At 72.2% G+C, this 55455-nt stretch carries 52 protein-coding genes (1 of these 52 only partly in view); 32 read left to right on the forward strand and 20 right to left on the reverse strand.

Going from position 1 to position 55455, the window contains the following annotated elements:
- Positions 1–89: 89 nt before the first annotated feature.
- Positions 90–1289, reverse strand: coding sequence for a S8 family serine peptidase (locus ACWDYJ_RS04905; protein ID WP_451564042.1), 1200 nt, complete (start codon positions 1287–1289; stop codon positions 90–92).
- 187 nt (positions 1290–1476) lie between these two features.
- Positions 1477–2697, reverse strand: a complete 1221-nt coding sequence (locus ACWDYJ_RS04910) for an amidohydrolase family protein (protein ID WP_451564043.1) — start codon at positions 2695–2697, stop codon at positions 1477–1479.
- Between the two features lie 132 nt (positions 2698–2829).
- Here ACWDYJ_RS04910 and ACWDYJ_RS04915 point away from each other — a divergent pair, with 132 nt between their 5' ends.
- The 3 genes from ACWDYJ_RS04915 to ACWDYJ_RS04925 all read left to right on the forward strand — a co-directional run bounded on the left by ACWDYJ_RS04915 (position 2830) and on the right by ACWDYJ_RS04925 (position 7213).
- A complete protein-coding gene (locus ACWDYJ_RS04915) occupies positions 2830–5928 on the forward strand; it encodes a BTAD domain-containing putative transcriptional regulator (RefSeq protein WP_451564044.1) in 3099 nt (1032 codons plus the stop codon).
- Between the two features lie 181 nt (positions 5929–6109).
- The gene (locus ACWDYJ_RS04920; protein WP_451564045.1) at positions 6110–6298 is read left to right on the forward strand and encodes a hypothetical protein; all 189 of its coding nucleotides are present in this window, start codon (positions 6110–6112) and stop codon (positions 6296–6298) included.
- A 174-nt stretch (positions 6299–6472) separates the two neighbouring features.
- Positions 6473–7213, forward strand: coding sequence for a class I SAM-dependent DNA methyltransferase (locus ACWDYJ_RS04925; RefSeq protein WP_451564046.1), 741 nt, complete (start codon positions 6473–6475; stop codon positions 7211–7213).
- Here ACWDYJ_RS04925 and ACWDYJ_RS04930 read toward each other — a convergent pair whose 3' ends face one another.
- On the reverse strand, positions 7214–9148 hold the full coding sequence (locus ACWDYJ_RS04930; protein WP_451564047.1) for an exo-alpha-sialidase: 1935 nt from the start codon (positions 9146–9148) through the stop codon (positions 7214–7216).
- A 45-nt stretch (positions 9149–9193) separates the two neighbouring features.
- Complete coding sequence (locus ACWDYJ_RS04935) at positions 9194–10906, reverse strand: FadD3 family acyl-CoA ligase (protein WP_451564048.1); 1713 nt, start codon at positions 10904–10906, stop codon at positions 9194–9196.
- Positions 10907–11021: 115 nt separating this feature from the next.
- On the opposite strand from ACWDYJ_RS04935, the gene ACWDYJ_RS04940 reads away from it, so the two are divergent.
- The 3 genes from ACWDYJ_RS04940 to ACWDYJ_RS04950 are packed head-to-tail and all read left to right on the forward strand — an operon-like array spanning position 11022 to position 13404.
- Complete coding sequence (locus ACWDYJ_RS04940; RefSeq protein ID WP_451564049.1) at positions 11022–12173, forward strand: lipid-transfer protein; 1152 nt, start codon at positions 11022–11024, stop codon at positions 12171–12173.
- An 11-nt stretch (positions 12174–12184) separates the two neighbouring features.
- A complete protein-coding gene (locus ACWDYJ_RS04945; protein ID WP_451564050.1) occupies positions 12185–12631 on the forward strand; it encodes a Zn-ribbon domain-containing OB-fold protein in 447 nt (148 codons plus the stop codon).
- Complete coding sequence (locus ACWDYJ_RS04950; RefSeq protein ID WP_451564051.1) at positions 12628–13404, forward strand: enoyl-CoA hydratase/isomerase family protein; 777 nt, start codon at positions 12628–12630, stop codon at positions 13402–13404. Before ACWDYJ_RS04945 ends, ACWDYJ_RS04950 begins: the two co-directional genes overlap by 4 nt.
- Here ACWDYJ_RS04950 and ACWDYJ_RS04955 read toward each other — a convergent pair whose 3' ends face one another.
- Complete coding sequence (locus tag ACWDYJ_RS04955) at positions 13405–14034, reverse strand: hypothetical protein (RefSeq protein ID WP_451564052.1); 630 nt, start codon at positions 14032–14034, stop codon at positions 13405–13407. It lies immediately after the preceding gene.
- A 255-nt stretch (positions 14035–14289) separates the two neighbouring features.
- Between ACWDYJ_RS04955 and ACWDYJ_RS04960 the strand changes: the two genes are divergently transcribed.
- Entirely contained in the window at positions 14290–14820 is a 531-nt protein-coding gene (locus tag ACWDYJ_RS04960) for a hypothetical protein (protein WP_451564053.1), read from the forward strand.
- 79 nt (positions 14821–14899) lie between these two features.
- Here ACWDYJ_RS04960 and ACWDYJ_RS04965 read toward each other — a convergent pair whose 3' ends face one another.
- Complete coding sequence (locus ACWDYJ_RS04965; protein ID WP_451564054.1) at positions 14900–15397, reverse strand: peptidylprolyl isomerase; 498 nt, start codon at positions 15395–15397, stop codon at positions 14900–14902.
- Between the two features lie 293 nt (positions 15398–15690).
- Between ACWDYJ_RS04965 and ACWDYJ_RS04970 the strand changes: the two genes are divergently transcribed.
- Positions 15691–16905 carry an RNA-guided endonuclease InsQ/TnpB family protein gene (locus ACWDYJ_RS04970; RefSeq protein WP_451564204.1) on the forward strand — a complete coding sequence of 405 codons (1215 nt, stop codon included), beginning with the start codon at positions 15691–15693 and terminating at the stop codon, positions 16903–16905.
- A gap of 96 nt (positions 16906–17001) precedes the next feature.
- Positions 17002–17244: a hypothetical protein gene (locus ACWDYJ_RS04975; protein ID WP_451564055.1), complete on the forward strand. Its 243-nt coding sequence runs from the start codon at positions 17002–17004 to the stop codon at positions 17242–17244.
- Between the two features lie 162 nt (positions 17245–17406).
- Here the strand turns inward: ACWDYJ_RS04975 and ACWDYJ_RS04980 are convergent, their stop codons facing one another.
- Positions 17407–19857, reverse strand: a complete 2451-nt coding sequence (locus tag ACWDYJ_RS04980) for an outer membrane protein assembly factor BamB family protein (protein WP_451564056.1) — start codon at positions 19855–19857, stop codon at positions 17407–17409.
- Between the two features lie 150 nt (positions 19858–20007).
- Positions 20008–20835 carry a VOC family protein gene (locus ACWDYJ_RS04985; RefSeq protein WP_451564057.1) on the reverse strand — a complete coding sequence of 276 codons (828 nt, stop codon included), beginning with the start codon at positions 20833–20835 and terminating at the stop codon, positions 20008–20010.
- A gap of 307 nt (positions 20836–21142) precedes the next feature.
- On the opposite strand from ACWDYJ_RS04985, the gene ACWDYJ_RS04990 reads away from it, so the two are divergent.
- On the forward strand, positions 21143–21790 hold the full coding sequence (locus ACWDYJ_RS04990; RefSeq protein WP_451564058.1) for a TetR family transcriptional regulator: 648 nt from the start codon (positions 21143–21145) through the stop codon (positions 21788–21790).
- A 118-nt stretch (positions 21791–21908) separates the two neighbouring features.
- Here the strand turns inward: ACWDYJ_RS04990 and ACWDYJ_RS04995 are convergent, their stop codons facing one another.
- Complete coding sequence (locus ACWDYJ_RS04995) at positions 21909–22385, reverse strand: nitroreductase family deazaflavin-dependent oxidoreductase (RefSeq protein WP_451564059.1); 477 nt, start codon at positions 22383–22385, stop codon at positions 21909–21911.
- Entirely contained in the window at positions 22385–23596 is a 1212-nt protein-coding gene (locus ACWDYJ_RS05000; protein ID WP_451564060.1) for an acyl-CoA dehydrogenase family protein, read from the reverse strand. Before ACWDYJ_RS05000 ends, ACWDYJ_RS04995 begins: the two co-directional genes overlap by 1 nt.
- A 114-nt stretch (positions 23597–23710) precedes the next feature.
- On the opposite strand from ACWDYJ_RS05000, the gene ACWDYJ_RS05005 reads away from it, so the two are divergent.
- Positions 23711–24895, forward strand: a complete 1185-nt coding sequence (locus tag ACWDYJ_RS05005; protein ID WP_451564061.1) for a thiolase C-terminal domain-containing protein — start codon at positions 23711–23713, stop codon at positions 24893–24895.
- 1653 nt (positions 24896–26548) lie between these two features.
- Positions 26549–27025, forward strand: a complete 477-nt coding sequence (locus tag ACWDYJ_RS05010) for a macro domain-containing protein (RefSeq protein WP_451564062.1) — start codon at positions 26549–26551, stop codon at positions 27023–27025.
- A 293-nt stretch (positions 27026–27318) separates the two neighbouring features.
- Here ACWDYJ_RS05010 and ACWDYJ_RS05015 read toward each other — a convergent pair whose 3' ends face one another.
- The 3 genes from ACWDYJ_RS05015 to ACWDYJ_RS05025 all read right to left on the reverse strand — a co-directional run bounded on the left by ACWDYJ_RS05015 (position 27319) and on the right by ACWDYJ_RS05025 (position 30987).
- On the reverse strand, positions 27319–29418 hold the full coding sequence (locus ACWDYJ_RS05015) for a HEAT repeat domain-containing protein (RefSeq protein ID WP_451564063.1): 2100 nt from the start codon (positions 29416–29418) through the stop codon (positions 27319–27321).
- Between the two features lie 83 nt (positions 29419–29501).
- Positions 29502–29876, reverse strand: a complete 375-nt coding sequence (locus ACWDYJ_RS05020; protein WP_451564064.1) for a DUF6083 domain-containing protein — start codon at positions 29874–29876, stop codon at positions 29502–29504.
- 64 nt (positions 29877–29940) lie between these two features.
- A complete protein-coding gene (locus tag ACWDYJ_RS05025) occupies positions 29941–30987 on the reverse strand; it encodes a Scr1 family TA system antitoxin-like transcriptional regulator (RefSeq protein ID WP_451564065.1) in 1047 nt (348 codons plus the stop codon).
- Positions 30988–31092: 105 nt separating this feature from the next.
- On the opposite strand from ACWDYJ_RS05025, the gene ACWDYJ_RS05030 reads away from it, so the two are divergent.
- Complete coding sequence (locus ACWDYJ_RS05030) at positions 31093–31527, forward strand: ATP-binding protein (RefSeq protein WP_451564066.1); 435 nt, start codon at positions 31093–31095, stop codon at positions 31525–31527.
- Positions 31528–31574: 47 nt separating this feature from the next.
- Complete coding sequence (locus ACWDYJ_RS05035; protein ID WP_451564067.1) at positions 31575–31919, forward strand: hypothetical protein; 345 nt, start codon at positions 31575–31577, stop codon at positions 31917–31919.
- Positions 31920–32094: 175 nt separating this feature from the next.
- Here ACWDYJ_RS05035 and ACWDYJ_RS05040 read toward each other — a convergent pair whose 3' ends face one another.
- Complete coding sequence (locus tag ACWDYJ_RS05040; protein WP_451564068.1) at positions 32095–32547, reverse strand: nitroreductase family deazaflavin-dependent oxidoreductase; 453 nt, start codon at positions 32545–32547, stop codon at positions 32095–32097.
- Between the two features lie 108 nt (positions 32548–32655).
- On the opposite strand from ACWDYJ_RS05040, the gene ACWDYJ_RS05045 reads away from it, so the two are divergent.
- Positions 32656–33627 carry a LysR family transcriptional regulator gene (locus tag ACWDYJ_RS05045; protein WP_451564069.1) on the forward strand — a complete coding sequence of 324 codons (972 nt, stop codon included), beginning with the start codon at positions 32656–32658 and terminating at the stop codon, positions 33625–33627.
- Positions 33628–33720: 93 nt separating this feature from the next.
- Here ACWDYJ_RS05045 and ACWDYJ_RS05050 read toward each other — a convergent pair whose 3' ends face one another.
- On the reverse strand, positions 33721–33909 hold the full coding sequence (locus ACWDYJ_RS05050; RefSeq protein WP_451564070.1) for a hypothetical protein: 189 nt from the start codon (positions 33907–33909) through the stop codon (positions 33721–33723).
- A gap of 256 nt (positions 33910–34165) precedes the next feature.
- On the opposite strand from ACWDYJ_RS05050, the gene ACWDYJ_RS05055 reads away from it, so the two are divergent.
- Positions 34166–35518, forward strand: a complete 1353-nt coding sequence (locus tag ACWDYJ_RS05055) for a carbohydrate-binding protein (RefSeq protein WP_451564071.1) — start codon at positions 34166–34168, stop codon at positions 35516–35518.
- Between the two features lie 65 nt (positions 35519–35583).
- On the opposite strand, the gene ACWDYJ_RS05060 is transcribed toward ACWDYJ_RS05055, so the two are convergent.
- Genes ACWDYJ_RS05060 through ACWDYJ_RS05070 form a run of 3 tightly spaced genes read right to left on the reverse strand, consistent with a single transcriptional unit; the run spans position 35584 to position 39481 of the window.
- A complete protein-coding gene (locus ACWDYJ_RS05060; protein WP_451564072.1) occupies positions 35584–36591 on the reverse strand; it encodes a YdcF family protein in 1008 nt (335 codons plus the stop codon).
- A gap of 17 nt (positions 36592–36608) precedes the next feature.
- Positions 36609–38198: an N-acyl-D-amino-acid deacylase family protein gene (locus ACWDYJ_RS05065; protein WP_451564073.1), complete on the reverse strand. Its 1590-nt coding sequence runs from the start codon at positions 38196–38198 to the stop codon at positions 36609–36611.
- A 2-nt stretch (positions 38199–38200) separates the two neighbouring features.
- Positions 38201–39481 (reverse strand): amino acid deaminase, encoded by a 1281-nt coding sequence (locus ACWDYJ_RS05070; RefSeq protein WP_451564074.1) that lies wholly within the window; start codon positions 39479–39481, stop codon positions 38201–38203.
- A 255-nt stretch (positions 39482–39736) separates the two neighbouring features.
- On the opposite strand from ACWDYJ_RS05070, the gene ACWDYJ_RS05075 reads away from it, so the two are divergent.
- Together ACWDYJ_RS05075 and ACWDYJ_RS05080 are read left to right on the forward strand one after the other, a co-directional pair.
- Positions 39737–40495: an IclR family transcriptional regulator gene (locus ACWDYJ_RS05075; RefSeq protein WP_451564075.1), complete on the forward strand. Its 759-nt coding sequence runs from the start codon at positions 39737–39739 to the stop codon at positions 40493–40495.
- A 16-nt stretch (positions 40496–40511) separates the two neighbouring features.
- Positions 40512–40922 (forward strand): RidA family protein, encoded by a 411-nt coding sequence (locus ACWDYJ_RS05080; RefSeq protein WP_451564076.1) that lies wholly within the window; start codon positions 40512–40514, stop codon positions 40920–40922.
- A gap of 60 nt (positions 40923–40982) precedes the next feature.
- Here the strand turns inward: ACWDYJ_RS05080 and ACWDYJ_RS05085 are convergent, their stop codons facing one another.
- Positions 40983–42320 carry a M14 family metallopeptidase gene (locus tag ACWDYJ_RS05085; protein ID WP_451564077.1) on the reverse strand — a complete coding sequence of 446 codons (1338 nt, stop codon included), beginning with the start codon at positions 42318–42320 and terminating at the stop codon, positions 40983–40985.
- A gap of 123 nt (positions 42321–42443) precedes the next feature.
- The gene (locus tag ACWDYJ_RS05090; RefSeq protein ID WP_451564078.1) at positions 42444–44138 is read right to left on the reverse strand and encodes a chitinase; all 1695 of its coding nucleotides are present in this window, start codon (positions 44136–44138) and stop codon (positions 42444–42446) included.
- A 395-nt stretch (positions 44139–44533) separates the two neighbouring features.
- Between ACWDYJ_RS05090 and ACWDYJ_RS05095 the strand changes: the two genes are divergently transcribed.
- From ACWDYJ_RS05095 to ACWDYJ_RS05160, 14 genes are all read left to right on the forward strand, one after another.
- On the forward strand, positions 44534–45478 hold the full coding sequence (locus tag ACWDYJ_RS05095; protein WP_451564079.1) for a hypothetical protein: 945 nt from the start codon (positions 44534–44536) through the stop codon (positions 45476–45478).
- A gap of 8 nt (positions 45479–45486) precedes the next feature.
- Positions 45487–46188, forward strand: coding sequence for a Flp pilus assembly protein CpaB (gene cpaB / locus ACWDYJ_RS05100; protein ID WP_451564080.1), 702 nt, complete (start codon positions 45487–45489; stop codon positions 46186–46188).
- A gap of 7 nt (positions 46189–46195) precedes the next feature.
- Complete coding sequence (locus ACWDYJ_RS05105; RefSeq protein WP_451564081.1) at positions 46196–47467, forward strand: AAA family ATPase; 1272 nt, start codon at positions 46196–46198, stop codon at positions 47465–47467.
- Positions 47468–47515: 48 nt separating this feature from the next.
- Complete coding sequence (locus ACWDYJ_RS05110; protein ID WP_451564082.1) at positions 47516–47848, forward strand: TadE/TadG family type IV pilus assembly protein; 333 nt, start codon at positions 47516–47518, stop codon at positions 47846–47848.
- A gap of 1 nt (position 47849) precedes the next feature.
- Positions 47850–48224, forward strand: a complete 375-nt coding sequence (locus ACWDYJ_RS05115) for a TadE/TadG family type IV pilus assembly protein (protein ID WP_451564083.1) — start codon at positions 47850–47852, stop codon at positions 48222–48224.
- A gap of 1 nt (position 48225) precedes the next feature.
- Positions 48226–49626, forward strand: coding sequence for a CpaF family protein (locus ACWDYJ_RS05120; RefSeq protein ID WP_451564084.1), 1401 nt, complete (start codon positions 48226–48228; stop codon positions 49624–49626).
- Entirely contained in the window at positions 49623–50561 is a 939-nt protein-coding gene (locus ACWDYJ_RS05125) for a type II secretion system F family protein (protein ID WP_451564085.1), read from the forward strand. Before ACWDYJ_RS05120 ends, ACWDYJ_RS05125 begins: the two co-directional genes overlap by 4 nt.
- A gap of 13 nt (positions 50562–50574) precedes the next feature.
- Entirely contained in the window at positions 50575–51477 is a 903-nt protein-coding gene (locus tag ACWDYJ_RS05130; protein WP_451564086.1) for a DUF5936 domain-containing protein, read from the forward strand.
- 3 nt (positions 51478–51480) lie between these two features.
- Positions 51481–52773 (forward strand): sensor histidine kinase, encoded by a 1293-nt coding sequence (locus ACWDYJ_RS05135; RefSeq protein ID WP_451564087.1) that lies wholly within the window; start codon positions 51481–51483, stop codon positions 52771–52773.
- Positions 52770–53456, forward strand: a complete 687-nt coding sequence (locus ACWDYJ_RS05140; protein ID WP_451564088.1) for a response regulator — start codon at positions 52770–52772, stop codon at positions 53454–53456. The genes ACWDYJ_RS05135 and ACWDYJ_RS05140 overlap by 4 nt, the downstream gene beginning before the upstream one ends.
- A gap of 110 nt (positions 53457–53566) precedes the next feature.
- Positions 53567–53779 carry a hypothetical protein gene (locus ACWDYJ_RS05145; RefSeq protein WP_451564089.1) on the forward strand — a complete coding sequence of 71 codons (213 nt, stop codon included), beginning with the start codon at positions 53567–53569 and terminating at the stop codon, positions 53777–53779.
- Positions 53776–54423, forward strand: a complete 648-nt coding sequence (locus ACWDYJ_RS05150) for a pilus assembly protein TadG-related protein (RefSeq protein ID WP_451564090.1) — start codon at positions 53776–53778, stop codon at positions 54421–54423. Before ACWDYJ_RS05145 ends, ACWDYJ_RS05150 begins: the two co-directional genes overlap by 4 nt.
- 17 nt (positions 54424–54440) lie before the next feature.
- Positions 54441–55046: a hypothetical protein gene (locus ACWDYJ_RS05155; protein WP_451564091.1), complete on the forward strand. Its 606-nt coding sequence runs from the start codon at positions 54441–54443 to the stop codon at positions 55044–55046.
- A 4-nt stretch (positions 55047–55050) separates the two neighbouring features.
- Positions 55051–55455, forward strand: the 5' portion of a protein-coding gene (locus ACWDYJ_RS05160) for an OmpA family protein (RefSeq protein ID WP_451564092.1). 228 nt of this gene lie beyond the right edge of the window; only the first 405 of its 633 coding nucleotides appear in the window; the start codon lies at positions 55051–55053; its stop codon lies beyond the right edge, outside the window.

Below are 55455 nucleotides of genomic sequence, written 5' to 3' on the forward strand. Positions count from 1 at the left end.
GGGGGGGTTGGGCGAGCTGGGCGTGCGGGTGGTGTGCGGGTGGGCTCCCCCGTCGGGGCCCACCCGGCCCGCCCCGGCCCCCGCCGGAACTACAGGCCGCCGGTGAAGAGCAGCTTGTTCGGGCTGGTGTTGCTGATGCTGTTCAGCAGGTCCTTGCTGGACTCGTCGTCGATGAACTCATTGATCTCGGCGGGGCCCGCGGTGGGGTGGGCGGCCTTGTAGAGCGCCGCGACGCCCGCGACGTGCGGGGAGGCCATGGACGTGCCGTCCAGGGCGATGGAGCCGCCGCCCAGCTTGGCCGAGACGATGGCCTGGCCGGGGGCGTAGACCGAGACGCACGGCCCGTAGTTGGAGAAGGAGGTCTCCTCGTCCCACCTGTTGGTCGCCCCGACGGTGAGCACGCGCAGCGCGGAGGCCGGGGAGATGTTGCACGCGTCGACCGAGGAGTTGCCGGCCGCGACGACCGGGAGGATGCCCGCGTCGGAGACGGCCGTCGCGGCGTTGTTCACGGCGTCGGACCTGTCCCCGCCCAGGGAGGCGTTCATGACGGCGGGCTGCTTGGCGCTCTTGGCCACCCAGTCCATGCCGGCGATGATCCCCGACCACGTCCCCTTGCCGTCACAGCCCAGCACGCGGACGCTGACCAGCTTCGCCTTGCGGGCTACGCCGTACGTCGCGCCGGCGACCGTGCCCGCGACGTGCGTGCCGTGGCCGTTGCAGTCGAGCCCCGCCTTGCCGTCGCCCATGGCGTCGAAGCCGAAGGTGGCACGCCCACCGAACTCGGCGTGCTTGTAGTCGATGCCGGTGTCGAGGATGTACGCGGTCACCCCGGCGCCGTTGCCCTGGGTGGTGAAGCCGTTGTCCAGCGGCAGCGCCTTTTGGTCGATCCGGTCCAGGCCCCACGTCGAGGACGGCCCCCGGAGCCCGGACCGCGAGGCCGGGGTCGGCAGGGCGGAGACCGTCGCGTCCTCCTCCACCACCTTCACCCCGAGGCTGACCCGGACGATGTCGAGCTGGAGCGGGGTGAGCGGAACCGCGAAGCCGTTCAGGGCGGACCGGTAGACGAACGAGGGCTTCAGCTTGAGCTTCGCGGCGAGCTCGGCCGCGTCCACGCCCTTGTCCAGCGTCACGATGTACCGGCCTGGTACCGCGTCCGTCGACTGGATCAGCGGCACGGGCGTCGGTACGGGCCCCTCCGGGGCCGGCTGCGCGGAGGCGGCCAGCGGGGCGGCGAGAGCGAGGGCGGCGGTGACGGCGGTCGCGAGAGCGAGCTTCGTGCGAATGTTCATGGCGGTGAGGGCACCATGCGGAAACGATCACCGTCCAGGACCCCGCCCGGCGGTTCGCCCGCTTCCGGAAGCACACCGGAATGCGCTGCTCCGATGGGGTGGGTTCCGGCCCGCCGGAGTTTGACGGCTGCCCCTCACACACCTGCGCGCCCCGCCACAGCCCCCTGCACCCCCACCCCCGGCTCCCCTACGCTCCCGCCCACAGCCCCTCGGGCGTCAGCCCCAGCAGCTCGATGGCGTTGCCGCGCACGATGCGCTCCACCACGTCCCCGGCCAGGTGCCCCATCTGGGACTCGCCCACCTCGCGCGACTTCGGCCAGGTGGAGTCCGAGTGCGGGTAGTCCGTCTCGTACAGGACGTTGCCCACCCCGATCGCGTCCAGGTTCTTCAGGCCGAACGCGTCGTCGAAGAAGCAGCCGTAGACGTGCTCGGCGAACAGTTCGGACGGCGGGCGCAGCACCTTGTCCGCGACCCCGCCCCAGCCGCGGTTCTCCTCCCAGACCACGTTCGCGCGCTCCAGGATGTACGGGATCCACCCGATCTGACCCTCGGCGTACATGATCTTCAGGTTCGGGAAGCGTTCGAACTTGCCGCTCATGAGCCAGTCGACCATCGAGAAGCAGCAGTTGGCGAAGGTGATGGTGGAGCCGACGGCCGGCGGGGCGTCGGCCGAGGTGGACGGCATGCGGGAGGACGAGCCGATGTGCATGGCGATGACCGTCCCGGTCTCGTCGCACGCCTCCAGGAAGGGGTCCCACGCGTCGGTGTGGACGGAGGGCAGCCCCAGGTGCGGGGGTATCTCGGAGAAGGCGACCGCGCGCACGCCCCGCGCCGCGTTGCGGCGTACCTCCGCGGCGGCCAGCCGGGCGTCCCACAGGGGGATGAGGGTCAGGGGGATCAGACGGCCGCGCGCGTCGGGGCCGCACCACTCCTCCACCATCCAGTCGTTGTACGCCCGTACGCCGAGCAGTCCGAGCTCGCGGTCCTGGGCCTCGGTGAAGGTCTGACCGCAAAAGCGCGGAAAGGTGGGGAAGCAGAGCGCCGACTGGACGTGGTTGACGTCCATGTCCGCGAGCCGGTCGGGAACCGAGAAGGAGCCCGGGCGCATCTGCTCGTAGGTGATGACTTCCAGCTTGATCTCGTCACGGTCGTACCCCACCGCGGTGTCGAGGCGGGTGAGCGGCCGGTGCAGATCCTCGTACACCCACCAGTCGCCGATCGGGCCGTCGTCGCCCTCGGCTCCCATGACGGGGGCGAACTTGCCGCCGAGGAAGGTCATTTCCTTCAGGGGGGCGCGGACGATCCGGGGGCCGATGTCGCGGTACTTGGACGGGAGGCGGTCCCGCCAGACGTGAGGGGGCTCCACCGTGTGGTCGTCCACCGAGATGATCTTCGGGAAAGTCTCCATGTTCGACACCGTAGCGCTGATCTGACGAACCGTCAGCTACTTCGGTACGGATGGCTCCGCTACGGGCTGACGTGTACGTGCAAGACAGGGCAGACTGACCCTTAAACCGACGGAAGGCAGGGGGGACGACAGATGGACGGCATACCGGCCATCCCGCACCAGCGGAACCACCCCGAGGCAGCCCCGAAGACCTCCACCGGACCGAAAACCCCCGCGCCCAAACCGACGACCGCCACCGCCGCCACGACCGCCACCGCCGCCGCGCCCAACCACGGAACGGCCATCTCGACCCCCACCCCCACCCCCACCGGCAACCGCTTCGCCGTCCTCGGCCCCATCCGCGCCTGGCGCGGCAGCGAGGCCCTGCCCTCCGGCAGCCCCCAGCAGCGCGCCCTGCTCGCCGTGCTCCTGCTCCGCGACGGCCGCACCGCCACCGCGCCCGAGCTCATCGACGCCATCTGGGGCGACGACCCCCCGCAGCAGGCCCTCGCCACCATCCGCACGTACGCCTCCCGGCTGCGCAAGGTGCTCGACCCCGGCCTGCTCGTCACCGACGCCGGCGGCTACGCGATCCGGCTGCGCCACCCCGAGGTGCTCGACCTCGGGGTGGCCCGCAGCCTCGCCGCCGACGCCGACCGGGCCCGCAGCGGCGGCGACCGCACCCTCGCCCGTACGCTCCTCGCCCGCGCGCTGGACCTGTGGGACGGCGAACCGCTCGCCGGCGTTCCCGGCCCGCACGCCGACACCGAGCGCACCCGGCTCTCCGAGTGGCGCCTCCAGCTGCTGGAGACCCGCCTCGACCTCGACCTCGAGGTCGGCCACCACGCCGAAGCCGTCTCCGAGCTCACCGCGCTCACCGCCGCCCACCCGCTGCGCGAGCGGCTGCGCGAACTGCTGATGCTCGCCCTCTACCGCAGTGGCCGCCAGGCCGAGGCCCTCGCCGTCTACGCCGACACCCGCCGCCTCCTCGCCGACGAGCTCGGCGTCGACCCGCGCCCCGAACTCGCCGCCCTCCAGCAGCGGATCCTGTGCGCGGACGCCGAACTCGCCCGCGCCGAGGACCCCGTACCGGCCGCCGCCCCCGCTCCGGTCAGGCCGGCGCAACTGCCCGCCACGGTCCCCGACTTCACCGGCCGCGCCTACTTCGTCAGCGAACTCGGCGCGGTCCTCGCCGGCGCGGGGGGCCAGGTCATGGCCGTCTCCGCGCTGGCCGGCATAGGCGGCGTCGGCAAAACCACCCTCGCCGTCCACGTCGCGCACGCCGCCCGTCCGCACTTCCCCGACGGGCAGCTCTACGTCGACCTCCAGGGCACCGAGCCCCGCCCCGCCGAGCCGGTGGCCGTCCTCGGCTCCTTCCTGCGCGCCCTCGGCACCCCCGACAGCGCGATCCCGGACTCCCCCGCCGAGCGGGCCGCGCTCTACCGCTCCATCCTCGACGGCCGCCGCGTCCTGGTCCTGCTCGACAACGCCCGCGACGCAGCCCAGGTCCGTCCCCTGCTGCCGGGCACCGCGGGCTGCGCCGCCCTCGTCACCAGCCGGGTCCGGATGTCGGGCCTCGCCGGGGCCCATCTCGTCGACCTCGACGTGATGAGCCCCGAGGAGGCCCTGCAGCTGTTCACACGGATCGTGGGGGCCGAGCGGGTCGGCGCCGAACGCCAGGCCGCCCTCGACGTCGTCGGCGCCTGCGGATTCCTGCCGCTCGCCATCCGCATCGCCGCCTCCCGGCTCGCCGCCCGCCGCACCTGGACCGTCTCCGTCCTCGCCGCGAAGCTCGCCGACGAACGCCGCCGCCTCGACGAACTCCAGGCCGGCGACCTCGCCGTCAAGGCCACCTTCGAGCTGGGCTACGGCCAGCTGGAGCCCGCCCAGCAGCGCGCCTTCCGCCTCCTCGGACTCGCCGACGGCCCCGACATCTCCCTCTCCGCGGCAGCCGCCGTCCTCGACCTGCCCGAGCACGACACCGAGGACCTCCTCGAAGCTCTGGTCGACTGCTCCCTCCTCGAATCCGCCGCCGCCGGCCGCTACCGCTTCCACGACCTCGTACGCCTCTACGCACGTGCGTGCGCCGAGCGCGACGAGCAGCCGCAGAGCAACCGCGACGCCGCCCTGGACCGGCTCCTGGACTTCTACCTGGCCACCGCCTCCGGCGTGTACGCGCTGGAACGCCCCGGCGACCGCCTCCCCGCCCACCTCTCCGCCACCCGCCACCCCGGACTCGTCTTCGCCGAGCCGCGCGCCGCGCTGGACTGGCTGTTCGTCGAGGCCGACCCGCTGCTGGCCTGCGTACGGCAGGCCGCCGGACGGACCACCACCGGGAGCACGGTCGAAGGTGGGGCCGACGTCCTGCGCCGGGCCGTCGACCTGCTGTGGGCCGCCAAGGACCTCTCCGAGTCCGGGGCCAACTCCAAGCAGTACGAGTCGGCCGCCCTGACCCTGTGCGAGGCCGCGCGTGCCGCGAAGGACCCCCGGGCGGAGGGCCGCGCCCGCACCACCCTCACCATGGTCCACCTCTTCGCGGGCCGCTTCGCCCAGGCCGACGACCAGGCCCGCCAGGCCATGGAGCTGGCCCACGAGGCCTGCGACCCGCTGCCGAGCTGCTGGGCGCCCAACGACCGCGGGATCATCGCCCTCTACCAGGGGCGCCACACCGACGGCGAGCGCTACCTGCTGGAAGCCATCGAGAACTTCCGGGCCGACGGCAACCGCATCGGCGAGGCCAGCGCCCTGTGCAACCTCTCCCGGATCCACGTCGAACTGGGCCGCCTCGGCAGCGCCATCGACCTCGCCCACCAGGGCATCGCCGTCTACGACCGGATGGGCCTGACCCTGCGCCTGGCCAACGGCCGCTACGCACTCGGCATCGCGCTCACCCAGGCGGGCCGCCTCGCCGAGGCCCTGACCCAGCTCGCCGAGGCACTGTCGCTGTTCCACGACAACCGCCAGCCCCTGTGGGAGGGCGTCACGCACTTCCGCCTCGCCGAAGCCCACCTGGCGGCCCGGCGGCCCACCCTGGCCGCCAAGCACGCCGAGCAGGCCATCGCGCTGCGCGGGATCGGCGGGGAGTGGCGCCGGGCCACGGTGCTGACCGTGCTGGGCAAGGCGCTGCTGCGGCTGGGGCAGAGCGACCGGGCGCGGGCGTGCTGGCTGGACGCGGAGACGGTGTTCGCCCAGCTCGGCTCCGCCGAACTCGCCGAGGTCCGGGCGCTGCTGGCGTCGGAGATCGCCGCCTGACCTGCGGCGTCGCGCGGCTCGGGTCCGATGAACGAGGCGTTCATCGTTCGTTTATCGCCCCGCGCCACGATAGGTGCATCGACCCGGCGCGTCGGGGGGCACCCGGGTCGACAGAGGACTACCCGTTCGGCGGTCCGCGGGGGAATCGCCGAACGGGCCCGACTTTCCATCAGGAGATCCGATGACGACGAACGAGAACGTTCTGCCGAACGACGGCGACATCAGACCGCTCGACAACCACGCCTCGGGCGTCGAGATCAAGCCTCTGGACCCGCCGACCGGGACTCCGGCCGAGCAGCCGCTGGGCCAGCAGGCCGCCGGCGAAGAGATCGTGACACTCGACAACCACGCGTCCAGCCCGCTTCCGTAGCGCGGCCGGGCCCGGCACGTCGTACGGGGGAACGTACGGGGGACGTGCGGGGAAGCACGGGGGCACGGGGGGCACGTACGGGGGAGCAACACGGGGGAACGGCGGCCGCGGTGGCCAGGAGGGGGACCACCGCGGCCGTCGCACACCCATGTCCGGGAGCCCTAGGCTTGGGTTGTGTTCACCTCACAGGGCCCGAGCCTGCGCGAACTGGCCGTCCAGGCGCTCTCCTCCGTCGAGCACGGCTACGACCTGCTCGCGCCCAAGTTCGACCTAACGCCCTTCCGCACCCCGGACCGGATGCTCGACGCCGTCGAGGAGACCCTCGCCCAGTACGAGGGCTCCTTCGGCTCCGGACTCGACGTCTGCTGCGGCACCGGCGCCGCCCTGCCGATGCTGCGACGGCTCTGCCGCGGCCGCGTCACCGGGATCGACCTCAGCGCGGGCATGCTGGCCGAGGCCGCGCGGACGCGCCCCGACGGAGTGGACCTCGTACGGGCCGACGCGCTGGCGCTGCGGACCGGCGAGGTGGCGGACGCGCTCGCGGACTCGTACGACCTGGCGGTGAGCTTCGGAGCCTTCGGCCACTTCCTCCCGGCCGAGCGGCCCGCCCTCTTCGCCGGCGTGCACCGCGCCCTGCGCCCCGGCGGCCTCTTCGCCTTCCCCATCGGCGCCCCGATCCCGGTGAGCTCCCCCGCGTGGTGGGCGGTGGCCGGCTTCGACGCGGTGATGCGGGTGCGCAACGCCGTGTGGCGGCCGCCCTTCGTCATGTACTACCGCACGTTCCCGCTGAGCGGGGTCCGCGCTGACCTGACGGCCGCCGGGTTCACCGTGGAGACGGCCCCGCTGGAACACTTCGGGCGGCGTACGGAGGGCAGCCCGCGCTGGCGGCTGGTGCTGGCCCGGCGGGCCGGCTGATCACTTGACGCTGTCGAAGGGGAGCCGGACCCGCTCCTGGTCGGTCACGTCGCTGCCGCTGCGCAGCCGCGCCCTGTCGTTGTCGGACAGCGCCCGCCCGTAGATCCGTACGTCGTCCAGCGCGCCCGCGTAGAAGGCCTTGTAGTCGGGCTGCGTGCCGAGGTGGATCGTGAAGGCTCCGGTGGGCTGGAAGTCGATCTGGTCGGGAGTGAGCTCGGTGACGGCGGGCCGGCCGCCGTCCACGGTCAGCTGGAGCCGGCTGCCCTGGCGCTGGAAGACCACGTGGTGCCAGGAGTCGTCGTCGACGGCGCTGCGCGACACCACGGAGACGGGGCCCCACCCGGCGTTGACGGTGCCTTCGAGGCGGCCCGTCGCCGGATCGGCCTCGACGCGGAACTGCCGGACGGCCGGACCCTGCCCGTAGCCCCACATCAGCGGCTGACGGGCGCCGCTCTCCCGGTCCTGGCCACGGGTCTTGTACTTGACCCAGGTGGCGACGGCGAAGTCCCCCTCGCCGATCCGCAGCGCGTCGGGGCAGTTGATCAGGCGGACGAAGTCGTCCTTGCCGTCGAAGCGCATCGTCTTGCCGCCGCCGGACCGGTTGCCGGACTTCGGAGCGCCGTGCACGACGGCCTGGTTGCGGTACGGGGTGGCGTCGGCGGTGCGGCGCGGGGTGAGGTCCTCGGTGGCGGCCGTCAGTTCGTGCGGGGTGAAGGCGGTGAACTTGATGTAACCGTGCGGGGTGCCGTTGGCGGTCTCGTAGAGCATCCCGATCCGGCCGCCCGGCAGCACCGACATGTCCGAGTACCCGGCCCGCTCGCGCAGCACCACCGCGCCACCGGCCGACCAGGTCCGGCCGTTGTCGCTCGAGCTGCGCACGGCCAGGGTCCAGCGGTCGGAGAACTCCGCGCCGGGGCGGCTCGGCGCGGACAGCAGCAGCGGGCCGCCGCCGGGCAGTTGCAGCAGCGAGCCGGAGGCGGGCGGAGCCGTGAGCCCGGTGACGGGGACGAAGCCGGGCTCCGGGAAGCCGGGCGCCGCCGGGTCGTCGATGACGGCGGCGACGCGGTGGTCGGCGGTGCCGCAGGTGACGGTGGAGCGGGCGTTGACGTAGATCCGGCCGTCGGGGAGCTGGGTCAGGGCGGGCTCATTGGGCGCGGGCGTGCCCTCGGGGGCGCCCCAGCGGGCGCCGGCCTTCCAGGTCAGGCCGCCGTCGTCGCTGTAGATGAGCTGGGCGCCGGACTCGTTGGTCTCGGTGCGGTAGTCGGCGGTGACGACCATCCGGCCCGGCCGGTCGGGGCGGGTCGGGGTCAGCTGGATGCCGTGGCCGGGGCCGACCGAGACCCAGGCCCAGTCCGCCCCCTTGAGGTGCGGCTGCGGGTTGGCCCGGGGGGTCCAGCTCGCGCCGTCGTCGGTGCTGTGGGCCAGGCGCAGCTCGCGGGGGCCGCGCACCCGGACGCCGTCGGCGCCCGGGGCCCAGGTGCTGTAGGCGTAGAGGAGGGAGATCCGGCCGGAGGCGGAGTCGACGACCGGTACGGGGTTCCCGTAGGCGCCGGTGTCGTGCGCGCCGCGGACGACCTCCATCGGGCTCCAGGTGCGGCCGTTGTCCGAGGACCGCTTCATGACGAGGTCGATGTCGCCGATGTCGTTGCAGCTCGCGGTGCGTGCCTCGGCGATGGCCAGCAGGTGGCCGTCCTTGGTGGTGGTGAGGGTGGGGATGCGGTAGCAGTCGTAGCCCTCGGTGAAGGCGCTGAAGGGCGCGGAGAGCGCGGCGGTCAGCCCGGCCGCCGGCTGCGCCGCCGCGTCGGCGTCGCCGTCGTCTCCGTCGCCGGTCCCCTTGGCGCTGCCGGACCCGCCGGGCAGCAGGACGACGGCCGCGAGGACCAGCGCCACGATGGCGGCGACCCCGACCCCGACCCGGGCCCGCACCCGGGACACCCGACGAATTCGAACAACTGCTTGCTGCAAGCTCACATGTGCAGGCTAACCCGGCTGATCGCAGTCACCTGCGCACGCCGGAGTGTCGGTGCGGCGCGCTCTGAGTTCCGTCTTCAGGACCTTGCCGCTCGCGTTGCGCGGGAGGCTCGGAACGAACTCCACCACCCGGGGGACCTTGTAGTTGGCCATCTCCCGGCGGGACCAGGCGATCAGGTCGTCGGCGGTGAGGGTGGAGCCGGGGCGCCGGACCGCGTACGCCTTGCCGACCTCGCCGAGCCGGGGGTCGGGGACGCCGACCACGGCGACGTCCGCGATGTCCGGGTGGAGGCCGAGGAGTTGCTCGATCTCGGCGGGGTAGGCGTTGAAGCCGCCGACGATGAACATGTCCTTGATCCGGTCGGTGATGCGGAGGTTGCCGTCCGCGTCGAGCACTCCGACGTCGCCGGTGCGCAGCCAGCCCTCCGGGGTGATCGTCCGGGCGGTTTCGGCCGGGTCCTCGAAGTAGCCGCACATGACGTGGTGGCCGCGGACCCAGACCTCGCCGGCGGTGCCGACCGGCTCCGGGCGGCCCTCCGGTCCGGTGATCCGCACCTCCGTGCCGGGGATGGCCCGTCCCGACGTGGCCGAGACGACCTCCGGCGGGTCGCCGCGGCGGCACATCGTGACGATGCCGCCGGCCTCGGAGAGCCCGTAGGCGGTCAGCACGGTGGCGATGCGCAGCTCGGTGCGCAGCCGCTCGACGAGCCGGAGCGGCACCACGGCCGCGCCGGTGACGACCAGGCGCAGGGCGGACAGGTCGTGGTGGGCGCGCTGCGGGTGGTCGAGGAGGGACTGGTGGAGGGTGGGCGGCCCCGGGAGTACGGAGATCCGCTCGGCCGCGATGTTGGCGAGGACGGTGTCCACGTTGAAGACGGGCTGCGGCACCATCGTGGCCCCGCGCATCAGGCAGGCGATGATCCCGGCCTTGTAGCCGAAGGTGTGGAAGAACGGGTTCACGATGAGGTAGCGGTCGCCCTCGCGCAGTCCGGCGAGCTCGCTCCACACGTCGTAGCAGCGCAGGGACTGGGCGTGGGTGATGACGGCGCCCTTGGGGCTGCCGGTGGTGCCGGAGGTGAAGATGATGTCGGACGGCGCGTCGGGCCGGACGGCGTCGGCGCGGGCGCGTACGGCGCCGGCCGGTACGGAGTCCCCGCCCGCCAGGAAGTCCTTCCAGGTGCGGAAGGCCTCGGGGGCGTCCTCGGCGAGGACCACGACCTGCTCCAGGTGCGGCAGTCCCGGCAGCGGCCGCCCGGCGCCGGGGCCGTCGGCGTGCCCGGCAGCGGCGCGGCGCAGGGAGGCGACGTAGGAGGTGCCGAGGAAGGTGCCGGTGATGAAGAGCAGCCTGGCCCGGCTGCGCTGGAGGACGTACGCCGCCTCCGCGCCCTTGAAGCGGGTGTTGAGGGGGACGAGGACGGCGCCCGCCGAGACGGCTCCTAGGGCGGAGACGATCCACTCCAGGGTGTTGGGGGCCCAGACGGCGACCCGGTCGCCCGGCTCGACCCCGGCGGCGACGCACGCGGCGGCGGCGCGCTCGACGCGTTCGCCGAGCTGGGCGTAGCTGACCCGGACCCGCCCGTCGACGACGGCCTCGCGCCCGGCGTACCGGTCGGCGGCGTCCCGCACGAGCCCGCCGATGCTGCCCCACCGCAGGTCCCCACGGGGGTCGCCGGTGACCTGTCCGGCGCCCCGCCTGTCGTCGTCCTGGCCGCCCTCGTCCATCGCGCGCCCCTCCCTGCGATCCGGATACCGGTACCGGTAGCTGACTAACCGTCAGATTAGCTGTAGCCTTCGCGGCTGTCAGTACTGGCGACGCACGCACCCCCCGGAGGTGGCGATGGCGGCAACGCTCAAGGACGCTACGGCAATCGTCGGCATCGGCCAGACCCCCTTCGCCAAACAACTCCCCCAATCAGAGCGGGAATTGGCCTGCCGCGCCATCCTCGCCGCACTCGCCGACGCCGGCATCGCGCCCTCCGAGGTCGACGCCTTCGCCTCGTACACGATGGAGGAGACGGACGAGGTCGAGGTCGCCAAGGCCATCGGCGCGGGCGATGTCACCTTCTTCTCCAAGGTCGGCTACGGCGGCGGCGGCTCCTGCGCCACCGTCGGCCACCTCGCCGCCGCCGTCGCCACCGGCCAGGCCTCCGTCGGCGTCGCCTGGCGTTCCCGCAAGCGCGGCTCCGGCCCGCGCCCCTGGAAGAACACCACCGTGCAGCTGCCCACCCCCGGCCAGTGGACCCGCCCCTTCGGCCTGCTGCGCCCCGCCGACGAGATCGGCATGCTGGCGCGCCGCTACATGCACGAGTACGGGGCCACCCGCGACCACCTCTTCAACGTCGCCATGGCCTGCCGCAACCGGGCCAACGAGAACCCGGCCGCCATGATGTACGAGCGCCCGCTGACCCGCGAGATGTACATGACCTCCCGCGTGATCAGCGACCCGCTCTGCCTCTTCGACAACTGCCTGGAGACGGACGGGGCCCTGGCCTGCGTCATCGTCTCCGCCGAGCGCGCCCGCGACTGCCGCCAGAAGCCCGTGTACGTCCACTCCGTCGCGCAGGGCCTGCCCGCGCAGCACCACGGGATGGTCAACTACTGGAACGACGACCCGCTGTCCGGCCCCGCCTGGACCGCCGCCCGCCACCTGTGGAAGCAGGCCGACTTCGGGCCGCAGGACGTGGACGTCGCCCAGATCTACGACGCCTTCACCCCGCTCATCCCGCTCTCCCTGGAGGGCTACGGCTTCTGCGGGCGCGGCGAGGGCGCCGCCTTCACCGAGGGCGGCGCCCTGGAGCGGGGCGGCCGGCTGCCGATCAACACCGGCGGCGGAGGCCTCTCGGAGGCCTACGTGCACGGCTTCAACCTGATCAACGAGGGCGTCAAGCAGCTGCGCGGCACCTCCACCGCCCAGATCCCGGACGCCGCGACCTGCCTGGTGACGGCGGGCGAGGGCGTCCCGACGTCCGCGATCCTGCTTCGAGCGTGAGGAGCCGCCCCATGACCCCGGCCCAGGAACCACTCCTCCTCCCCGTCCCCGACGAGGACGGCGCCCCCTTCTGGGAGTACGCCGCCCAGGGCGAACTCCGCGTCCAGGCCTGCACCGCCTGCGACCGGCTGCGCTTCCCGCCCCGCCCCTGCTGCCCGCACTGCCAGTCGTTCTCCTGCGACTGGCGCCTGATGAGCGGCCGCGGTCGCATCTGGTCGTACGTCCGGCCCCACCCGCCGCTGCTGCCCGCGTACGCCGCGCAAGCCCCGTACAACGTGATCCTCGTCGAGCTGGCGGACGCCCCGCACATCCGGCTGGCCGGGAACCTCGTGACCTCAGCCGACGCCCCGCTGAACTCCGTGGACCCGGCCCGGCTGCGCATCGGCGCCCGGGTGCGGGTGACGTTCACCGAGACCGGCGGGATGACCGTGCCGCGCTGGCTGCTGGAGCGGTCATGACCCTGCGGGTGGAGAAGGACAAGGACACCGGGGTCGCGGTGGTCACCCTGGACCGGGAGCACCGCCACAACGCGATCGACCTGACCACGGCCGCCGCACTGGCGTCCGCCTGGCGGGAATTCCGCTACGACGAGCACGTCCGGGCGGTGGTGCTGACGGGCGCGGGCACGGCCGCCTTCTGCACCGGCATCGACCGGAGCACGGAAGTCCCCCAGCCCGCGTCCCCGTACTCGGTCGACGACCCGCTGGTCGCGATCGGCCCGAAGGCCAACGACCTGTGGAAGCCGGTGATCGCCGCCGTGAACGGCATGGCGTGCGGCGGCGCCTTCTACCTGCTGGGCGAGTCGGAGTTCATCGTCTCCTCCACCACCGCCACGTACTTCGACCCGCACACCACGTACGGGATGGTCAGCGCCTACGAGGCCGTGTACATGGCACAGCGGATGCCCTTCGGCGAGGTCGCCCGGATGTCCCTGATGGGCACGGCGGAACGGCTCTCCGCGCAGCGGGCCCACGAGACCGGCCTCGTCTCCGAACTGGCCGAACCCGGGGAACTGCTCGCGGCGGCCCTGCGCTCGGCGCACACGCTGGCCGGCTACCCGACGGACGCCGTACAGGGCACCGTACGGGCCCTGTGGTCCGCGAAGCGCGCCGCGCTCCAGCAGGCCCTGGACCAGGCCCCGGCGCTGATCGCGCTCGGCAACCTGCCACCGGAACGGCAGGCGGACCTCTTCGGCTCCCGGCGGGCGGGAACGCGGTTCCGGCTGCGCTGATCAGCTGCGGGGGCGGGTCTTGGTGGGCGCGGGCGTGGCCTTGGGCTTCGAGGTGGAGGTGGGGCCGGAGCCGGTCTGGGTGGGGCTCGGGCTGGAGGTCGAGGTCGCGGAGCCCACGACGGAGACCCTGCTGATCCGGCAGTTCTTCACGTCGCCGGCGCGCTGCGGGGCTTTCATGTCGATGACCAGGCTGCGGGTCGCGTTCGCCTCCAGGGTCACCTGCCCGGTGGCCGACTCGACGAGGCCGCCGTCGGCGCGCTCGCGGTACAGCACCACCTCGAAGGTCGCCTTCCGGGCGAGGCGGGAGGTGACGTCGATGGTGGTGGACGGCTTGGAGGCGCCGACACAGGAGGTCACGACGGCGGTGGCGGGGTCGCTGGTCGGCGTGGGCGAGGCGGTCGCCCCACCGTTGCCGCTGCTGCCGTTGTAGCTGTTCTTGCTCTTGCTGTTGCTCTTGCTGCTCTTCGAGCTGGAGCACCCGCCCCCACTGCTGCTCTTGCTCTTGCTCTTCCCACTGCCACCGCTGCTGCCCCCGCCGCTCCCGCCGCTCGACGAGAACCCGGTGAGCGCCATCACCACCGCCACGAGCACCACGGCAAGTCTGATGCGGCCTCCACGTCCAGTGCCCATGACCTTCCACCCTCCCCTGTGACAAACGGCGCGTCACGCTACCAGGCACGCCGCGTCCGCCCCTCGACGCGCTCCGCCCGGCGTGCGAGGACCCGAGGCCCGGCGTAGCGACCGCCCCTCCATGCACCCCTCGCACGCCACGGCCCCGGCGGGCCTCCCCGGCTTCGGACTGCTGCGCCGGACTCCGCCCGGCGTGCGAGGGCCGGGCTCCCGGCGTAGCGTCGGGATCATGATCCCGACGTCGGAGGGACAGGCATGATCCGCAACGTATTCGGCTCGCTGCTGGGCCTGATCGGGGCGGCAGCCGCCGTCTGGAGCCCCTTCCGTGCCTGGTACGAGGGCCGGCACGGCCGCGACTACCGCATCGAGGACCTCTTCACCGGCACCGGGATCACCGACCAGAAGGCCGCCCTGATGGGGTCGATCCTGCTGCCGTTCCTCGTCGCGGCCCTGCTCACCCTGGTCGCGATCGTGCTCCGTTCCCGCCTGCTGATGGCACTGGCGGGGGTCGTGGTCCTCGGCTTCGCCGTCCTCTGGATGATCCGCCAGGGCCAGGCCGCGGGAGGCCTCTCGGTCGGCGGCGACGGCCAGGGCATCGGTGACGGCGTGGCCAACGCCTTCGGCGCCGGCGCGCTCCTCCTCCTCGCCGCGGCAGTGATGCGCGGCCGCCCCACCCGCCGCCCCGGCCGCCACGCGGCCACCGAACCCCCGCCCGGCCCAGAACCGGCCCCACCCACCTACCCGAACGACTCCCGGCCGCCGCCCCCGCCCAAGAACCACACGTAACGGGCCAGCGTAGGCGGCGAAACGGCGGCGGCCCCGGCCCCCGGGAAGGGGGCGGGGCCGACCGGCACGGTGATGGGGGTCAGGCAGCGTCGACGACACCCGAGGCCGCGATCTCGATCTTGGCGCTGGTGGCGCCGGACCGGGAGCCCAGCTTCTCGATCTTCTGGACCAGGTCCGAGCCCTCGACGACCTCGCCGAACACGACGTGCTTGCCGTCGAGCCACGGGGTCGGGACGGTGGTGATGAAGAACTGCGAGCCGTTGGTGTTGCGGCCGGCGTTCGCCATCGACAGCAGGAACGGGCGGTCGTGCTGCAGCTGGAAGTTCTCGTCGGCGAACTTCTCGCCGTAGATGCTCTTGCCGCCGGTGCCGTTCTGGTTGGTGAAGTCACCACCCTGCAGCATGAATTCCGGGATGACGCGGTGGAACGGCGAACCCGCGTAGCCGTAGCCGTGCTCGCCGGTGGCGAGCTCGCGGAAGTTCTTCGCGGTCTTCGGGACGACGTCGTCGAAGAGGTTGAAGACGATGCGGCCGGCGGCCTCGCCGTTGATGTTGATGTCGAAGTAAACGTTGCTCATGGGGTCCATCCTGTCACTCCGCGCCAGATCCGCCCCGCAGCGGGGCCCTGAAGCGCCTCGGTCGCTCGATCGGGTGAGTTGATCGCATATGTCAGCGGCACGTGCCGACACAGTCTTGGATTCGGGCGTGGTCACCTGATTTCTCCCAGGAGGCCTCGGCCTTCAGGCCGGGAAGGAATGGGTCCTTGGGGCGGAGACACGGAGCGTCGGAGCTCGGTTCGTATCTGGTCTGACCTGCCCTTTGGGCTGTTGTCAGTGGTCGGGAATAGGTTGTTGGGGTGGCAACGACACCAATGGCGGGGGATGCCGGGTACGCCCGGTGGACGTTCCGTGTCCGTGTGTCGTCTACCGCTCTCGCCGCCCTGATGGCGGAGTGGGACCGGTGCCGCTGGGTGTGGAACGAGTGCTGCGCGAAGTCAAAACAGACCCATGTCTGGAACAAGGACCGGCCCGAAGGCGAGGACAAGCGCACGTGTGGTCCGGCGCAGCTCGACAAGATGTTGACCGAAGCCCGCACCGGGAACACTTGGCTTCGCGAAGGGTCCTCGGTTCCGCAGCAGCAGTTGATCCGGGATTTCGGGAAGTCCCGCGCCAAGGCGCAGAAGGACATCAAGGACCGGTTGCCGATGCGGCAGCGGGCCGGGATGCCGAAGTGGAAGAAGAAGCGGGAAGCGCTGCCGTCGCTCAACTACACGAAGCGCGGCTTTCGGTTGAAGGACGGCCGCCTGTACCTGGCGGGCGGTATCGCCCTGACGGTGGTGTGGTCGCGGGACCTCCCGGCCGACCCGTCCAGCGTGCGTGTCTATCAGGACAGTCTCGGGCACTGGTACTGCTCGTTCGTCATCCCCGCCGAGGTCGAGCCGCTTTCGGAAACCGGCGCGGTGATCGGCGTGGACTGGGGCGTGAGGGAGACTGCGACCACCACCAGCGACGCCCACGACCTCCCGCACCCCGAGCACAGCAAGAAGGCCGCTGCCGGCCTCGCGCGTTACCAGCGGATGATGGCCCGGCGCAAGCCACCGAAGGGCAAGGCAGGGTCGAACGGCTACCGGCACGCGAAACGGCAGACCGCGAAGCTGCACAAGAAGGTCGCCCGGCAACGCCAGGACACTGGCCGCAAGTGGGCCAAGTCCGTAGTCCGCGATCACGACGCCGTGGCGGTCGAGGACTTCCGCCCGAAGTTCCTCTCCAAGACGACCATGGCCCGCAAGGCCGCCGACGCGGCCATCAGCGCCACCAAGACGGCCCTGATCGAGATGGGCCGCAAGCACGGACGGACCGTGCACCTGGTACACCCCGCGCACACCACCATGGACTGTGCGCAGTGCGGAGCGAGAACCAAGCACGCACTACCTCTCTCAGAACGAACCTACGCCTGCATCGCGTGCGGAGCCGTATCCCCCAGGGATAAGAACTCCGCCCGCGTGATGCTGGTCCGGGCTGGTCTCAACCCGGCTAGTGCTGATCGCGTAAGACCAGACGGGGCGCTGCCCCATCTGGCAGCGTGAGCTAGAAATCCCCGATTAGCCCTGAATGGTGAGGAATCCCCTCCCTTCTGGGAGGGGAGGATTCAAGGAGATCCGCCCCCTGGAACGGAACGGCGGGTGGACAGCGTCCTTCGGATCGTGCCGGACAGCGGCGCCGGCGGCTTCCTGCTCGCCATCGAGGCGCAGGGCCGCCGGGATCCGGACAAGGCGGTCAGCTGGTCGTACTACCTGTCGTACCTGAAGGCGAAGTACGCGTGTCCGGCCCTCCTGCTCGTCGTCTGCCAGGACGAAGTCACCGCCGACTGGGCAGCCGGCCCGTTCCGGCTCGGCCCCGGGCTGGACGGCGTTGTCGCTCCATGACCGCTGACCCTCGCGCCCCCGTGGCCCCCGCCTGCGATTGAGGTGGGGGCTGCCCGGCGGCCAGGGCGAATCCCCGCCCCGGGCCACATCCGACGGACGGAGTCCGGCGCAGCGGCGCGAAGCCGGGGAGGCCGCTCGCGGCCGAGCCGTGCGAGCGGCGCGTCAGGAAGGGGTACGGGTGCCCGTGCCCTTGGCCGCGTCCAGGGCGTAGACGCAGCGGTCCTTGCTGCACGCGTAGACCACGCCCGCCTCCGCCACCGGGGCGCCGGTGATCTCGCCGCCCGTGGCCAGTTTCCAGCGGAGCTGGCCGCCTGCCGCGTCCAGGGTGTAGAGGCAGTGGTCGGCGGAGCCGAAGTGGACGCGGCCGTCCGCGACCGCCGGGGAGCCGGTGATCTCGCCGCCCGCCGCGAACCGCCACTTCGGGGTGCCGGTGACCGCGTCGAGCGTGTAGAGCGCGCTGCCCGCGCCGAGGTGGACGTTGCCGTTGGCCACCAGCACCGGGTCTCCCGAGGGCCGCGGTTCGGTGGCGATGCGCCAGCGGTCCTTGCCGGTGGCCGCGTCCAGGGCGTAGACGGTGCCGAGGTAGTCGGCCAGGTAGACGCCGCCGCCCGTGACGGCCGCGCCCGGTGCGAAGGCCGGGGGTGCCAGGAACACGGCCGGGGCCTCGAAGTGCCAGCGGACCCGGCCCGAGGCCCGGTCGACGGACAGGACCCGGGTGCCGGCCGACACGTAGACGTTGCCGTCCGGGGCCGGGGTGACGCGTACGGGAACGTTGCCGCAGGAAGCCGCGTCGCCGACCGGGTAGGACCAGGCTTCCTGGCCGGAGCGGGCGTCGAGCGCGCGCAGCCGGGCGTCCTGCCAGACGTAGACGGTGCCCTCGTGCAGGACGGGGGCCGCCTCCGGGGTCTCGAAGTCGCACTGGGCGCCGGTCAGTTCCCACAGCTTCTGGCCGGTGGCCGCTTCCCAGCCCTGTACGCCGCCCCCGCGCGTGGCGGTGACGACGGTGCCCCGGTCGGCGCGCACCGCGTACACCCAGGCGTCGGTGGACAGCCGCCACCGCTCGGAGCCGTCGGAGGCGTCGAGCGCGTAGAGGGAGGGCCCGTCGGAGGCGTGGATGCGGCCGTCGGAGACCGCCATGGACCAGGCGACGTCCCGCGTCTTGAACTGGCGGCGGCCGCTGCCGACGTCCAGGGCGTGCACCTCGAAGGAGGTGACGTAGAGCAGGTCGCCGGCGACGGTCGGGGTGCCCCAGACCTCGTTGGACATGCGGAAGCGCCATGGCCGCCAGCGACCGCTGTCGGGAGACGGGCCGGGGCCGGGGACGACGGCCGAGGGCGAGGGCGAGGGCGAGGATGCGGGCGGGACCAGGGCCGCGGCGGCGCCCGTCGGCGGCCGGACCCAGCCCGTCGCCGAATCGCAGGCCACGGACGCGGCCGGCGCCGAGGCCGTCGCGCGCGGGCCCGGCCCGATCGGCACCGGGGAGCCGCCGAGCCGGACGGGGGCGCCGGGCAGCGAGGGCACCGGGGGGCGGGCGGGGCGCGGCGGGGCCGCCTGGCCGGTCCGCGGGTCCGCCCAGGGGTCGGCGGCGCCACGCTGGTGGCGGTGCGTGGCCGCCGCGGACGGCGGCCCCGACCGGTGGCCGGGGCCCGGTACGGGGGCCGGGGCCGGCGCCCGTGCCGGAGCCGGAGCCGGAGCCGGGACCACGGGGGCGGCCGTACGGTGCCCCGCTCGCCGGGCCTCGATCATCGCGACGGCCCGCTCCGGCAGCCACGCCGAGGCGGTCCCGCTGTCGTCACCGCCGTCGAAGAGGTGGGGGGCGAGCTGCGCCTGGAGGTCGGCCGGGGTCGGGCGCCGGGTGGCGTCCATCTGCATGCAGGAGTCGATCAGCGGCCGCAGCTCGTCCGGGAGCCCCTCCAGGTTGGGACCCTCCCGCAGCAGCATGAACACCGTCTCGACCGGGTTCGCGCCGTGGTACGGCGGGTGCCCGGTCGCGGCGAAGACGAGGGTCGAGCCGAGGGAGAAGACGTCGCTGGCGCCCTTGACGCTGCGCGAGTCCTTCGCCTGCTCGGGCGACATGTAGGCGGGGGTGCCGACGGCGACGTTCGTCATGGTCAGGCGGGTGTTGGAGACGCCGCTCGCGATGCCGAAGTCGATGACGCGCGGGCCGTCCTCGACGACGAGCACGTTGGACGGCTTCAGGTCGCGGTGGACCAGGCCCGCGCCGTGGATGGACTGGAGCGCCTCGGCGATTCCGGCCGCGAGCCACCGTACGGCCTGGGCGGGCATGGGCCCGCACTCGTTGACGATCTCCTCCAGGGAGGGCGCCGGGACGTACGCGGTGGCCAGCCACGGCACGGCTGCGCGCGGGTCGGCGTCGACGACGGCCGCGGTGTAGAAGCCGGACACGGCGCGCGCCGCCTCCACCTCGCGGGTGAAGCGCACCCGGAAGAGCTGGTCCTCGGCGAGTTCCGTCCGCACCGTCTTGATCGCGACCCTGCGTCCGGACGCCGACCGCGCGAGATAGACCAGCCCCATGCCGCCGGCGCCGAGCCGGGCCAGCACCTCGAAGGGGCCGATCCGTCTCGGGTCGTGCTGCGTCAGCTGCTCCACCACTCGCCTCCACACCTCCCCGTACGGGCCCCTGCCGGACCCGCTTCCACCGATGCGCGGACCACCGGCACGGTGGTCGGTCGGCCCGTGCGGCGTTCCATTCCGTGCGGCGGCTCTCCGGGCGCCGCCCGGAGTCGCGCAAGCCCGATTCTGTCAGGCCCGCGACTGGTCCGGCCCCGGCTCAGGGTGGGCTTTCACACGTGGCTCCGAGAGCAGGCCGAAGACGGCACCCTGATTGTCGGCGACGACGGCGATCCGCCCGTACTGCGTGTCGAAGGGATCGGCGGTGACCCGGCCGCCGATCCGCCGCACCGTCGCGACGCTCTGGTCGCAGTCCGGGACGGCGAAGTAGACGAGGAAATGCGCGGGCATGATCTCCGGGAAGGCGGAGGTGATCAGGCTGCGCCCCAGGACGGCGGTGTCGCTGCCGGGCTTGCTGCCGGGCGGCGACCACAGGCGGTACTCGATGCCGGTGTCCCCTTCGTCCTGGTCCTGCGGTACGTAGCCGAAGACGTTGGCGTAGAACACGTCGACCGCGTCGCGGGCCCGCGTGTAGACCTCCGCCCAGCAGTACGTGTACGGCTCCTGCTGGGCGTCGAAGCCGTGGTGGGTGCCGGGCTGCCAGAGGCCGAAGACGGCCCCGCCGGGGTCGGCGGCCATCGCGGCCGTGCCGTAGGGGCCGACGGGCTGCGGGTCCATGACCATCTGGCCGCCGGCGGCGCGGATGCGGGCGGCGCAGGCGTAGGCGTCGGTGGTGTACAGGTACACGCCCCAAACGGTGGGCATGCGGCCGTCGGGCTTGGGGGCGAGAGCGGCGACGTTGCGGCCGCGGCTGTAGGCCTGGGTGTAGCTCCCGTACTCGGGGCCCGCGCTGTCCGCGAAGGTCCACCCGAAGAGCTCACCGTAGAAGCGCTTGCCCGCTTCGACGTCCGGGAGCGAGGCGTCGACCCAGCAGGGCGATCCTTCCGCGAATGCGGCCATGAACCGGGTCCTTCCCTTGTGCGGGGTTTTGCTCTGCTTCAGGCTGTTTTCACACCTCTCAGCCATAGTCCGCCCGATAACTTGTCCACAGCCTGTTGATAAGACTATTCGGGGGATACGCCACGATACGAGGGGACTCGTACCGGCCCGGTACCCCGGGCCGCCCCCGGCCGGAATCCGCCGCCGAGGCCGCCGGCGCACCCCTCCCGCACCCCTCCCGCGCCGCTCCCGCCCAGGTCGGTGGCCGCGTCACCCCATTTGCAGGCGGCCGAATAGCGCGCCCATCCCCCCTCGGTAAGCTGACGGCATGACAGGACAAGTACGCACCGTCGACGGGCGTGTCGCCGGCCGGCGCGGCCAGGCGACGCGGCAGAAGCTGCTCGACTGCCTCAGCGAGATGCTCAGCTCCTCGCCGTACCGCGACGTCAAGGTGATCGACGTCGCCCGCAAGGCCGGCACCTCCCCCGCGACCTTCTACCAGTACTTCCCGGACGTCGAGGGCGCCGTCCTGGAGATCGCCGAGGAAATGGCGATGGAGGGCGCGCAGTTGACAGCGCTCGTGGAAGGACGCAACTGGGTCGGCAAGGCCGGCTGGGCCGCCGCCGAGGAACTCGTCGAGGGATTCCTGGAGTTCTGGCGGCGCAACGACGCGATCCTGCGGGTCGTCGACCTCGGCGCGGCCGAGGGCGACAAGCGCTTCTACAAGATCCGCATGAAGATCCTGAACTCCGTCACCAACTCCCTTACGGAGTCGATGAAGGAACTCCAGGCCAAGGGCAAGGTCGACAAGGACCTCAGCCCGGCGGCCATGGCGGGCTCGCTGGTCGCGATGCTGGCCGCGGTCGCCTCGCACCAGAAGGGCTTCACGACCTGGGGCGTCAAGCAGGCCGAGCTCAAGCCGAACCTGGCGCTGCTCGTCCACCTGGGCATCACGGGGAAGAAGCCGACCAAGTAACGGCGGACCCTGGAGAGGGTCCGCCGTTCCTCACCCGCCCTCGCCCGCCCGCACGCGTTCCGCAGCCGCTCCGCGTCCGTTCCCGCACCCGCTCCGCATCCGTTCCGCACCCCTGCGATCAGCGTCGCTCCAGGCGGAACAACCTGATCTCGCGCTCGACGCGCGCCTGGTACGTCGCGTACGGCGGCCAGAACTTCAGTGCCGCCTGCCACGCCACCGCACGTTCCTCCCCCGCCAGCAGCCGGGCCCGTACAGCGATGTCCCGCCCCTGCCAACTCACGTCGGCGTCCGGGTGCTTGAGCAGGTTCCCCGTCCAGGCGGGATGCCCGGGACGGCCGAAGTTGGAGCCGATCAGCAGCCAGCTGCTGCCGCCGTCCTCCGGCATGCAGGCGAGCGGCGTGGTGCGCGGTTCGCCGCTCTTGGCGCCCCTGGCGGTGAGGATCACACCGGGCAGCATCCGGGCGCTGAGCAGCACTTTCCCGCGGGTCAGCCTGTGCACCGCCTTGTCCATCGCGGGGATGACGTGCGGTGCGATCTTCGCGAACAGCAGGGTCGAGGAGACCTTCTGCATGAGTTTGATGCCGGGTGGAGCCATCAGACGGCCGCCTTCTCGGGTGCCGTGCGGGGCATGGGGGCGGAGACGAACAGGCCCGCCTGTTGCGCGGCGTGCGCCCGCAGCCGGTGGACCGGGCCGAACAGCAGCTCGTCGGCCGCCGCCCGCTTGAAGTAGAGGTGCGCGTCGTGCTCCCAGGTGAAGCCGATGCCGCCGTGCAGCTGGATGGCCTCGCCCGCGGTCAGCCGTAGCGCCTCGAGGGCCTGGGCGAGGGCGAGGCCGCCCTGCTCCGGGTCCCAGACGGCGTAGTAGGCGGCGGAGCGGGCCGCCTGGACCTGTACGTAGAGGTCGGCCAGGCGGTGCTTGACCGCCTGGAAGGAGCCGATGGCGCGGCCGAACTGCTCCCGCTGCCGTACGTACTCCACGGTGCGGGCCAGCGCCTGGGCGGCCGCGCCGACCGCCTCGGCGGCGAGGGCGGTGGCGGCCGTACGTCCGGTCGCGGCGAGGGCGGGGAGTACGTCGGCCCCTTCCTCGCCGAGCAACTCGGCAGGAGTGTCGCGCAGTTGGACGCACCCCTGCGGCCGCGTCTCGTCGAGGGTCGTCTGCCGGGCCCGTACGAGGCCGGGCGCGTCCTCCCGTACGAGGAACAGCAGGGTCCGGCTGCGGGCGAACCCGCCGGTGTGCGCGGCGACGAGGAGCAGGCCCGCGCTGTGCCCGTCGAGCACCTGGGCGACCTCCCCGTACAGCCGCCAGCCACCGCCCGCCGCCGCGTCGGCGGCGCGGGCCTGCACCCCGCCTGCGCGGCCCCCGCCGGCCCATTCACCGGCGGCGTTGTCGCCGGTCAGCGCGAGGGCGGCGGCCAGGGCCGGGCCGGGAACGGCGAGCGCCGCGGTCACCTCGCCGGCCGCGAGCGCGGGCAGCAGGGCGGACCGCTGGGCGGCGGTACCGAGGGCGGCGATCAGGGGGGCGGCGAGCGTGGCGGTGGCCAGCAGCGGCGAGGGCAGCAGCACCCGTCCGGTCTCCTCGCAGGCCAGCGCCAGGTCGGCGGGGGCGCAGCCGACGCCGCCGTACTCCTCGGCGATGGCGAGGCCCGGCAGGCCGAGCCGGCGGGAGAGCTGCTCCCACAGCTCACGGTCGTGTCCGGCGGCGGTCCGGACGGCGGCCTTGACCTCGTCCGGGCCGCAGCGTTTGCCCAGGATCTCGCGCAGGGTGCGGCGTATCTCGTCCTGCTCCGCGGTGAAGGCGGCGTCCATCGTCGGGCTCCTCCCCGTATCTGACGGGCCGTCATGTTAGGGCGGGGAGGGTGAGATGCACAGGGGGCGGAGCGGGGTAGCGTCTGACGGTACGTCAGTTGTACCGTCCCCTTCATGCCTCGACCCCCCTCCCCTCCCCGCCGCAGGGTCGCCGTCGTCGGCGTCGCCCTCTCGGACTGCGGCCGGGTGGACGGCCCGACCCCCTACGCCCTGCACGCCCAGGCCGCCCGCCGGGCCCTCGCCGACTCCGGCCTGGACCGCTCAGTCATCGACGGCTTCGCCTCGGCCGGCCTCGGCATCCTCGCCCCGGCGGAGGTGGCCGAGTACCTGGGCCTGCGCCCCACCTGGGTCGACTCCACCTCCGTCGGCGGCTCCACCTGGGAAGTCATGGCGGCCCACGCCGCCGACGCCATCGCGGCCGGACACGCCAACGCCGTCCTGCTCGTCTACGGATCCACCGCCCGCGCCGACATCAAGGCCCGGCGCCGCACCTCGAACCTCTCCTTCGGGGCGCGCGGACCACTGCAGTTCGAGGTCCCGTACGGGCACACGCTGGTCTCCAAGTACGCGATGGCCGCGCGCCGCCACATGCACGAGTACGGGACGACCCTGGAGCAGCTCGCCTCGGTGGCCGTCCAGGCCCGCGCCAACGCGGCCAGCAACCCCGACGCGATGTTCCGGGACCCGCTGACCGTGGACGAAGTGCTGTCCGGCGAGATGATCGCCGACCCCTTCACCAAGCTGCACTGCTGCATCCGCTCCGACGGCGGCTGCGCGGTCCTCCTGGCGGCGGAGGACTACGTGCCGGACACCGCGAAGGCGCCGGTGTGGATCCTGGGCGCGGGGACCTCCGTATCCCACACCACCATGTCGGAATGGGAGGACTTCACGGTGTCCCCGGCGGCGGTCTCCGGCCGCCAGGCCTTCGAACGGGCCGGCCTCACCCCGGCCGACGTGGACCTCGCCGAGATCTACGACGCCTTCACGTACATGACCCTGGTGACCCTGGAGGACCTCGGCTTCTGCGCGAAGGGCGAGGGCGGCGCCTTCGTGGAGAAGGGCCGCCTGCTGCGGGAGGGGGAACTGCCGGTCAACACGGACGGCGGCGGCCTCTCCGCCTGCCACCCGGGGATGCGCGGCCTGTTCCTCCTGGTCGAGGCGGTCCGCCAACTCCGCGGCGAGGCGGGCCCGGACCGCCAGGTCACCAAACGCGGCGGCCGCCTCCCGGAGGTAGCCCTGGCCTCGGGCACGGGCGGCTGGTTCTGCTCATCGGGGACGGTGGTGCTGGGGCGGGGGTGAGGGGGTGGGCCCGGTTGGCGGGATGAGGGGGTAGGCCGGGGGTTCGGTGACCGGTGTCCAGTGATCCGGGATCAGAGAAGGTATGGGGGCTTCCCGTCAGTCTCATCGTCTCTCCGGTTCGGGCCGGCCCCTCAAGAGCGCTCCTTCGTCGCGTCGCTACGCGATGTCGCTGCGCTCCACTCTTGACCGACCGTCCCGCCCCGGACATACGAAGACTGTCGGGAAACCCCCAAAAGAACGGCACGGGGGGAGGAGCGGGCATGCGAGGTCATCAGGGATGCGGAACTGGAGCCCAGGAGGCCAGCATCCCCCTCGCGGCGGCCAGACGGCTCCCGGGAGCGTGGGCGCGCATCAGATCGCTACTCGCTCCACACGTCTCGGCGACTGCCGTCCGTCCGTGGCTGGTCACAAACCGCCCACGCCACCTGCGCACCTCGCGTCGAAGGCGACCGCCGCCCGTCTGTGGCCGGGCCACAGGCCGCCCAGCCACCTGCGTGCCTCGGGTTGCGGGCGGCTGCCGCCCGTCTGTGGCCGGCCACAAACCGCCCACGATGCCTGCGCACCTCGCGTGGAAGGCGACCGCCGCCTGTCTGTGGCCGGGCACAAGCCACCCCCGACGCCTGCGTGCCTTCCCATGCGGGCGAAGGTGTCGCCCATCTGTGTCTGAAGGTTCCAAACAGCGCCCATGCCGAGCTGTGAAGGGGTCAGAGCGACCTCCGCACCACAAACACAGGACCAAACACGCCCAAACGGGGGCAATCTGCCGGCCTTTTCGTCCGCCCACTCGCCCAGACCGCATTCCACGACGGCATACCCGCTGCCAGCCGTCTTTTGACCCCAGTCGACGGTCGGCCGCCGTCGATGAGGCGCGCCGGAGAGCTTGGGCGGGCTTATGCCCGGCCACGGACGGCAGTCGGACGCCGTCGGTGAGAAGCTCCGGGGAGGTGGGCGTCTTATGCCCAGCCACAGACGGCCGTTCGCCGCCGAGACGTGCGGAGCGCTGGGGAGCTTGGGCGGCTTTTGCCCGGCCACAGGCGGGGGTCGGTCGCCGAGGCGTGCGGAGCGCTGGGGAGCGTGTGCGGCTTTATGCCTGGCCACGGACGGCCGTCGGCCGCCGCCGATGAGGCGCGCGAGAGAGCATGGGCGGCTTGTGCCCGGCCACGGACGGGCGGCAGTCGCTGAGACGTGTGGAGCGAGTAGCGATCTGATGCGCGCCCACACTCCCGGGAACCGTCTGGCCGCCGTGAGATGGATGCCGGCCCTCTGGGCTCCAGTTGCGCATCCCTGATGACCTCGCATGCCCGTCCCTCCCCCCGTGCCGTTCTTTTGGGGGTTTCCCGACAGTCTTCGTTTGTCCGGGGCGGGACGGTCGGTCAAGGGTGGCCGAAGGCCATCGCGAAGCGACGCGACGACGAAGGAGGAGCGCCCTTGAGGGGCCGGCCCGAACCGGAGAGACGATGAGACTGACGGGAAGCCCCCATACCTTCCCTGATCCCGGAGAACGGTCCCCCGGCCACCGAACCCCCGCCCACCTCCCCGATCCCACCTCCCCGATCCCGCCAACCCGACCCACCCTCCGAAGCCCCCGACCCACCCCCCACCCACACCACCACCACCCCCGCCCCCTGTCCGGCCCCCGCCTACCGTTGCCGGATGAAGCCGCTCAGGATCATTGCCGGGGATGCGACGAGTCCGCAGGCCAAAGGGCCCAAGGTGGTTGCCCACGTCTGCAACGACCTCGGGGGATGGGGGAAGGGCTTAGTGCTCGCCGTCTCGCGGCGTTGGGGTGAGCCCGAGGCGGCGTACCGGGCCTGGCATCGGGGGCGCAGCGGGAACGACTTCGGGCTCGGGGCCGTGCAGGTGGTGCGAGTGCAGCCCGACGTGTGGGTGGCCAACATGATCGGTCAGCGCGGGATGCGTACCGGAAGCGGGGGTCCGCCGATCCGTTACGACGCCGTGGGGCGCTGCCTCGCCGCGCTGGCCGATCACGCCGTCGAGCTGGGTGCCACGGTCCACATGCCCCGCATCGGCTGCGGCCTCGCCGGCGGCACGTGGTCACGTATCGAGCCGCTCATCACTGACGCGCTGTGCGCGCGCGACGTGGAGGTGACCGTCTACGACCGGCCGTGAGGGGCTGCCCGGACAGGTCAGTGGATCTTGAACGTGCAGGCTGGGCGTGTCCGGTTTTCCGATGCGGCCACCACGTTGCACGGCAGGTTGCACCGGCGGCAAGCTCCTGAAGCCCGCGCAGGTCGCCGAGTTGCGCACCACCGTCGAGATCCCTGCTGCCGCCCGGCCGGTGGCCTGGGGACCGGTACGGGCCGGGTGTGGTCAGCACGCCGCTCGGCTGCGGCGGCCTGACGTGGGGCCACGGCGGTGAACCGTCAAGCGGGGTCCCGCCGATGTGCCGGCCCTCCTCGACGCTACGTTGTGCCCGAAGTGACGGTCGGCGCTCCCCTTCCCAGGATGCGGAGGCAGTTGCGCCGCAACTCCTCGTCCACGTCCACGTGATGGCGCGTGCGGCGCGACGGGTCGTCGTTGCCGTGGCGGCGGGGGCGGGCCAGTTCGGCCTCGGCCAAGGGGGCGGCGGCCGCTGCCGCTGACGGGCCGAGGCCGGCCAGGCAGGCGGCGGTCTCGGGGAGCCGGAAGGGGGTCCGCGTCCACTCCTCTACGAGCACCGCCGCGACCTCCTCCGCGTCCCCGGTCACGCGCCACAGCGCGACGGCCGCCTCCGCGCGGTGCTCGGCTTCGGCCATCCGTTCCCGCAGCAGCGGCGCCAGCGGCGACGCGGACCGCCCGATGCGCCCGGCCGCCCCGAACCCGTCCCGGCGATCGTTCGGCCGCTCCAGCCGCAACACCGCCTCGACCGCGTCGAGTACGAGTTCCCGCTCGGCCTCCCCGGCGACCGCCCACAGCGCCTCGGCCGTCTTCATGCGGCGGTACGGCGACGGATCCGACGTCGACGTCGCCGACGTCCGTACCACAGCGGCGTATCGACCCGCATCCGCGCCGTACCGGGCGATCGCCGCCAGCGCCGCGAGGCGGGTGGCGATGTCCTCGCTGCCCAGGAACGACGCCACCAGGGGCAGCGCCTCCGCCGGAACGGGCACGCCCAGGGCGTCGAGCAGCCGTGCCCTGCGCCGGTGCGCCTCGGGGTGCAGGTCGGCGAGCCGCTCCAGCAGCACCGGCCCCAGCGGCGCCGCGTGCGGCGCGACCGCTTCCAGGCACTTCTGCAGGTCGTACGGCAACGGCCCCGCCCGCAGCGCCCGCGCCAGTTCCGGCACGGCCCGGGGGTCGCCCCGCAGCGCCAGCGCCTCGACCGCGCGGCCGTAGCGGCACCACCACCAGTCCTTGTCGTCCAGCTCGTGGCGGAAGGCGGGCAGCGATTCCGCGATCACGTCGGCGGCGCCCCGCGCGAGCGGGTGCAGGTGGGCCAGCGCGCCGAGCGCCGCACGGGCCAGCCGCTCGTCCTCGTCGAGCACCTGGCGGGCCAGCAGTTCCACCGGCTCCTCGCTCGGCAGCCGCCATCCCGACAGCAGCAGGCCCGCCTGGTCCACGGCCGCCAGACGCTGTCCGGGCGACGGACTGCGGAGCTGGTCGACCAGCAGGGCCAGCCGCTCGTCCGTACGGTCGGCCAGGGCGGTGTGCAACGCCTGGAGCAGCTCGATCGCCTCGTCCGCGTCGACCGCCGTACGGTGTTCCGCCCGCAGATCACGCAGGTACGACACGAGGGTGTCCGTCCGCGGGCGGGCCGGCGCCGCTGCGGGCAACGCCGGCTCCTCGCGCGCCGCGCGCATCGCCTCCCGGGCCGACGCCACGGCGTCGGGCCCCGGCAGGCCGGGCGCGCACCGCGCCAGTCCCGTCAACGCCGTGAGGAGCAGTTCCGGGTGCGAGCGGGCGTCACGTACGACGTGCTCCAGGCAGGCCGCCGCCTCCTGGGCGGTCTCCCCGCCGTGCCGTACGCCCAGATCCCCGACGGCGCCCACCAGCGCGCGGGCCACTGCGGCGCTCGGCTCGTCCCGCAACCGCTGCCGCAGGCCGGACAGGACGCGTCCCGGATGCGCGTGCAGCCGTACGAGCGCACCCGGCACCACGGCGCGCAGCTCCGGATCCGGATCGTCGAGGAGCGCGAACAGCTCGGCAGACCGCCCACGCGTCATCGCGGACGCCGCCACGTAGTTGGCCACCCAGGCGGCGTGCTCGTCCTCGTCCTCGAAGTCGGTCCAGATCTCCTCCGGATCCGGCTCCTCCACGCCGGCGATGCTGCACAGCAGCTCCAGGACCGAACCGCGGTCGCGCACCGTCGGCCGGAGCAGAAGGGCGAAGAGGAAGGGGACGCAGGCGACCGTGCAGGCGTAGACGTCGCCCTGGTGGTGTACCGCGCCGTACATGCCGTCCAGCGCGACCTCCCGCTCGGCCGGATCGTCCGAGGCCAGGCCGCGCAGCAGCAGCGGCACGTCCGACGCGTCGCCGTACGCGTGCTCCATCGAGGCCCAGTCCACGTTCTCGATCCCCGTGAGCACTGTTCGGTCCTTCCCCCGTCGCCGTGGCGTCAGGCCGACACCGATCCCAGCATGCTGCACGCCACCGACAATCGAGGCCGTCGCTACGGCGTGGTCGCGGGGGCGGCGGCGGCCCGGACCGTGCACACGTCGAAGTGGGAGACGCGGCAGGTGTCCGAGGGGGTGGAAGCGCCGAGGTTGACGGCGGTGCCGTCGCCCGAGATGCGCCAGCGCTTACCCGCGGGGATCAGGTGACAGGGCGCATCGCCGGGCTGGATGAGGATCCACTTGCCCCGGACGGTCTTGTGCCAGTACGCGGCTTCGCCGCAGTAGCGGCAGGTGGCGGGGGTGCCCTCGCGCGCATCGGGCGACCGCTGCCGACCGATGGTGACGAGGGCGTCCGCCAGCACCTTGGCGAGGAGGAACGGCCCGTTGGTGCCGTTGCCGTTCCTGCCCTGCTCTTGGGCGTTTGTGGTCAACTGTTCCCCCCTTACCCGCCTGTTGGTAGCGGATGGGGGGCCGGTCAGGCCACTGATTCTGCGATCAATGACCCGAACGAGTGGTGATCTCCGTCAGAAACGCGGACCAGGCACCCGCCGGGACCGCGAACCGGGGGCTGGTGTCGCCGAGCTTCGAGTCGCGGACGTGGACGGTGTGGGGGCAGGTGGCCACCTCGACGCAGTTGGCGCCTTGGCCGTCGCTGTACGTCGACTTGTGCCAGTCGAGAGCGACCTCGATGCAGGCGCTGCCCTGACTATCGCTGTAACTGGACTTGAACCACGTGAGATCGCTACTCATGATTCCTCCGCGAGGTTTTTGATGAACTCCGCCGACTCCGCCGCGCTGAGGGCGTTCATCCGGATCATGCCATGGGGCCTGGGTGAGGGTGCTGACTTTGTCGGGGTGGGAATACATCGCGCTGGTTTCCTGGCCCTCGGCCCAAGCCCACAGCTGGTGTTCAGGGGTCTCCAGGAGGATGAGAGGGCCGACGAGAGCCACTCCGCATGCCCGCCCGGTCGGGAGGATCTGGATGAACACATTCCGTAGTTCGCTCAGCTTCAGGAGTAGGTCCAACTGGCGGCGCATGACCTCCTTGCCGCCGACCTCCGAGCGGAGGGCTGCCTCCGCGATGATGAAGCCGTAGACCGTTTTGATGCGGCGGGTCATGGTCTCCTGGCGTTCGAGGCGGGCCCGGATGCGTTCCTCGATCGTTTCGTCGTCCAGCGGAGGGCAGGCGTCACTCATCAGTGCCCGCATGTACTCCTCGCTCTGGAGCAGGCCTGGGATGAGGAGCGGCTCGTACCAGTTGATCGCGAAGGCCTCCGCCTCCGCCGCCATGTATTCCTCCGACCGTTTCGGGAACGGCTCCGGCTTCATGTACTCCGCGACCGCCGACAGCTTCCCGGCCGCCCCGAACATCTGGTCCGCGACCTGGAGTAGTCGTAGCGTGGGCCGCCTGCGGCCCAGTTCCATCGACTTCACCGTCTCCGCGTCGTAGTTGGCCTCCGCGCCCAGTTCCTCGCGGGTCTTGCCGGCCTCCGTGCGCCACAGCCTGACCTGGTTGCCGCCGTACCGCCATGCCTCGGTCATCGGCCCTTCCCTCCCCTGGCTCGTACGTACCGCGCGTGTACAACCGCCCCCCGTCTACGCGCGGTTACTCGCCCGCCCCTTACCCCGGCCGCGACCGTATGGACCATGGATCACCCCATCGAGTGGCGCTACCCCCGCGCGCCCATCAGCGTCCCCCGCGCCCGTGCCCGTCTCGCCGCCCAGGCCCGCGAGTGGAAGCTGCCCGACGACACCGCCGAGACGGCCGTCCTCCTCCTCAGCGAGCTCATGACCAACGCCTGCCGCCATGCCCGTGTGCCCGCCGGGCGGGAGGTGTGGGTGCGGTGCGGGCTCCGGGGGGAGCGGCTGCGGGTCGAAGTGCTTGATTCCGGGCGTGAGTTGCCCGTGCCGCGTGCCGCGCGGGTGCTCGACGAGTCCGGGCGGGGGCTGGGGATCGTGGCGGCGCTGGCCGGGAGCTGGGGGGCGTATCCGAGGGAGTGCGGGATCGGGAAGGTGGTGTGGTTCGAGCTCGCCACGCCGAGTGATTGCGGAGGATCGATTCGCCCTGCCGGGCCCTCCTAGGGTCGTTGCGAAGTTCCGCACGCCCCAGGAAGGGATCAACCCCCGTCATGAAGCTCCGCAACACCGCCGCCGCTGCCGTGGCCGCCTTTGCCCTGGCCCTGTCGATGTCCGGTTCGGCCGTGGCCGCCGAGGGGTATTTCCACTACAAGTACGTGGACGGCTACGGCCAGGAGCAGCACGTCACCCTGCACGACCCGCACAGCGGCAAGTGCGTCAACCTCTACGCCGTCGGCGACGACGACGTGGAGCCGGGCTACGGCCCGCACAACCAGACCGACTCCGCGGTGACCGTCTACAAGGAGACCGGCTGCGCCGGTGACGAATGGCGGCTGCGGCCCCACGGCAAGCCCGCGACCGACGCCCTGGAGGTGCGCTCGGTGCGCTTCGAGTAGAAGTCCCGCGCCGCGCCGTCACTCCGCCCCCGCCTGCATGGCGGGGGCAGGGGGCGGCGGCACGGAGCACAAGCTCGCGGGTGCGTGCACACGCAGAAGCAGGCGCAGTCGCGGGCGCGGATACGGGCGCGGACGGCGACCGGCTCTCCACGTTCGTGGAGCCCGGACCGTTGCGTCAGTGTTCGATGATCACCAGGGGGATCTCCCGGGGCCGGACCGCGGCCTGGTAGTCGTCGTACGGCGGCCACAGCGCCGTCATCGCCTCCCAGTACGTCTCACGCTCCGCCGCGTCCGCCGTGCGCGCCACAGCCTGGAAGACGGCGGGGCCCACCTGGAGGCGGACCTCCGGGTGCGCGGTGAGGTGCTCGTACCAGGCGGGGTGGTGCGGGGCTTCGGGGGCGGTGGCCAGGACGATGTGGCGGCCCTCGTCCTCCGCGTAGATCAGCGGCGTGCGCAGCGTGCGGCCGGTGGCGGGGTCGACGGTGGTGAGGAGCAGGGTGGGGACGCCGTGCCAGAGATGGCCGTCGGCGCCTCCGCTGGACACGTACGTGCGTACGTGGTCGAGCCGCGGGCCGGGGCCCGGGTCGGTGGGGTGGTCCCAGTCGACGGTGACGGTGACGGTGTGCATCTGCCTGACCTCCGTACGGCAACCCCCTGCGCGCTTAACGAGCGTCCATCGATTCTGGATGCGGCAGACCCGTAGCGCACGCCCACAGGTCTGGACCAAGCTCGGGGGATGGATCTGGAGCTGAGGCACCTCAAGATCGTCCGGGCCGTCGCCGACGCCGGGAGCCTGACCCGCGCCGCCACCGTGCTCGGGCTCGCGCAGCCCGCGCTGAGCACCCAGCTCAAGCGGATCGAGCGGGCGCTGGGCGGCTCGCTCTTCGTGCGCGGACGGGAAGGCGTACGGGCCACCGCGCTCGGGGAACTGGTGCTGGAGCGGGCCCGCGTGGTGCTGCCGGCGGTGTGCGAGCTGCAGGAGGAGGCGGTGCGCTTCGCCCGGCAGGACGGCGCTGTCGGCCATCGGCTCGGGGGGACGCACGGGCCGCTGCTGGGCGGGCTCGTGGACCGGATCGCCCGGCAGGAGCCCGGCGTGCCCGTGACCACGTACACGTCGTGGTCGGAGCGGGAGGTCGCCGGGGGCGTCGCGGCCGGGCGGCTGGACTTCGCGCTGGTCGGGGTGTGCGGGGAGAGCGCACCGCCCGAGCTCGGGCGGCTGGCGTGGAGGGAGGTGGCCCGGGACCCGGTGCACGTGATGCTGGCCGAGGACCATCCCCTCGCACAGCGGGAGCGGATCGAGCTGGCGGAGCTGGCCGCCGAGGCCTGGACCGACGTACCGGGCGACGGGTGCTTCGGGGACTGCTTCGCGGCGGCCTGCGTGCGGGCCGGGTTCACGCCCGCGTGCGTGTACGAGGCGGACACGGCTTCGTGCGTGCACCTCGTCCAGGTGGGGCGGGCCGTGGGGCTGTGCCGTGCGACCTTCCCGGCGACGCCGGGGATGGTGACCCGCCCGCTCGCCGGGAGCCCGCTGGTGTGGCGGCACCTGCTCGGCTGGCATCCGGCGGCGCGGGCCGCGGGCCACGCGGCGGCGGTGCTGGAGCATGCCCGGGCGGCGCACGCCGAGGCACTGGCCCGGTCGGCCGGCGCGGCTGCCCGGGCGGCCCCGGCCGGCGGTTCGGCCTCGTCCGCGCGGCCGGTGCGGACGTAGGCGTGGAACGGCCACGGCCCGGGGTGCGACCCCGGGCCGCGACCTTCAGCAGCTCGCCCTACGGCATGTCCTACGGCGTGTCTACGGCGTGTCCTACGGCAGGAATCGTTCGATGACCTGCGGGCCTTCCTTCTCGATCAGCAGGCGCGCCTTCTCGACCCGCTCCGGAGTCGGGTCGTGCCCGGTCGCCATCACCAGGTCCTCGGGGTCGTACGGCCGCTCGCCGCCCGAAAAGAGCTGAGCGGGGCGGCCGGGCTGCTGCTGGTCCGATTCACTGTCCATCGCGTACCTCCTCCAGTGCCCCCTCCGATGCCCCCTGAGCCTCCATCCTCCGGCGGCCGCCCCATGAACGCACGTCGGCCGACCGCAGGCCGCCCCAAGGTCGCGCGAAAGCCGCCCGAAAGCCGCCCGAAAGCCGCCCACGGGCCGGCGCCCGCCGCGCGGCCATAACGCCGGGGGAGGGGCCAACCGGCATCTCCCGCACGGCGGTTCGGATTCCTACGGTGGCGCTGACCCCCACCGAACCGAGGAGATCCCCATGCTCAAGCGACACGCCCGCGCGGCGTGTACCGCCCTGGCCGCCGCGGGGCTGCTGCTGTCCGGCACGAGCGGCGCCACGGCCGACTCCACCCACCCCGCACCGCCGCAGAAGTCCGCCGCAGCCACCCTGCGCACCGCCGATGCCCCGCCCGAGCTGCTCACCGCCATGCGGCGCGACCTCGGCCTGACCCCCGCGCAGGCCAGGGCCCGCCTGGCCCACGAGGCCGAGGCGGGGGCCACCGCCGCCCGGCTCCGGGCGCGGCTCGGCGCCGCCTTCGCCGGGGCCTGGCTGGACGGGGCCGACGCGGCGACCCTGACCGTGGCCACCACGCGGGCCGCCGACACCGCCGCGATACGGGCCGCCGGGGCCGAGGCGAAGCTGGTCGGCCGGTCGCTGGCCGACCTGGACACCGCGAAGGCCGCGCTGGACCGGGCGGCCACCGCCGAGACCCCGGTCCGCTACGTCGACCCGCGCGGCAACACCCTGGTCGTCGAGGAGGTCCGGCCCGGGGCCGCGGCCGGCCTGCTGGCGGCCACCGGGACCGATGCGGCGCTGGTCACGGTGGTGCGTACCGCCCAGGCCCCACGCCCGCTGTACGACCTGCGCGGCGGCGACGCGTATTACATGAACGGCAGCGGCCGCTGCTCCGTGGGCTTCCCGATCACGAAGGGCACGGTCAGCGGCTTCGCCACCGCCGGGCACTGCGGGCGCGCCGGGACCACCACCAGCGGCTTCAACCAGGTCGCCCAGGGCTCTTTCCAGGCCTCGGTCTTCCCGGGCAACGACATGGCCTGGGTGGCGGCGAACGCCCAGTGGACCGCGACCCCGTACGTCAAGGGCAGCGGCGGGGCGAACGTGCAGGTCACCGGCTCGGTGCTGCAACCCGTCGGGGCCTCGGTGTGCCGTTCCGGATCGACCACCGGCTGGCACTGCGGGACCATCCAGCAGCACAACACCAGCGTCACCTACCCCGAGGGCACCATCTCCGGCGTGACCCGTACGACGGTCTGCGCCGAGCCCGGCGACTCCGGCGGCTCCTACATCTCCGGCAGCCAGGCCCAGGGCGTCACCTCGGGCGGCTCGGGCAACTGCTCCAGCGGCGGGACCACCTTCTTCCAGCCGCTGAACCCGATCCTGTCCGGCTACGGCCTGACCCTCAAGGTCAGCGGCGGCGACCCCGGCCCCGGCCCCGGTGACCCGGAGCCGGGCGGCACCTGGAAGGCCGGCGCCGTCTACGCGGCCGGCGCCACCGTCACCTACGGCGGCGCGAGTTACCGCTGCGTCCAGGGCCACCAGGCCCAGACGGGCTGGGAGCCGCCGGTGGTCCCGGCCCTCTGGCAGCGGCTCTAGCCGGTGCGGTAGGTGCCGTGGCTGCCGAGGGGGGGAGCCACGGCACCTCCCCCGCGTGTCCGGACTCAGAGCCCGACCGTCGCCAGCATCCCGGCGGCGACCAGCAGACCGCAGATCCCCAGGTTCACGAGCCTGTGCTCCCAGAACACCGCGACGAACTCGCGGATCGTCGCGCTCGGCCAGAAGTACCGCGCCGTCGGGGAGCCCAGCACCTGCCCGTTGACCCCCGCCTTGCGGGCCATCGTCGCGGCCCGGAAGGCGTGGAAGTCGTTGGTGACCACCACGCAGCGGTAGCCCGGGTCGTCCGCGATCATGATCTCCCGGCTGAACAGCATGTTCTCCTCGGTCGTGCGGGAACGGTCCTCCAGCCGGACGTGCTCCGCCGGCACGCCCTGCGCGATCAGCCAGTCCGCCATCGCCCTGGCCTCGGAGACCTGCTCGTCCGAGCCCTTCCCGCCCGAGGTGAGCAACACCGGCGGGCGGCTGCCACGGGCCAGCTGGGCCTCGTAGATCGCCCGGCCCTTGCGCAGCCGCGAGGCCAGCAGCGGCGGCACCCGGTCCCCGCCGATCAGGCCGGCGCCCAGGACGACGACGTGGTCGACGTCGCCGCGCACCTTGATCCGGCCGTAGAGGAAGGCGTAGCCGAGGAAGCACAGGAAGATGAAGGAGACGTAGACGACGAGCGCGGTGAGCGTCGCCGTCATGCCGTTGAGGGTCCGCGAGCCGAACTGCCCGACGGTCAGCAGCAGCGCGATCATCCCGAAGATCCCGAGCCCCGCGAGCATCGACAGCAGGTTGGCCGGGCGGCGGCCCTCCTTGCGGACCATGGTCATGCCGTTGGCTATGAGGAAGACGCCGAGGGCCAGGATGCCGAGGGTGGGCAGGGCGAAGACGAGCAGGACGACGGGCATCGCCGCCCAGTCGGGCAGCTCTCCCACCTGGAGGAGCAGGGCGAAGGAGAGCGTGATGAAGGTCAGGCCGAGGAGCACGGCGTTGCTGAAGCGGCGGCGGTCTTTTCGGGCGTTGACGCAGAAGGCGAGGAAAAACAGGGCAGCGACGGCGAAGGCGACCATGGCGCCCATCGTAAATGTCACTGCCGAACGGGCGTACGGCGCACCGAGCGCCCGGCGAGGACGTCCGTGCGGCGGCCGTCGCGCATCACGAAGCGCCCGTCGATGAGCACGTGCGGGATGCCGGTGGGCGCCGCGCGCGGATGCTCGTACGTCGATCCGGCCGCGACCGTGTCCGGATCGAAGAGGACCAGGTCGGCGCGGTGGCCGACGCGGACCAGGCCCCGGTCGGGCAGGCGCAGGCGCGCCGCGGGGCGGCCGGAGAGGTGGGCCACGCACTCCTCCAGGGAGAGGACGCCGAGTTCGCGCACGTACCGGCCGAGGTAGTGCGGGAAGGTGCCGTACGCCCTGGGGTGCGGCTTCGCGCCGTGCAGGATGCCGTCGGAGCCGCCGGTGTGGACGGGGTGGCGCATGATTGCCCGGACGTTGTCCTCGTGGCCGACGTGCTGGAGGACGGTGGGCCCGAGGCGGTCCCCGACGAGGAGCCGCCGGGCGGTGTCCCAGCCGTCGAGACGGGTGCCGACGTACGCCCCGTACGCGGCATCGGTCGTACCGGAGACCTCGATCGTCGACCAGTCCACCGGCACTCCGTGGCAGCCGTCGGCGCCCTCCACCTCCAGCGCGTGGCGGATCCGCTCGGCGGTGGCGTCGTCGCGCAGGCGGGCGAGGACGGCTTCCGGGCCGCCCTCGTTCGCCCAACTGGGCAGCAGGGCGACGAGGGTCGTGCAGCCCGGCGTGTACGGATAGCTGTCCAGGGTCACGTCCGCGCCGGCGGCCAGTGCCCGGTCGAGGAGGGCCAGCAGTTCGCCGGCCCGGCCCTCGTTCTCGCCGAAGTTCATGGTGGCGTGCGCGAGGTGCAGGGCGCAGCCGGCCTCGCGGGTCAGGGCGAGCATTTCGGCGTAGGCGTAGAGGGCGCCGCGGCCGTAGGAGCGGTGGTGGGGGCAGTAGTAGCCGCCGTGGCGGGCCACCACCCGGCACAGCTCGGTGAGTTCGGCGCCGGAGGCGTACATGCCGGGGGTGTAGGTCAGCCCGGAGGACATCCCGACGGCGCCCTGGGCCAGGCCCTCCTCGACCAGTTGCCGCATCCGGTCGAGCTCGGCCGCGGTCGCCGGGCGGTCGTCCCAGCCCAGGGCGTACGCGCGGACGGTGCCCTGGGGGACGAGGTAGGCGGCGTTGACCGCGCAGCCCTGACCGTCGTGGGCCCGGTCCAAGCGGTCGAGGTACTCGCCGACCGTGCGCCAGTCGAAGTCGATGTCCGAGCTTCCGGGCGCGTCGCCGTTCCACCCGGCGATGGCCGTCCGTACCTCCCCGAGGGTCCGCTCGTCGGCGGGCGCGTACGACAGGCCGTCCTGGCCCAGGACTTCGAGGGTCACCCCCTGGGCGGCCTTCGCGCTGTGGTCCGGGTCGCGGAGCAGCGCGAGGTCGCTGTGGGCGTGCATGTCGATGAAGCCGGGGGCCAGGACGAGGCCGTGCGCGTCGACCGTCGTGCGGCCGCCCGCCGGGATGCGGCCGATCTCGGTGATCCGGCCCTCGTGGACGCCGACGTCGGCGGTGCGGGAGGCGCCGCCGGTGCCGTCCACGACACGGGCGCCCCGGACGACGAGGTCCACGACTAGAAGAAGGTGCGGACGTAGTCGGTGACGGTGCCGTCGGCCTGGACGACCGGGATCAGCGGCCACTTCTCGAAGATCGTGCAGGGATGGGACATGCCGAGCGCCACCCAGTCCCCGACCTGGACGTCGTCGGCGGAGTCGGTCTCCAGCCAGGCGTGCTGGTCGGACAGTTTGACCACGCGGACGCCGTCGGCGGGGCGCTCGGTCCCGTCGAGCGCGTCACGCACCAGCTCGGCCTCGGGCAGGCCCAGGTCGTAGGCGACGTCGCGCTTGCCGGCGTTGACGAAGGCCTGGGTGGGGGAGGGGCGGGAGACGACCTGCGTCCAGAGGCGGAAGGCGGGGCGCAGGCCGCCCTCCTGCGGGATGCGGTTGAAGGGCGTCAGGCCGGTGTACCAGCCGTGGTCGTGGGAGACGTACGCGCCGGAACGGAGCAGCTTGAGGGTGGGGCGGGACAGCTCCGGCAGCTCCGCGAAGACGTCGGCGACGGCGTCGAACCAGGCGGAGCCGCCCGCGCTGACGACGATCTCCTCCAGGTCGGGGGCGAAGCGCCCGGCCTTGTCGAACTCGACGGCGAGGGAGGTCATCCGGCGCAGGTACGCGTGCACGCTCTCCGGGTCGGCGCCGGGCACCTCGGCCTCGTACCCGGCGACGCCGACCAGGCGCAGGGTGCTCGTCGCGGCGACGGCGTCGGCCACGGCGCGGCAGTCCTCGTCGGTACGGGCCCCCGTACGGGCGCCCTCGCCCGCGCCGAGCTCGACGACGACGTCGACGGTGGCCGGCCGGCCCTTCAGGGCCCGGTCCATGAGCTGGACGCCGCGCACGGAGTCGACGTAGCAGACGAAGCGGAAGCCGGGATCGGCGGCGAGCTCGGCGGCGACCCAGCGCAGGGCGGCCGGGTCGACGAGCTCGTTGGCGAGGAAGATCCGCTGGATGCCGAAGGCGCGGTAGACGCGGGCCTGGTGGGGGACGGCGGCGGTGATGCCCCACGCGCCGTGCTCCAGCTGGCGGCGGAAGAGCTGGGGGGCCATACAGGTCTTGCCGTGCGGTGCGAAGGCGAGGCCGTGGCGGTCGGCGTAGGCGGCGAGGGCGGTGAGGTTGTGCGCCAGCGCGTCCGCGTCGAGGGTGAGGACGGGGGTGGTGAATCCACCGGTGAAGAGGTCGCGGGCCTGGGCGGCGAGTTCGCCGACGGTGAGGCCGGCGTGCTCGGCGTCCGGGGGGAGCCCCTTGAACCGGTGGTCGACCGGTTCACCGGCGAGGGCGTGGACGGGGTCGCTGGGCATGGGCGGGTGCCTCCCGGTGTTCGTTGCGCCGTGTGCAACGGTCGTTGCGTATACCACTGCCTGCTGTCTAACATCCCGGATGACGACGGGTCAACGGACCGAGTGCGGCGCCGCTTCCCGGGGCTCCGCCCCAGACCCCGCGCCTCAAACGCCGGCGAGGCTGAAAGACCCGGGGCTCCGCCCGGGTCCGGGCAGAGCCCGGGGCACCGGCGGAGCCGGTGTTGCCACAGCCGGACCAGGACGGGAGGGCACGGCGTGAGCCAGTCGGTCGAGCGGGCGCTGCGGATCCTGCCCGTGCTGGCGAAGGGACCCGCAGGGCTGACGGCGGTGGCCGACGGCCTCGGCGTCCACAAGAGCACCGCGCTACGCCTGCTGCGCACGTTGCACACCCACGGCCTCGTGTACCGGCAGCCCGACGGCCGCTACCGCCTCGGCGCGAGCCTGTTCGCACTGGCCGCCGAGGCCCTGGAGAACCTCGACGTCCGCGACGTCGCGCATCCGCACCTCGTCGAGCTGAACCGGCAGACCGGCCACACCGTCCACCTCGCCCTGCTCCAGGACGACGAGGTGGTCTACATCGACAAGGTCGACAGCCGCTACCCGGTGCGGATGTACTCCCGCATCGGCAAGCCCGTCCCCCTCACCGTCGCCGCCGTCGCGAAGGTGCTCCTCGCCGGCCTGCCGGAGCCCGACCGCCGCGCCCTCGCCGCGCGGATCGACTACCCCCGCTACACCGCCCGGTCGACCCCGGACGCGGACGCGTTCCTCCGCGAGCTGGCCCTCGTACGCGAACAGGGATGGGCCGCCGATCTGGGCGGTCACGAGGAGGCGCTCAACTGCGTCGGCGCGCCGGTGTACGGGCCGGACGGCCGGGTGGTCGCCGCGATGTCCGTCTCCGCGCCCGGTGTGGTCGTGGGCGCGGACGAGCTGCTCGAACTGCTGCCCCTGGTACGCCGTACCGCCGATACCGTCAGCCGGGAGTACTCCGGCTCCGATCCCGAGGACCCTTCATGACCGAGAAGAGCGCCGCATGACCGAGAAGACCGCCATCACCCCCGCCGGCCACACCGCCCCGCCCGCGAGGTTCTCGCACGGCGTGCGCAAGGGGAACATCCTCCAGGTCGCCGGCCAGGTCGGTTTCCTGCCGCACGTCGAGGGGCAGGCGCCCACGCCCGCCGGGCCGACGCTGCGCGAGCAGACCCTCCAGACGCTGGAGAACGTCCGCTCCGTGCTGGAGGCGGGCGGGGCGGGCTGGGACGACGTGATGATGATCCGCGTGTACCTGACGGACACGTCGCACTTCGCCGAGATGAACGAGCTGTACAACGCGTACTTCGACGAGCAGGGGCTGAAGGAGGCCCCCGCCGCCCGCACCACGGTCTACGTGGGCCTGCCGGCCGGCCTGCTCATCGAGATCGACGCGCTCGCGGTCCTGAGCTGAGCCCACAGCGCGAAACGGGGGCGCCCCCTGGCGGCGGGGCGCCCCGGTTCACCCGGTCGGTCAGGTGCAGTACTGCGCTTCCTTGCCGATCGAGCGGTACATGCAGTCCGCGTTCTCCAGCAGCTGGAGCACGGCGTCGCGGTTGCGCGCCGTCTCGCGGTCGATGACCTCGTCGGGCGGGTAGAAGCCGCCGCCGCCCGAGCCGGCCGGGTACATCTCGAAGGTGTAGCCGAAGATCTTCTGGTTGCCCCACAGCCAGTCGTCGATCGTGCCGTCCGTGATGTAGAGGTCACTGGACTGCTCGGCCGTGTAGCCGTTGCTCGCCGCCATCTTCTGGCCGACCGCCTTGAAGGCGCCCAGGTCGTCGGTGGTGAGCCCGGGGGCGGTGTCGTTGTACGTCCAGCCGTACGGCCACAGCACCAGCTCGCTGTACGTGTGGAAGTCGATCGCGGCCCGGATCTGCTGCTTGCCGCCGACCACGCGGCTGCGTACGAAGTCCGAGACCGCCTTCACCTCGGGCGTCGACTCGGCCGCCGGGCCGCGGTAGGTCTCGGAGCTCTTGCTGCCGCTGGAGCCGCCGCAGCAGCCCCACTTGTAGTTCCAGTTGCGGTTCTCGTCCGTGCCGACGTAGGAGGAGCCGGAGTTGGGCTGGCGGTTCTTGCGCCAGGAGCGGTAGGAGCCGGAGGCGATGTCGTACTCGCCGCCGTCCGGGTTGAGGTCCGGGATGATCCAGATCTCGCGGCCGTTGACCATGTTGGTGATGCGGGAGTCGGTGCCGTAGTCCTCGCCGAACTCCTTGAGCAGGTACAGGGCCATTTCCACGGTCAGGTGCTCGCGGGCGTGCTGGTGGTGCGTGAAGAGCACCTCCGGCTCGGCCTCGTCGGTGGCGACGTTGTCACTGATCTTGATCGCGACCAGGTCGCGGCCCTGGTACGACTTCCCGATCACCCTCTTGCTCATGATGGTCGGGTACTGCGCGACGCGCTGGTCGATCTCCGCGCTCATCTCGGCGTAGTTGTGGTACCTGGAGTCCGCGGACGGGAAGTCCATCGGGCTCGCCGCGATGCCGTGCTCGGAGCGGTCCGGCGGTCCGGGCAGGGCGGTCAGCTTGTAGCCCAGCGCGCGCAGGTTCTTGGCCTGCATGGTGTCGGCGCTGACGACCACGGTGTGGTCGTCCACCTCGTCGATCGACACGCCGGTGCGCAGCAGCGCGGTCCGGTCCTCGACGGTGGACGGCCCGTGGATCCGGTACTGGACGATCGCCTCGTCCTGGGTGGCGGTGGAAGGGGTGGGCGGTGGGGCTGCCGTCGCGCTCAGGCCGTAGGCGGGTGCGCCCAGCGCGAGCGCCAGCAGGGCCGCTGTGACGGCGACCCTTCGGCGTGTGTGGATGAGCCGCATGCGTTCTCCTGTGGGGGAGTGTGGGGGTAGCCGTGCGGACGCGCACAGCGTGCTCTCGTGGCATGTCCAGGTCAAGGACACGCTGTGCCCGCCGCACCGAATCAGCCACCCCACACCTACCGCCTACGGAAGGCCGTGGACCTTCGGACCCACCGTGTTGGACCACGTACTACCCGCCTTGGCGTCCCAGTTGGTCGACCAGGTCATCGCACCGCGCAGGCCGGGGTAGGTCTTCGACGGCTTGAATGTGCCGCAGTTCGTGCCCCGGGCCAGGCAGTCCAGGGCGTTGTTGACGATGGCCGGCGCGACGTAGCCGCTGCCCGCGCCACTCGGCGAGGCGGGGACGCCGATGCCCACCTGCGAGGGGTCGAGGCCGCCCTCCAGCTGGATGCAGGCCAGGGCCGTCAGGAAGTCCACCGACCCCTGGGAGTAGACCTTGCCGTCGCAGCCGTTCATCGAGCCGCTGTTGTAGTACTGCATGTTCACGACGGTCAGGATGTCCTTGATGTTGAGCGCCGTCTTGAAGTAGCCGCCCTGCGTGGACTGCATGTCGATGGTCTGCGGGGCCATGGTGATGACGAGTGAGGGGCCCGCCTTCGCCGACAGCGCGCGCAGGGCCTGCGTCATGTAGGTGGGATTGAGCCCGTTCTCCAGGTCGATGTCGATGCCGGTGAAGCCGTACTCCCGCATCAGCGCCCACGCGGAGTTCGCCAGGTTGTTTGCGGAGGCGGAGTCGTTGACCGAGATGGTGCCCTTCTCGCCGCCGATGGAGAGGATGACGGACTTGCCGGCCGCCTTCTTGGCGGCGATGTCCGCCTTGAACTGGGCCACCGTGTAGCCGCCGAGGCCCGCCGAGTCGAGGTTGAAGGTGATGGCGCCGGGCGTGGCCGTGGCGTCGGCGAAGGAGACGGCGATGATGTCGTACTGCGCCGAGACGTCGGAGATCTTCTGGACGGTCGCGCCGTTGTTGAAATTTTGCCAGTAGCCGGTCAGGGCGTGCTTGGGGACAGACGGGTTCGGGTCCGGGTTGCCGCCGCCGCTGGTCGTGCCGGTCACCGGCGCCGACCTGGGGCCCTCGCCGGCCGCGTTGTACGCGCTCACCTGGAAGGAGTACGAGGTCGAGGAGGCGAGCCCGGTGATCTGGGCGGTGGCCGAGGACACCGTCTTCACTCGGGCGCCGTCCTGATACACGTAATAGCCGGTGGCCCCGCTGACCGCGTTCCACGAAAGGGTGAGCGCGCTCGCGCTCTGACCGGAAACGGCGGCCCCGGCGGGCGCGCCCGGGACACTCGGGCCGGGGTCGGTGCCGCCGCCTCCGTCCGGGCCGAAGACGCTGAACTCGTCGACGACGTAGGCGGGCTGGCCGTACCAGCCGTGCGTGTAGACGGTGACCTGGGTGGTGCCGGGGCCGGTGGTGAAGGTGGTGGAGAGCTTCTGCCAGCCGCCGCCCGAGCCGGGGGTCCAGGTGGAGACGTCCTGCGTGCCGGTGCCGGTCGCGCCGAGGTAGACGTAGCTGCCCTGGACCTGGGTGCTCAGCGTGTACGTCGAATTCGGCTTGACCGTGACGGTCTGGCTGCAGCGTGCGTTGTCCGAGCCCGCCGGGGTGCCCTTGAGGGCGGCGGCTCCGGCGTAAACGGGCGAGGAGACGGAGGCGCCGCTTCCGCCGGAGCAGGACCAGTTGGCGAGGCCCGACTCGAAGCCCCCGTTGCGGGCGACGTTGACGTCGGCGGCCTGCGCGGTGCCGGTGGCGAGGGCGGTGAGCCCGCCCGCGGTCAGGGTGGCGGCGCCCAGGAGGGCGAGGGAGCGTATGCGGTTCACGTGGGCTCCGTGGGGGGAGGAAGGGGGTGGGAGAGGGAGGGGCGTGGGGTTCCCCGGAACGAACAGTCGGCGCAGCCAAGTTGGTCCAGACCAATCTCCGTGTCAAGCGTCTTTGCGAAGTGGCTTGAAATGGTCGGGCGTCCGATCCCTGTTGTCCGGGTTTCCGATTACCTGTGACATGTGCTTCCGGCACAGGAATCATCAAGGCCCTGCCCTGCCAGGGACGTCGCGGATATGGTGCTGGGGCAAGGGGGAAGCGCGTCGATCGTTTGCGGTCGCGCAGTTGCGTGCGAGTGCGTGCGCGTACGTCGTGCGTACGTCGTGCGTACGTGGCGCGTACGTGGCGACCGCGTGAACGGGGCGCGGCGTGCCGGGCGTACAGGGGGAACGGGGGGATGCGCGTGCCGACCGCCATCGCTGTCACCAGCGCCGACCTGGTACTGCCCGCCCCCGACCGGCACACCCCCGGCGCCGCCGTACTGTGGCCGCCCGGCGAGGCCGGCCTGGAGGCGGCGCTCGCCGAGACCGCCGCCCTGCTGGAGCGGCACGGCCACCTCGTGGTCGTCGTACCGCCCTGGCTGCCGGCGGCCACCGTGCGGCGACTGCACACCGTCCGGGCCATCCTGGAAACCGACCGGATCGCGCTCCTCGGCATCGACCTCCCGCCGCTCGGCACGGCGGTGCTGGTGCGTCAGCTGCGCCAGCTCAGCGTCTGCGACTTCAGCCCCGGGGTCGTGGCGTCCGCCGCCCGGCTGCTGTCCCACTACATCTACGCGGGCGCCCTGCTGGGCACGGTCGCGAAGCTCGACCGGGTGCCGGTCGGCCTCAAGGCGCACGCCCGGTCCTGGTCGCCGGGCGCGCAGTTCGCCGTACTGGCCCATCCGGCGCCGCACCTGGCGAAGCTGGCGTCGGCGGGATCGTCGAAGCCGGCGGCGGCGCACGGGGGCGCGGGACCGCTGCCGCCGGGGCCCGGCTTCGCCACCCACCTCACCTTCGCGCGCGGGCAGCTGGCCTCCGACTGGGTGACGGCCGAACTGGCCCCCGCCTGGCAGGTGCAGGGCGTGATGGAGAACCCGCTGCCGGGCGACTCGGCCGCCTGGTGGGCGACCCCGAAGCTGGTGGAGTTCGCCGCCGCCATCCCGGACCCGTCCGTGCTCTACCAGCTGGTCGCCTCGGTCCGCCGTGACGAGTGCCGCTGGTGCGGGCTCGAACTCATCGGCGACCGCTGCGGCTTCTGCGCAGCCCCGCTGGCCGCCCCGCCGCCTGCCGCGCCACACGCCTCTCCACTCGCGAGATCAAGCAATGCGACCGGCCCGAACGAACGAAGAACGGCGAGGTAGTACGGACCATGAACTCACGCCAGCGCCGCGGCGTCATCCTGCTCCTGCTGTCGGTCCTGTGCGCCCTCGCGGCGTTCGGCGGGGTCCTCGTGGTGATCGGCGACGTCAATTCCAAGGTGGGGTCTGAGGTTGTTGCGTACAGGGTCAAGGGTGACATTGCACCGTATAGCCCCCTGGTGACAGGCCAGTTCGAGGAGGTCACGGTCCCCAAGCGCTGGCTCTCGGAAACCGCCGTCACCGACCTCGGCGCGCTGAAGGACAAGATCGCCCTCACCACCCTGAAGAAGGGCTCGCTGCTCCAGAGCGACATGTTCGTCGACAAGCCGCAGCTCCAGGCCGGTGAGCAGGAGATCGCCATCATGATCGACGCCGCCACGGGCGTGGCCGGCAAGATCACCTCCGGCGCCAAGGTCAACATCATCGCCACCTTCAAGGGCGCCAAGGACACCGACCCCTCGCGGTCCGTGATCATCGTCGCCAACGCCCGCGTCCTGGGCGTCGGCAAGCTCACCGCCCTCGACAAGGACAGCGATCGCAAGGGCCCCGCCGAAGCCGTCCCGATCACCTTCGCCCTGAACACCAAGGACACCCAGCGCGTCGCCTACGCCGAGTCCTTCGCGGAACACGTACGCCTCGCCCTGGTGGCCCCCGGCACCGACTCGGCGCCCAGCCCGAGCGAGCGCACGTACACCCTCGACGGGGACAAGTGAGGCGCCGATGACCACCCGAATCCTGCCCGCCGCCGGCGACCCGGACGCCGCCCGCGCCATCGTGGCGCTGCTCAGCCAGCTCCCCGACGCCGAACCGGCCATACCCGTCCCCGACTCCACCTCCCTCCTGGACACGCTGGCCCGGATGGCCGCCGAGTCGATCGACGAACTGCCCGAAGTCGTCCTGGTCCACGAGCGGATCGGCCCGGTCCCCGCGCTGGAGCTGATCCGCGAGGTCGCCCTGCGCTTCCCGGCGGTCGGCGTCGTCCTGCTCTCCTCCGACGCCGGACCCGGGCTCTTCTCCGCCGCGATGGACTCCGGTGCGCGCGGCCTGGTCGGCCTCCCCCTCGGCTACGAGGAACTCGCCGCCCGCGTCCAGGCAGCCGCCCAGTGGTCCGTCGGCGTACGCCGCCACCTGGGCCGGGGGGCCGCCGCCGACGTGTTCACGGGGCCGGGCGGCCGGGTGGTCACCGTCGCCGGAGCCAAGGGGGGCGTGGGCACCACGTTCGCCGCCGTCCAATTCGCGCTGGCCGCCGCCGCGTCGGGGCGGCGTACGGCACTCGTGGACCTCGACCTCCAGGCGGGCGACGTCGGCTCGTACCTCGACGTGCAGTTCCGCCGCTCCATCGCCGACCTCGCCGGCATCCAGGACATCTCGCCGCGGGTCCTCCAGGACGCGGTGTACGACGACCGCACGGGCGTGGCACTGCTGCTGGCCCCGGCGGACGGCGAGCGGGGCGAGGAGGTCGACGAACGGGCCGCCCGGCACGTCATCAGCGCCCTGCGCTCCCGCTACGAGATCGTCGTCATCGACTGCGGGACCCAGGTCACGGGCGCCAACGCCGCCGCCGTGGAGATGGCGGACGTCGCGGTGCTCGTCACCACGCCGGACGTGGTCGCGGTGCGCGCGGCGAAGCGGATGGTCCGGATGTGGGAACGGCTCCAGGTGCGCAAGGCCGAGGACACCACGATGGTGGTCAACCGGTGGAGCAAGCACACCGAGATCCAGCCCTCCCTGATCGAGAAGATCACCAAGACCCGCCCCACCCGCACCCCGGTACCGGCCGCCTTCAAGGAACTCCAGGCCGTCGTGGACGCGGGCCGCGTCCAGGACCTCGACAACCGCTCGACGGTGAAGCAGGCCCTGTGGACCCTGGCGGGCGAACTCGGCCTCCTGTCGGCCCCCGAGGACACGCCGGCGCCCCCGTCCGGCGGCGCCGCCCTGGCACTGCGCGCCGCGGGCCCGGTGGCCCGGCTGCGGCGCGGCCGGGAGGGCTGACGGATGCCGGCGCGTCCGCCCCGCCGGGGGAACGGGGATCGCGGGCAGGTGGCGATCGAGTTCGTCGGCACCGTTCCGCTGATCCTGCTGCTCGTGGCGGCGGTGTGGGAGTGCGTACTGATCGGCTACGCGTTCTCCCTGGCCGGAAACGCGGCGGACGAGGCGGCGCGGGCGGGCGCGGTGACGAGCGACGCGGCCTGCCGGGCGGCGGCGGGGGAGCACATCGGGGAGGCGTGGGACATGGGGCAGCCCGACTGCCGTAGGGATGGGGACGTCTACAAGGCGACGGTGACCCTTCAGATCCCCGTCCTCTTCCCGGGGCTCAACTTCGGCGAGATTCACGGCACAGCGGGCGCGGCGATGGAGAGGGAGGAGGAGTGACATGAACTGGCGCACGCATCGTCGCTCCGACCGGGGGCAAGTCGCCATCGAGTACATCGGCTTCGTGCCGATCCTGCTGTTCGTCGCGCTGTGCGGGATCCAGCTGGGCTGGGTCGCGTACGTCGAGGAGCAGGCCGGCACGGCCGCCCGTACCGCGGCGCGCGTTCAGGCCCAGAAGGGAGAGGGCGGAGAGGCGGCCGGCCGGACGGCCATCAGCGGCGGGCTGGCCTCGTCCGCTGCCTTCGAGTGGGCCACGTCGGACGACGCCGTCAGCGTGAAGGTCACCCTTACCGCCAACTCCATCCTGCCCGGACTCGACCCGCACGAGGCCACGGCAACGGCTGTCATGCCCAACGACGCCCCGGAGGGACCCTGACATGAGCTTGCGTTCCCGGGTGAACACCCCCGACGACCGGCACAGCCCCCGCGAGGACGGCCGGCTCGTCTCCGCGTACCGCGCCAAGCTGCTGGAGGAGATCGACCTCGCCGAGATGTCCGCGCTGGCGCCGGCCGAGCGCCGGGCGCGCCTGGAGCGCGTCCTCGGGCACATCATCAGCCGCGAGGGCCCGGTCCTGTCCACCGCCGAGCGCGCCCAGCTGATCCGCCGGGTCGTCGACGAAGCCCTCGGCCTCGGTGTGCTCGAACCGCTCCTCGAAGACGCCTCCATCTCCGAGATCATGGTCAACGGCCCCGATCAGATCTTCGTCGAGCGGGCCGGCCGGGTCGAGCAGCTCCCCCTGCGCTTCGCCTCGCACGAGCAGCTGATGCAGACCATCGAGCGCATCGTCTCCACCGTCAACCGCCGTGTCGACGAGGCCAATCCGATGGTCGACGCCCGCCTCCCCAGCGGTGAGCGCGTCAACGTCATCATCCCGCCGCTGTCCCTCACCGGCGCCACGCTCACCATCCGCCGCTTCCCGCGCGCCTTCACCCTGCACGAGATGATCTCCCTCGGCTCGCTCGACGAGCAGATGCTGCTGCTCCTGTCGGGGCTGGTCCAGGCGAAGATGAACGTGATCGTCTCGGGCGCGACCGGCACCGGTAAGACCACCCTCCTGAACGCCCTCTCCGGCCTGATCCCGGAGGGCGAGCGCATCATCACCATCGAGGACTCGGCCGAGCTCCAGCTCCAGCAGGCGCACGTCATCCGCCTCGAATCCCGCCCGCCGAACGTGGAGGGCAAGGGCCAGATCACCATCCGTGATCTCGTACGCAACTCCCTGCGCATGCGCCCCGACCGCATCATCGTCGGCGAGGTCCGCGGCGGCGAGACGCTCGACATGCTCCAGGCGATGTCCACCGGCCACGACGGCTCCCTCGCCACGGTCCACGCCAACAGCTCCCAGGACGCCCTGATGCGTCTCCAGACCCTGGCGTCCATGTCGGAGGTCGAGATCCCCTTCGAGGCGCTCCAGGACCAGATCAACAGCGCGGTCAACGTCATCGTCCAGCTGACCCGCTTCGGTGACGGCTCGCGCCGCATCACCGAGATCTCCATCCTCGACTCGCACGGCCGCGAACCGTTCCGGATCACCACGGTGTGCCGTTACGTCGCCCAGCCCATGGGGGCCGACGGGCGCGTCCAGGGCTACTTCGCCTACTACCCGCTGCCGCGCCGGATCGCGGAACGCCTCTACATGAACAGCCAGCCGATTCCCCAGGCCTTCGGGGTCGCCCTGGCGGACGGGCGGTACGACCCGCTCGGACCGCTCGGCCCGGCCGGTCCGCTCGGCCCGGCTGGTCCGCTCGACCCGCTCACCTCCCGGACCGTGCTGTGAACAACCTCGTTCTCCTCACCCTCGGCGCCACCCTCCTGGCGGGCCTGTTCGTGGCCCTCGGGGTGCACGCCTTCGCCACCGGGCAGGCGCAGCGCGCCGCCCTCATCGAACGCCTCTCGGCGAGCGCCGTGCCCGAGCCGTCGGGCCGCCGGCGCCGCTTCCGGGGCGTCGACCGCCGGCTGCGCGGGACACAGCTGGGGCGCCGCATCGAACTCAAGCTGGCCACCACCGGACTCGACCTCACCCCCGGCGAGTTCTTCGTCTACATGCTGCTGGCCGTCGCGGGCGTCTGGCTGATCGCCGCCTCGCTCCTGGCGCCGTTCTTCGGACCGGTGGCCGGCCTGATCGGCATCTGGGCCGCCAACGCCTTCCTCACCTGGCAGCGCACCCGCCGTACCGAACGCTTCATCAACCAGCTCCCCGAGCTCGCCCGGATCCTCGCCAACGCCACCCAGGCCGGCCTGGCCCTGCGTACGGCCATCGGCATCGCCGCGGAGGAACTGGAGGCCCCGGCGGGCGAGGAGCTCGCCCGGGTCGCGGACCGGCTGGCCGTCGGCCACTCCATCGAGGAGGCGCTCGGCGAGATCGTCGACCGGCTCCCGTCCCGCGAACTGGTCGTCCTCGTCTCCACCCTCGTCCTGTCGGCACGGGCGGGCGGGGCGATCGTAGGGAGCCTGCGCAACCTCACCGTGACGCTGGAGCAGCGCAAGGAGACGCGCAGGGAGATCCGTACGCAGCTGTCGCAGGTGACCGTGACGGCGTACCTCGTCCCCGGCATCGGGCTGGGCTCCCTGCTGCTGGTGAACACGATGATGCCGGGCGCCCTGGACCGCATGACGGGCGCCTTCATCGGGCAGGTCGCGGTGCTGGTGTCCCTCGGGCTCTTCGCGCTGGGGTTCGTCCTCATCCGCCGCCTTTCGAAGATCGACGTGTGAGGGGCCGCCCGGCATGACCGCACTTCTCCCGCTGCTGCTCGCCGCAGGCGCCGCACTGTCCGTCTTCGGCATCCTGCACGGCATCCGTCTCTACCGCGCCGAGGTCGCCCTGCCGTCCGACCTGGCGCTGGCCCTGGAGGTCGGCGCCACCCGGACCACGGCCGTCGGCTCGGTCGTGGACCGACTCGGCATCCGCTGGGCGCCGATGGTGCTGCGGATGATGGGTCCCAAGCAGGTGGACCGCAAGCGCCGCCAGATCGACATGGCGGGCAACCCGGCGGGTCTGACGATCGACCGCTACGCGGCGCGGCGCGCAGTGTACGGGTTCCTCGGCGCGCTCGGTGCCTTCTCGATGGTGATCAACCAGCAGTACGTGCCCGCCCTGCTCATGGTCGCCTTCGGCCTGTTCTGGATCGAGGCCGGCCTGTGGTCCGCGATCCGGGTCCGCCGGGACCACATCGAGCGGACGCTGCCGGACTTCCTGGACGTGCTGGCGGTCGTGGTGAGCGCGGGCCTCGGTTTCCGCCAGGCGCTGGAGCGGGTGGCCGGCAAGTACGACGGCCCGTGGGCGGACGAAGTACGCATCACCCTCCAGCAGATGGACATGGGAGTCAGCCGCCGCCAGGCCTTCGACGAACTGCGGCGGCGCAACGACTCGGAGCAGGTCGCGCAGTTCGTCACCGCCCTCCAGCAGGGGGAGGAGCTCGGCTCCCCGATCGTCGAGACGCTGATCGCGATCGCGGAGGACATGCGGCGTACGGACGCCCAGAACGCCCGTCGGCGGGCGGCGCGGGCCGTCCCGAAGGCGACGTTCGCGGTCACCATGTTCATGCTGCCGGGCACGCTGATCCTGCTCGTCTGCGGCTTCGTCTACGGCGCGAACGTCGACTTCGGCACGCTGCTCGGGGGCGGGTGAGCGATGACGACGCTGGGTATCAGTTGGCCGGCCGGCCTCCAGGCGAACGCCTTCGGGGTGAACACCCTTCAGGCGAATGCCCTCGCGGTGAACACCCTCAAGGCGAACACTCTCCAGACGGAGGCCCTCGGCGCGAACGCCCTCCAGGTGAATGCCCTCCGGGCCCTGTGCCGCCGGGTCTTCGCGTTCCGCCTCGTCGTGATCGCGCTGGGCGCCCCCCTGGCGCTGGGCCGCACCGCGCCGGGCGTGGCGACGTACCTGGTCTCCGGCGCGGTCCTCCTCACCTTCATGCTGTCGTACGCCCTCTACCGCGACTGGGAGCGCTTCGGCCCACTGCTGCTGCGCCACCGCTGGCTGCTGGCCGTGGACATGGCGGTCAGCGGCCTGCTCCTGGTCACCGCGACCCCCGCCTCCCCGCTCGGGCCCGTCTGCGCCTGTACGCCGCTGCTCGCCGGGCTGGTCTACGGGTGGCGCGGCTCGGCGCCGTACGCGGCCGCGCAGGCGATCGCGGTGGCGGCCCTCGGCGGCGGCCTCGTCCTGTCCCTGCTCTGCGTCCTGGCCGGGGCGGCGGGGGTTTCCCTGCGGGAGCTGTTGTTCCGCTTCGGGGCGGCCGGGCAGGCCCTGACCGAGACCCGGGCCCGCCTGGCGGTGGCCGAGGCGGTCCGCGCCGAACGCGAACACCTGGCCCGGGAGATGCACGACTCGGTGTCGAAGACCCTGCACGGCCTGGCCCTGGCCGCCGACGCCCTCTCCCGGATGTCGGACGACGACCCGGCGGCGATCCGCCGCCAGGCCGAGCTGGTGGCCGGGGCGGCCCGGCGCGCGTCGTCGGAGTCCCGGGAACTGCTGACGGGCCTGCGCCGCGACCTGGACGCGCCGGGCGTCTCGCTCTCGGCCGAGCTGCGCGCCCTGACGGACGCCACGGCGGGTGCGGAACTCCGCACGACGGGCGTCCTCCCGGTCATCCCCCCGACGGTGGCCGGCCACCTCCTCGCGGTGGCCGCGGAGGCGGTCGAGAACGCCCGCCGCCATGCGGGGGCGGGGCGCATCGTGGTGGCCGTCGCGGTCGACCGGACCCACCTCACGCTCGATGTCGAGGACAACGGGAAGGGCCTCCCGCCTGCCCTCTCCCTCACCTCCCTCACCCAGTCCGGCCACTTCGGCGTGCTCGGCATGACGGAACGCGCGGCGGCGATCGGCGCCCGCCTCCACCTCGGCCCCCGCTCGGCAGGCCCCGGCACCCGCGTCCAGCTGTCCCTGCCCCTCGCCGCCCTAACCCCGGAGGCGCGCCCGTGACGCCGATCCGCGTGCTGATCGCCGACGACAACCCGGTCGTCCGGGCCGGCCTGAGCACCCTGCTGGCCACGGCGGACGACCTCCGCGTCGTCGCCGAGGCGAGGGACGGCCACGAGGCCCTGCACCTCACCCGGCTCCACACCCCGGACGTGATCCTGCTGGACGTCCGCATGCCGGGCGTGGACGGCATCTCGGCGCTCCCCCACCTGGTGCGGCTGGCGCCGGTACTGATGCTGACGTACAGCCAGGAGTCGGAAATCGTCCGCGAGGCCCTGCTCCTGGGCGCGGGCGGCTACCTGGTCCACGGCGAATTCACGCCGGACGACCTGGTCCGCGCGGTCCGCGACGTCCGCGAGGGCCGCGCCCACTTCACGCCGACGGCCGCGAACGCACTCCTCGCGGAACTACGGGCCTCTTCGCAACAGCAACGTTCTGTGGCACAGTCTACGGAGCGCATGCACAACTCTGTTGCGTTCGGGCTGAGTTCGCGGGAGGTGGAGATCATGGATCTGATCGCGTCCGGCATGAACAACCAGCAGATCGCCGGTGCCTGCTTCATCAGCGAGAAGACGGTCAAGAACCACATCAACCGCATCTTCGCGAAGCTGCACAGCACCTCCCGCAGCGAGGCCATAGCCCGCTGGCTGGGAACCGCCCGTCCGGGGGTGGCCGGCCATGGGTAGACGCGGTGCGCAGTGGGTCCGCATTTGGGCCCCGGGACCCTTGGCTGATGCGGGCGTCCACCCGTACCGTCCGCAAATCGACAGCGGCACCGGACCCGGAGGGACCCCCCATGCCGAACAACGCGCTGCTCAAGGCGATGACCGAGCTCAAGATCCGGTGGGCCGGCCGGAAGGACAGCAGGGACCGGGGGCAGACGGCCTTCGAATACCTTGGGATCATCCTGGTCGTCATCGTGGTCATTGGGGCAATCGTCGGCTCGGGCATCGGTACCGCGATCACGAACCGCATTGCGCAGGCGGTCGAGGACATCACGGCCGGGTGATCGGTTCGAGATCGGCTGACCAGGGGCAGGCATTCCCCATCTACATCGTGATGGTGGCGTGCCTGCTCTTTGCCGCGCTGGCCTTCTTCGCGGTGGGCCAGGCTTCGGTCACGCGCAGCAATGGTCAAGGAGCTGCTGATGCTGCTGCCTTGGCGGCAGCTCGCGATGCCAGAGACCACCTGGTCCCAGGCCTGGACCTCGTCACCTTGACGCCCGAAGGCTGGGAAGAGGTGCTAGCTGGAAACCGCTTCGACGGGGAGCGTGGGTGTTCTAGGGCTCAGGATTTCGCAGCTCTCAACGATGCGGCGGCAACCTGCACACGAGCGCGTCTTCAATTCAGGGTGGCCGTGGTCACGACCGGGACGGTGGGGAATTCGGTGATCCCCGGGACCGGCGATGTACGTGGTAGAGCTGAGGCAACTGCTTTGATTGAGCCGCGCTGCCGCCTGGGCGCCATACCCGACGACTCCTCGAGCGCAACGCCGACACCTGGTGCAATGCCTTCACCTGGTGCGGGCCTCGACAAGCCTGGGCCTGTAACGATCGAATGTGACGACTCTGATGACGTCAGCTTCGACCCTTCGAAGCCCAAACCGTGGGACAGGTTGGCCCGAAGCCTCTTCAAAGTGCGGCTGGTCGACTGACAGTGAACGAGAGAGAAATGGAAGCGGCGCAGATGAGCGTACGGCACAAGGTGACGGTGCGTGGGGGAGTCGCCATAGGCGTTGCGGCGGCTTTGGTCCTCGCCGTGGCCGGGTGTGGCAACGGCGAAAATGAGAAGCCGAAGCAGTCGGATAGGCCTTCTGCTGCACCGTCTTCGGGTGGCCAGGCGCAGCTGCCCAGCCCGGATGCAAGCCAGAATCCCGCACCTGTCGAGGTCATCGCAACGTCGAGCGGGCCAGAGGCCATCGTCCTGACGCTCAACTCGGCTGTTCGTGATCAGGGCGGATTCTTCACCGTAAGTGGCCAGATCAAGAACGGTGGGTCCGCAGCCTTTGTTCAGACCGCAGCTTGGCGGGGTGACGAGAAGAATTCGAGTGCCGCGTCGGTGGCGGGTGCGACGTTGACCGACAAGGTGGGTAAGAAGCGTTACTACGTGCTCCGAGACACGGAGGGTAGGTGCCTGTGCACGATTGGGCTCACGCGCATCGCGGCAGGGGAATCCATCCCGTTCTTCGCACAGTTCCCGGCGCCACCCGCCGGCACCACCGAGGTCGACTTCAACCTCCCCACCTTCGCCACGGCCACCGTCAAAATCTCCGGGTGACCCCATGACAACACTCCATCGCACAGCCGCAGTCACAGCGATCGCCGCACTCGTCATCGGCGGGGTCCACATGATCGGCGCCACGGCCGCCCAGGCCGACGAAAACCCCACCGCACCCCCCGGCACGGAGCTATCCGCAGCCGCACCGGTGCGGATCGATTCCGCCTCGCCCGGGTTGAAGATCCCCCAGGGCGGGACCCTGGCCCCCGCCAAGGTGCTCGACATCGCCGAAGTCGTCGAAGACCTCGGCGGTGAGCAGCGGCGGCAGGAGACGAACCAGACCGTCATGATGGCGCTGCAGTCCGAGGTGCTCTTCCCGGAGAACAGCGCGGTGTTCAACGCCCAGGCCGCCGCCCGGATACAGGCCATCGCCAACGAGATCAACCAGCAGAAGGCGATCCGCGTCCGC

The sequence above is a fragment of the Streptomyces sp. NPDC003042 genome, from assembly GCF_053591315.1.

Bases quoted from the DNA above. Each gene is read 5' to 3' on its own strand.
- ACWDYJ_RS05055 (WP_451564071.1), top strand. From the start codon at position 34,166: ATGCTCAAGCGACACGCCCGCGCGGCGTGTACCGCCCTGGCCGCCGCG.
- ACWDYJ_RS05040 (WP_451564068.1), bottom strand. From the start codon at position 32,547: ATGCACACCGTCACCGTCACCGTCGACTGGGACCACCCCACCGACCCG.
- ACWDYJ_RS05000 (WP_451564060.1), bottom strand. From the start codon at position 23,596: ATGGACGCCGCCTTCACCGCGGAGCAGGACGAGATACGCCGCACCCTG.
- ACWDYJ_RS04945 (WP_451564050.1), top strand. From the start codon at position 12,185: ATGACCCCGGCCCAGGAACCACTCCTCCTCCCCGTCCCCGACGAGGAC.
- ACWDYJ_RS04935 (WP_451564048.1), bottom strand. From the start codon at position 10,906: ATGGACGAGGGCGGCCAGGACGACGACAGGCGGGGCGCCGGACAGGTC.
- ACWDYJ_RS04940 (WP_451564049.1), top strand. From the start codon at position 11,022: ATGGCGGCAACGCTCAAGGACGCTACGGCAATCGTCGGCATCGGCCAG.
- ACWDYJ_RS04920 (WP_451564045.1), top strand. From the start codon at position 6,110: ATGACGACGAACGAGAACGTTCTGCCGAACGACGGCGACATCAGACCG.
- ACWDYJ_RS05005 (WP_451564061.1), top strand. From the start codon at position 23,711: ATGCCTCGACCCCCCTCCCCTCCCCGCCGCAGGGTCGCCGTCGTCGGC.
- ACWDYJ_RS04995 (WP_451564059.1), bottom strand. From the start codon at position 22,385: ATGGCTCCACCCGGCATCAAACTCATGCAGAAGGTCTCCTCGACCCTG.
- ACWDYJ_RS05010 (WP_451564062.1), top strand. From the start codon at position 26,549: ATGAAGCCGCTCAGGATCATTGCCGGGGATGCGACGAGTCCGCAGGCC.
- ACWDYJ_RS04990 (WP_451564058.1), top strand. From the start codon at position 21,143: ATGACAGGACAAGTACGCACCGTCGACGGGCGTGTCGCCGGCCGGCGC.
- ACWDYJ_RS05095 (WP_451564079.1), top strand. From the start codon at position 44,534: ATGCGCGTGCCGACCGCCATCGCTGTCACCAGCGCCGACCTGGTACTG.
- ACWDYJ_RS04915 (WP_451564044.1), top strand. From the start codon at position 2,830: ATGGACGGCATACCGGCCATCCCGCACCAGCGGAACCACCCCGAGGCA.
- ACWDYJ_RS05145 (WP_451564089.1), top strand. From the start codon at position 53,567: ATGCCGAACAACGCGCTGCTCAAGGCGATGACCGAGCTCAAGATCCGG.
- ACWDYJ_RS05060 (WP_451564072.1), bottom strand. From the start codon at position 36,591: ATGGTCGCCTTCGCCGTCGCTGCCCTGTTTTTCCTCGCCTTCTGCGTC.
- ACWDYJ_RS05030 (WP_451564066.1), top strand. From the start codon at position 31,093: ATGGATCACCCCATCGAGTGGCGCTACCCCCGCGCGCCCATCAGCGTC.
- ACWDYJ_RS04970 (WP_451564204.1), top strand. From the start codon at position 15,691: ATGGCGGGGGATGCCGGGTACGCCCGGTGGACGTTCCGTGTCCGTGTG.
- ACWDYJ_RS05115 (WP_451564083.1), top strand. From the start codon at position 47,850: ATGAACTGGCGCACGCATCGTCGCTCCGACCGGGGGCAAGTCGCCATC.
- cpaB (WP_451564080.1), top strand. From the start codon at position 45,487: ATGAACTCACGCCAGCGCCGCGGCGTCATCCTGCTCCTGCTGTCGGTC.
- ACWDYJ_RS05025 (WP_451564065.1), bottom strand. From the start codon at position 30,987: ATGACCGAGGCATGGCGGTACGGCGGCAACCAGGTCAGGCTGTGGCGC.
- ACWDYJ_RS05070 (WP_451564074.1), bottom strand. From the start codon at position 39,481: ATGCCCAGCGACCCCGTCCACGCCCTCGCCGGTGAACCGGTCGACCAC.
- ACWDYJ_RS05050 (WP_451564070.1), bottom strand. From the start codon at position 33,909: ATGGACAGTGAATCGGACCAGCAGCAGCCCGGCCGCCCCGCTCAGCTC.
- ACWDYJ_RS05120 (WP_451564084.1), top strand. From the start codon at position 48,226: ATGAGCTTGCGTTCCCGGGTGAACACCCCCGACGACCGGCACAGCCCC.
- ACWDYJ_RS05035 (WP_451564067.1), top strand. From the start codon at position 31,575: ATGAAGCTCCGCAACACCGCCGCCGCTGCCGTGGCCGCCTTTGCCCTG.
- ACWDYJ_RS04960 (WP_451564053.1), top strand. From the start codon at position 14,290: ATGATCCGCAACGTATTCGGCTCGCTGCTGGGCCTGATCGGGGCGGCA.
- ACWDYJ_RS05045 (WP_451564069.1), top strand. From the start codon at position 32,656: ATGGATCTGGAGCTGAGGCACCTCAAGATCGTCCGGGCCGTCGCCGAC.
- ACWDYJ_RS05155 (WP_451564091.1), top strand. From the start codon at position 54,441: ATGGAAGCGGCGCAGATGAGCGTACGGCACAAGGTGACGGTGCGTGGG.
- ACWDYJ_RS04950 (WP_451564051.1), top strand. From the start codon at position 12,628: ATGACCCTGCGGGTGGAGAAGGACAAGGACACCGGGGTCGCGGTGGTC.
- ACWDYJ_RS05105 (WP_451564081.1), top strand. From the start codon at position 46,196: ATGACCACCCGAATCCTGCCCGCCGCCGGCGACCCGGACGCCGCCCGC.
- ACWDYJ_RS05085 (WP_451564077.1), bottom strand. From the start codon at position 42,320: ATGCGGCTCATCCACACACGCCGAAGGGTCGCCGTCACAGCGGCCCTG.
- ACWDYJ_RS05135 (WP_451564087.1), top strand. From the start codon at position 51,481: ATGACGACGCTGGGTATCAGTTGGCCGGCCGGCCTCCAGGCGAACGCC.
- ACWDYJ_RS04910 (WP_451564043.1), bottom strand. From the start codon at position 2,697: ATGGAGACTTTCCCGAAGATCATCTCGGTGGACGACCACACGGTGGAG.
- ACWDYJ_RS05080 (WP_451564076.1), top strand. From the start codon at position 40,512: ATGACCGAGAAGACCGCCATCACCCCCGCCGGCCACACCGCCCCGCCC.
- ACWDYJ_RS05130 (WP_451564086.1), top strand. From the start codon at position 50,575: ATGACCGCACTTCTCCCGCTGCTGCTCGCCGCAGGCGCCGCACTGTCC.
- ACWDYJ_RS04905 (WP_451564042.1), bottom strand. From the start codon at position 1,289: ATGAACATTCGCACGAAGCTCGCTCTCGCGACCGCCGTCACCGCCGCC.
- ACWDYJ_RS04965 (WP_451564054.1), bottom strand. From the start codon at position 15,397: ATGAGCAACGTTTACTTCGACATCAACATCAACGGCGAGGCCGCCGGC.
- ACWDYJ_RS04985 (WP_451564057.1), bottom strand. From the start codon at position 20,835: ATGGCCGCATTCGCGGAAGGATCGCCCTGCTGGGTCGACGCCTCGCTC.
- ACWDYJ_RS04955 (WP_451564052.1), bottom strand. From the start codon at position 14,034: ATGGGCACTGGACGTGGAGGCCGCATCAGACTTGCCGTGGTGCTCGTG.